Origin of the sequence: Herbaspirillum sp. Sphag64, from assembly GCF_014192645.1 — a bacterium.
Classification (GTDB): Bacteria; Pseudomonadota; Gammaproteobacteria; order Burkholderiales; family Burkholderiaceae_D; genus Herbaspirillum.
Genome location: NZ_JACHYE010000001.1, coordinates 1 through 57671 on the forward strand (window position 1 = coordinate 1; position 57671 = coordinate 57671).

The window sequence follows — 57671 nt, forward strand, 5'->3', positions numbered from 1 at the left end:
CGTTGCACTACCTCATGCTTGAATTTCGTTTCGTACTTCGCCATGAAAAACACCCCAAAGGTTGGATTGGTGTCCAACTTTTGGGGTGCGGTTCAGCAAAGGGTTTTTTTTATTGGCGCGCACATTTCGGGTGCAATATCTTCGCGCACGATAAGGTCTGATATCCGACTATCACGCCAAAGTCAAAGCCACTTCTGAGCCGGGTTCAGAAAAGGTGGCTGGTGCCAACGTATTATCGACATGAAATACCGAGACCGCATCCAATAATGTTCCCGCCTGCCGGGTCAAGCCATTTGCAGCATTGGCAGTATGTTCAACCAGTGTGGCATTGTCTTGCGTCGATTTATCCATTTCCACCACTACTCTGCTGACTTGCTCCAGTCCATCGGCCTGCTCCTGCGTGGCAATCGAAATCTCGTTCATGGTATTCATGACCGTATTCACCGAACTCACGATTTGTGCCATCGCGCGTCCGGTTTCGACCACCTGCTCCGAAGCCAGATCAATACAGGCGGCCGACTCACCAATCAAGACCTTCACTTCCTTGGCCGCTTCTGCGCTACGCAAGGCCAGAGAGCGGACTTCGCTGGCAACGACCGCAAAGCCACGTCCTTGGGTACCCGCCCGTGCTGCCTCGACAGCCGCGTTCAGCGCCAGGATATTGGTTTGAAAAGCGATGCCATCAATCACACTAACGATTTCTGAAATCTTGCTGGCACTGGCAGAGACCTGATCCATCGTTCCCACGATGCGCGACATCAGCTCGCCACCCTTGACCGCATCACCGGCAGCAGTGGCCGCCAGCGTATTGGTATGCCGGGTATTTTCAGCGTTTTGTTTGACAGCAGCCGAGAGCTGCTCCAGTGTCGCCGCCGTTTCTTCGAGGGAAGAAGCCTGCTGATCGGTGCGAGAAGACAACTCAAGATTGCCACCAGCAATGTCACGCGCACTACGATTGACTTCCTCTGTACTGTGACGAATTGCCGCCACAGTGCCAACCAGTCCCGTTTGCATGCGTTGCAAGGCACCCAGCAGGATACCGATTTCATTGTTGGACGCGCCCTCGATGCGGGTAGTCAGATCACCGCCAGCAATCCGATCAAAATAGTGACCAGTGGTTGCCAGTGGTTGCAGTAATACCCGGGCAAACAATACCCAGTAAAAGCCGACCAGCAACAGCGAGAATGCAAACAGTCCCGCCGCCAGGTAAGCGGCTACCGTATAACGCTGCTCGGAAGCAGCAATGAGCTGGATGCGGACGGTCTCTGCATCGCTGATCACCTTGCGCAAGGTACCGGCGAATTGACGATCTGCCTCTTCCGCACTCGTGGTCGCGGCGGCGTAAGCGTCCAGCGACACATCATAGAGTGCCACTTCACGACCATTGAGTACTTTGGTGTAGGCATCATAGGCACTGGTGACCTGTTGCGAGCGTTCTGCAAGTCCGCTCGCCATTTTGTCTCCGGCCCGATAGACATCAAATGCCTTTTTTGACGCCATCAATGCCGCCGAAGCCTTGCGGGTATAGTCGTTTGCCTTGATCTCATCGCCCTTGACGAGGTTGATGTAAGCGTTATCCATATTGATCAGGGTCGACTGAAACAGCCGCTCCACCTCATGCAGTGGTTGAATCTGCTGATCCGACAAGGCAATCAGATCCTGCATCGCGCGCGCTGACAAGCGTGCGTCGGTCCAGGCAATAAAAACCGCAGTCCACAAGGCGAGCGAAAAAATGCTCAGCACAAATAGCAGGCTGGTGCGGATTTTAAGTTTCGCAAACATGGCGAACCCCTTTCTTATATTGTATTGATAACGCCTATTTGATCCCGAACAAACGATCCAGCGAGATGACGCCTGCACCGCGCGCCACGATCAGCAATAACAGCCCGGCCCAGGTCAGATGGGTTGGCCAGGCATCCGGATAGACAAAGATCTCAATCACCGTTGTCATGCCCAGCAAACCAAGTGCAGCGCCACGGGTGAACAGGCCCAGTATCAGCAGCAACGGGAAGAAATGCTCCGCATAGGCTGCCATATGGGCCGCAATCTCAGGCGGGACCAGGGGCAACTTGTACTCTTGCTCAAACAACGTATAAGTGCTGTCCTTGATTGTCAGAAAGCCAGTGACCTTGGTACGCCCCGACAGAAAGAAAACGGCTGCAATCGCCACCCGGGCAATCAGGGTCAGCACACTTTCGCCGATAGCGCCCGTGACCAGTTCCGCGATACGGTTATAGAGACGTACCGCAGCTGGTGCCGATGTCGCTGCGGATGTGCTGGTGTTGGATAGTTCAGGCATGCTGCGCTCCATGGGGGTTAGGTGATTCAAAAATCGGGAGTGAGGCTACAAGGGTGACTGTGCTGTTCAGCCGGCAAATACCTGCGCCTGAATCAGGCTACTTAATAGTTGTGCCACATCCAGAGCCGGTTCTACGCCCATTGCACGGGCCGCTGCTGACTGTAAATCGTCACCTGCGACACAGGCATCAAGGAAGTGGCACATTCCCAGCGATGCCGGCTGCCAGATCACCTGCCCCTCCACGCGGCTAAGCAAGGCGCCCTCACCTTGCCAGACCAGATCATCCTGCACCGCAGCACCACCGCGCTGCGCCTGCCAGATCGAATAGGCCGGTTGTGTCGGTGACCAGTGCCAGCGCACTGCGGCAGCAGGCTGCAACACGCGTGCGAGCAAGTCTTGCGGTGCCAGTGCTGCCAATTGCGCGGCATCCAGCGCGATGGTGTCGGCGGCGATATGGCACTCCGTCCAGTCACGGTCGAGCGCTGCTACATCCGCCAAATACGGCAATTCGGCAGCACCTTCAAAGTGCCGCAGAAAATCGGCAAACTGCTCACCGTATTCGATCAGGCAGACATTCTCCGGCGGCGTCTGGCTGACATGGATCAAGGCTACCGCCCGGAACCAGTCCAGCCCGACCAATTGCACAACGCTCGGATAATTGGCGGCCAGTGCATCAACACTGGCCTTGAGTACGGTATTGCGATACACCTTGAAACCCGGCTGCGCACGTAGTTGCTGCACCAGCTCTACGCCACTGCCAGTGTGCGCCTGCTCGGCTTGATAGATCGCTGCCAGGAAGGCACGTTGAAACTGTTCCTGATCAAATGCCGTATTTACGCCAGACATTGCTCAGCTCCCGATGCAGTGAGTATCTGCTGCGCCTGCTCGCGTTCGGCCAGCAACTCGCCGAAAGCAGGAATCTTGTCATCTCGCTCAATGAGCGTCGGCCGCGGGCCGATCCGCCCGATCAGATGACGATAAAGCTGCCACACCGCAGGCGCCACGGCAGCATCATGCGAGTCGATCAGCAGTCGGGCATCGGCATCGTGATCTTCGCTATGCCCGGCCAGATGAATTTCATCAATCGCTGTTGCCGGCAGCGCATCCAGATAAGCTACAGCGTCATAGCCCAGGTTGTGAGCACTGACGTACACGTTATTAACATCAAGCAACAGGCCGCAACCAGTACGCCGTGTCAGCTCGGTCAGAAAATCGGTTTCGCTCCAGTCGTGCTGCGCCATCTGCAGATAATGGGATGGGTTTTCGATCGCAATACGGCGTTTGAGCGTGTCCTGCGTCTGCGCAATATTGGCGGCAACGCGGTCCAACACCGCATTCGTACGTGGCATCGGCAATAGATCAGGAAAATAATGCCCATCCAGCGTTGACCACGCCAGATGTTCAGAAATCAGCGCTGGCTGCACCCGATCAATCAGGTTAGCCAGTCGCTGCAAATGCTGCTGATCGGGAGCCGCAGCCCCCGCCAGCGATAGCGAGACCCCATGCAAAGACAGCTGATGCTGGTTGCGTACCGCCTCCAGCCACGCCAGTCGTGGCCCACCTGCCATGAGATAGTTTTCGGGATGGACCTCAAACCACATCTGACCGGCACGATATTGCACGGCTTCGCCAAAATGCTGTGGCTTCAGGCTCAACCCTGCACCCAGGTTCGTTTGCATATCAGGACCGTGCCAGACAGCAATTACATTGGCGCCAAGGTACCGTGACCCTTAGGTGTCTTGATGCTGGTACATGTGCCAGCAGGCACGTTTTTCCAGGAGTTGGCCTGATAGTCCATCTTGGAAGTACCAGCGCAGGTCGTACCTTCACCTGCCTTGCAATCGTTTTGACCAGCCATCGAAACGCCGTAGCACTTCTCGACGGCAGTCTTGGCGGCTGGCATGTTTTGTGCCATGGCAATTCCCGAGGTCAGGGCAGCGAGGGTGAAGGCAGCAGTAGCGAATTTGACGGTGTTCATGTGGTACTCCTTAAAGAGAAATGGAGAAGCAAATTGGATTAGATATTTGCACCACTGAGAGCCAGTGCAAATGATCTGTACGGTAGTTCGTGGCAAATCAAGGTCTGGTTACACTCAATCGAAAAAATTTTAAAACTTTTTGAAACTTATTTTTATTTTGTTCGGAGTGTAACCGAATTGATTCCATATACGAACATCAAGACAAGTATCTGTCTTACCTTGACGACGGTCAGGACTGGCCGCGTAAAAAGGGGAAATACAGAAGGAGAATTTGATGAAAACACCTGTACCAGCCATGTTGTTGCCAAACGCAATCACTTGCATTGATTACGCTGCCAAAACACGCCGTTGCTTTACAATAAGCGCCGATGGAACTCGCTGGGCAAGAAAAATCTCATTAATAGACGTAAAGGCAGGCGGGACTGATGCCCTTGATGCTGATGCACTGACCACATACCTGACTCAACTTTGCTCCGTAAGCTGGCCGCCACACGATGCGACTAACAGAACCAGAACCAAAACAACATCAACCGGAGCTCGCTGTCGAAGCGCGACTCAAGGCGCTGTTACTGGCCGGACTGGACGGCGACGAACGTGCCTACCGGCAGTTTCTCGATGCGCTCAGTACGCGCCTGCGCGCCTACGTGCGCAAGCGTCTGTTCCATCTCCATGATGACGTTGAGGATATTGTGCAAGAGACCCTGTTGGCGATCCATAACGCCCGCCATACCTACCGCGCCTCTGAGCCGCTGACGGCCTGGGTGTATGCAATTGCGCGCTACAAGCTGATGGATTTCCTGCGGATGCGCTCGCGGCATGACGCCTTCAATGAACCCCTGGATGACTACGTAGAACTGTTTGCCAGCGCCGATGAAACGCCCGCCAATGATGCCAAGCGCGATATCGACGTTTTGCTGGAGCAATTGCCTGACAAACAACGGCTACCGATTGTTCACGTTAAACTAGAAGGATTGTCAGTCGCCGAAACGGCACAACTGACAGGTCTGTCAGAGTCTGCCGTCAAGGTTGGTATACACCGCGGTCTCAAGGCGCTGGCAGCCAGAATGCGGTTAATTTCATGAAAACAGACGATTTTATTTCCATGCTCGCTACCGGGGTCACTCCCGTTGATCGTCATGCACAACGCAAAAGCTTCAGCATGGCCATCCTGGTCGGTGCAGCCGCTGCGGTACTCATGACCATTGTGCTGTTTGGCCTGCGCCACGATATCCGCATCATGCTGGTCACCCCGCTGTTCTGGATCAAGATGGCGTTCCCGGCGGCGTTGGCAGTTCTGTCGCTACGCCTGCTGCTGCGCGCAAGCCGTCCAGGTATGCCACGCCAGGCAAGCTGGCTGGTACTGGCGCCAGGGTTGCCGATTCTGGCGGTCTGGCTGGGCGCACTGGTCTTGCTGATCAATGCACCTGCCGAGCTGCGCTGGCAGCTCATCATGGGACTCACATGGCGTGTGTGCCCGCTGTGCATTGTGCTGCTATCGCTGCCGCTGTGCGTAACCATTACCCGCGCTGTGCGACAGATGGCACCGACCCGGCTGCGCTTGGCCGGTGCAGCAGCAGGCTTGCTGGCGAGTTCGATTGCGACCATGGCGTACTGCCTGCATTGTCCGGAAATGAGTGCCGCTTTCTGGGGTATCTGGTATCTGCTAGGGATGCTGATTCCAGCGATTGCCGGTGCGATTCTCGGACCGCGCCTGCTGCGCTGGTAAGCAACATGGCGAGTTCGCCAACAGCACAGCAAGATTCTGGCGAACGGTGCATACTCGGATCCTCGCCGAAAGAAGCCGCCATGAATCAGCTCGACAACACGCCATCGACTACACCTAATTGCCCCTCTGAAGCAGCACCAACACAGGTGCTGTTCGATGGCTCCTGCCCCTTGTGTCGACGAGAAATCGCACTCTATAAAGATCTGAAAGCCGATGGCGAGATGCAGTGGGTCGATATTTCAGCCTGTACCTATGCAGCACCATCAGGACTAAGCAAAGAAACCTTGATGCGGCGCTTCCACGTCGTCACGCCGGAGGGAAAACTATTGAGTGGCGCCGCGGGATTTGTACATGTCTGGAAGCAGCTTCCCGGCTGGCGCTGGCTGGCCAGACTGGCGAGTTTGCCGGGGATGCTGACGATCATGGAGTGGTCTTATCGCGGCTTCCTGATCATTCGTCCGAGTGTGCAAAAACTGGTCAGACGGGCCGAGAAGAAGCCCCGCTGAGCAGTCGTCTTCTCAACCGAAAATCCACACTAAAACAGATCGATTTCGCCCGTAACTGGCTTGGCGGAGAGCTTGCCGGCGTATTCCTTTTCGTAGGAAATAAGCGTGTTGTCCTGTTCGCGCAGCTTCTTGACCATGACCTTGCCGGTCCTGGGGAAATAATGCACGCGGCGTGGCCAGACATCATTGAGGTCTTCCGCTGTGATGAGGATTTTTTCCGTGGCCAGATACGTCTTTACGAAGCGGGCATTGCGTTCTCCCACGTTCATGGCGGTCATACCTTTGATCACCGCTCCGCCACCGAATACCTTGGCTTCCAGATTTTCGCGACGTGCGCCAGCCTTGAGCAGCTCATTGATCAGCACTTCCATGGCATAGGTGCCATAGCGCATTGATGCCGACACCGGCGAATCCGACTCACCACCGCCGTCGGGTAACATGAAATGGTTCATGCCGCCAATACCACTGACACGATCGCGAATGCAAGCAGAGACACAGGAACCGAGGACCGTGACGATCATCATTTCCTTGTTGGTGAAATAATATTCGCCCGGGAGAATTTTGGCGCTGTCGCAATTGAAGCTGCGATCAAAATAAATCCGGGTTGCCAGTTGTTCTCGATTATCTATGGCCATGGGCGACTCTTGGTGATAGTGGCAAAGCCCGGTGATATAACGGTTGCGCAGCCATCGAGCCGCACAACGGACCGACAGCAACGCTATCGGCCCGCACTGAGTTACCTGTCATCAGGCACCAGCGTTTTTGCGCTTGATCAACGCGGCCTTGATCGTCGTTGACAAATCCTCAACCGAGAATTTGGCCACATATCCATCAGCACCAACGCTTCTGACGTGATCTTCGTTGGCCGAACCGGACAAGGAAGAATGAATCACGACCGGAATATCCTTCAGACGCTGATCGGTCTTGATATTACGGGTCAGCGTAAAGCCGTCCATTTCAGGCATTTCCAGGTCAGTCAGCACCAGCGCAATCTTGTCACCAATGCGTCCGCCTGTCTGTTGCGCCTCAGCCGTCATGGCCAATAGTTTTTCCCAGGCTTCCTTACCGGTCTTGGTCATGATGAAAGGCAGGCCGAGCGAAGCCAAACCGTTTTCGATCAAGGCCCGCGCCACCTTCGAGTCATCCGCAGCGAGGATGACAGCACCCGGCTTGAGCAGCGACTGCAAGGTATCTTCCTTCGGCTTTTCCGCAGGTTTCGGTGTGGGCGAGACCATTTCCAGAATCTGCTCGACGTCCAGGACCTGCACCAGATTGCCGGGCTCATCGCCGCGTCCCAGACGGGCGATACTATTGACCACTTCGCCACCAGCACGTGACTCTGCCGACAAGACCTGGCTCCAGTCCAGACGAACGATTTCTTCGACCGACTCTACCGCGAACGCCTGCGTATGACGGGCAAACTCGGTGATGAGCAAAATATTGAGACCGGTTTTTGGCGTGCAGCCAGCCACTGCTGGCAAGTCGATGACCTGAATCACCTGTCCGCGCATGTTGATCATCCCCATCAGCGGTGGCTTGACGCCGGCTGCCTTGGTGATCTGCATCATGGGCACGATTTCGCGAATCTTGAACACATTAATGCCGAACAATTCACCGATACTGCCATCGTTGCTCCCGAGCCGGAACAGCAATAATTCAAATTTGTTGCTGCTGGTCAAATTTGTGCGTTCGTCGATCTCTTTTTGAAATGCATCCATTTGTCGTCTCGCTAAAGATGGAAATTAGGCCTTCGGTACTTACTGCTGCAGGTCTTGCCGATGCTTGTTCAGAATACCTTATTGTTCCTCGGTGGAACGCTGTGACGACTTTTTCCGACGCCGATTCTGCACACTATCAGCCAATTTATGGGGGGGCCTCCAATACCAGCGCTTCACATTTGCTTGCGCCCCCTTTTAATCCAACCCCAAAAACAATTTTAACAAATAAATTCACTAAATGAGTAATTTGTTTTATTTGATTTAATTAATTCGTCATTTTTGCAACGACAAACCTGCCCGTTCGTATTTGTCTACGCATGATTGTCCCAGCTGGCAAAGCTCAGCAGCGTAGCATCAAAAATGACTCGCGACTGTAACACGGTAGCGAATTGACTTAATTGTTTAGCAAGGTAAATAAAGTTAAATTATTGATAACTATCACAGTGGCTTGTCACTTGCCGGTTGTGGGTGCATTGATGACATCCCTGACTTTCAGTATGTCCCAGGTGGTGACGATGCCATTGTCGAGTGCATTACCGAGATGCGGCTTTTGGCATTGTTCGGCACGTGCATGGCGGTCTTCGGTACCGAGGCAGAGCAAGACTTTTTCGGGGCTGTCAAATTTAACCTGCGCATCCTTGTGATAGAAAAAGGCCATACCGTGATTGGTTTGAATATGTACCCATTGATCAACCAGCGCAGGGTTGGCTTTGCCATCGCTGTATTTGTCAATCCATGGTTTGAGGATAGCGGTACTCGACGGCAGCAGTTGTCCTTGATCCGAGTAATTACCGTGAAAACCGACGGTGGTCATTTCGAGCGGCTGGTCGTCGGAATATTGACGCTGGTTCCCGCCGAGGAACATCCGCGAGCACGATGACAAGCAATAGCCGGACAAAGCGGTATTGAGCCCACGCTCGCGAATCATCTGCCCGACGTCATAACCAGTGGGTGCAAATCCACCATGGGAGTCCTTGAGGATGATGGTAGTGATTCCCGGGTTGTCTTTGAGTGCTGCCGCCAAAATCCGTGCTTCATTTCCCACGACACCGCCGGACATGACCAGATAGGGAACGTGCACCGCGAAGTCCATGGCCTGCGCCATCACAGCGATGCTGCAGCCGCCGAGCAAGAGGATTGTTTTGCACCAAGCCTTGTTGAACATGATGATTGCGACCTTTATGAGCGATAACGGTAGCGTTGGATGAGTGCAAACAGCGCCATGCCGGCAAGCATGGCGACACTGAATATCAGCGCTGGTGCACTACCACTGGCGAGCGATGCCAATGCCGGTCCGGGGCAGTAGCCTGCAATGCCCCAGCCAACGCCGAAGCACAACGCGCCGAGTACCAGAGTGCCTTCTATGTTGCGGCTGGTGGGCAGGCGTAAGGGTTCGCCAAGCAGGCTTTGCTGTTGTTTGGCGGCACGTCGTTTGGCGATCAGGAATGCAGGTGTCGCCACGGCAATTGCACCGCCCATGACGAGGATGAGTGAGGGATCCCATTGGCCGGCGAGGTCGAGAAAGCCGAGTACTTTGGCGGGATCGGTCATGCCGGAGAGGATCAAACCAAAGCCGAAGATGAGGCCGGCGATCAAGGCGGTGATGAGGCTGCTCAGTCGTTGCATGGGTATCCTTATCCGAGCAGTTGCAGGCCGTGGCGTGCCAGTGCGACGGTGACGAAGCCGGCGAGCATAAAGGTGGCGGTGGCGACCAGGGAGCGTGTTGACATGCGTGACAGGCCGCAGACGCCGTGGCCGCTGGTGCAGCCGGCGCCGTAACGGGTACCCAGTCCGACGAGTAATCCGGCAACAATGAGGCTTGGCGTATCGGCGAGAATGTGGGTGGTTGGTAGCTGTGTGATTGTGCGGTAGAGCAGCGGTGCGCCGATGAGTCCTGCCAGGAATGCGATTCGCCAGCTGGTGTCTTCTCTTTGAGGCGGTATCAAGCCGCCGATGATGCCGCTGATGCCAGCAATGCGACCGTTGAACAGGATGAATATCGCTGCCGACAGGCCGATCAGTATTCCTCCCGCTGATGCACTCCAGGGGGTGAATGCGGCCCAATCAATCGTCATTGCTTTGCTCCTTTTTTGCTTTCTTTTGGTCTCTCTTGCTGAGGGCTATAGTGTAGTGCTTGCTTAGGGAGATGTCAGCTGTTGCTGGTGTTGCTGGTGTTGCTGGTGTCGTTCTTTCTTCGCTGATACGTGTTGCTCTTCGGACGACCTAGCCGGGGGTGGCCCGGCACAGGTGTTACCCATGTCTCCGGTCTATACAGCGAAGCAAGAAAAGTGAGCGGCTGCCGGGCCGCCCCCGGCTTGCTCGTCCGAAGAACAAAAGGAATCAGCAAGGACTTGACGCACCGCACTTAGAAAGTTGATACTTCGCAGGCTCCTGAAAAAGAAGGAGCCGAGTTTTGCAGCTCGACCAAGAAGGCGGACATCCGCCTACCGGCGTTATTCGTCCGCACCATGTTGCACCCTTTACGGGCGGCAGTGGTGAGGAGGCTTCGGCCTGCCGGTTACCTTCTTGCCGGTCTGCAAACCTTGTCACTTGTCGCCCACCTCGTTTTGCAGCGAAGTGGGCGGCGTTCACGCTTAAGAAGGAGGTTCATATGCCTAGCATCGACACATCTGATTCAAAACCCATCCCCCCAACCCACGAAGACTTCCGCTGGATTACCGGTCCCGGCAAAGACGTCCGCTTCGCCGACTTCATCGAACTCACCCGAGACGTCAGCGCAGGCATCCGCAGCAGCCTGCAAATCAGCTACGCCAGCGACCTCGCCCGCGAAATCAACCTCGACAACGACCCCGAAGACAGCGCCCACCCCGCTATCGGCAAAACCGATGCCGCCAACCTCCTGCGGCTCTCCATCGCCGCTGCCACCCTGCTACAACACATCTCACAGGAACACATCGACCAACTCAACAAATTCTGGGATGAATAAATAAAAAACCACTTGCACGCAACGCCTCAATAAATCAAATACGACGCGTGCAAGTCGACATTGGTGATCATCAGCAAGCGCCTACCGCGATTTATGACGCGTCGTTTCCATATACACGCGCAACAACTGATTGATCCGCGTCTGATAACCCTGCCCTTGCTCCTTAAACCACGCCAACACATCCGAATCCAGCCGGATTGTCACGGTTTGCTTGGGCGGCGTACGCAACTCAGCCCGCGCAAAAAAATCATCACTCAACTCAGGAATATCACTCTTATCGATCTCCTTGTCGGACATCGCCGCAAGACGCTTCCAGTCAGTCTTGGATACTTTGCTCATAACGTTTAACCTCACTCTTGGTTGCCTTACGGGCAGAGATAATGCGTACTGCATCATCGGCTCGCTCAACATACACCACCACGCCCACGATTGACTTGAGCCACCCGAGCGCTAACCAGCGCTCCTCGCCATAATCCTCCCGTGCGTCAGCCATAGTCAGCACAGGATGATTGAAGATATCAATGGCATCATTGAAGTCGATGCCATGTTTACGAATATTGGCGCGATTTTTATTTTCGTCCCATTCGAAGTACATTACGCACCCGTATGTACAAATGTATTTACATTATAGTCCAAACCAAGTCTTTTATAACGCCTGATCATCTACATTCCTCCTGAACAAAAAAAAGCCCGCCAACGAAAGTTGACAGGGCTTCCTGAGACAGCACACGCAACAGTGCCGTTCCCGCAATTCGCTCACAAGATCAAGAAATCACAATCGATAAGCAAGCCAAGAAGAACAAGAATGGCGAACTCACCCAATCGCCCGCGCCACGTGATAAACCAACGACCCCATCGTCCCGAACGCGCCCACCAGCATCACATAAGGCGCCCACCGCTGCGCACGCAACGCATAACCCACCAATAGCAACAAGACACTGATCACCGGAATCAATATCGTCGGATTCTGCAGATTCATCACACCCTCACCCTATAAACCATCTACCCATTCAATCGCTCAACCGCTCAACCGTTCACCCCTGCAAAACGTCACAACAAGCTCACAACATCTCATGCGCCTGCAAAGCTGCAACCCACTCCTCATTGGTCGGCTCCACCACCACCAGCACCGCACTCCCCGGCGTTGAAATAACCGCCGCATTCTGTGCATTCAATTCAGCATCAATCTCCACATCCAACCACCCCAGCGCCGCACACACCCGTGCTCGCAACGGCGCGCTATGCTCACCGATGCCCGCCGTAAAAACCAGCACATCCACACCACCCAATAACGCAATCAAGGCCCCCGCCTCCCGCACAATCCGATGCACGTACAAGGCCAGTGCCGCCCTCACCCGCTCGCCCACAGCATCCGAGCGGTCCTCCAAAGGTAACAGGACTGAAGGGTCCGCCGATACGCCAGACACCCCCAGCAAGCCTGATTCGTAATACAGCAAATGCGCCACCTGCTGCAGCGTGAGCTTCTCGATCTCCATCAGATAAATCACCGCACCCGGATCGATTGCGCCGCAACGGGTCCCCATCATCAAACCATCGAGTGCCGAAAAGCCCATCGTCGTGGCGTAACTTTTCAAGTCTTTCATCGCACACAGACTCGCACCACTGCCAAGATGCGCCGCCAGCATGCGTTGCCGCGCCAATGGCCCGATGCGCTCCGGTACCGCCATCGACAAGTACTGATATGACAAGCCGTGGAAGCCATAACGCCGAATTCCTCGTTCCCACGCGGCATAGGGCAAGGCCAGCATCTGCTCAACCGGTGCGATGTCACGGTGGAAGCCAGTATCGAAGCAGGCAATCTGTACCAGCTGTGGATGGTCCGCCAGCAAGGCTTCAATCGCATCCAGTGCAAACGGTTGATGCAACGGTGCCAGCGGTATATAGGAGCGTAAGTCTTCAAGTACGCTGGCATCAACCCGCACCGGATCAAAATACTTGACCCCGCCATGCACCACACGATGCACGACCGCGACCAATGATGCGTCGCCGAGATAGGCCCAGACCTGCTCCAGCACCGCCAGCAAGGCTGCATGACCAGGTTGCTCACACGAAAGGGCTAGCGCGACACGGATGCCCCCCTTGACCGTTAATGCCGCCTGCGGCGTACCGATGGCACTGACCTGCCCGCCCCAGTCGGGTGTGCGCTGACTGGGAATGCGGTCGCGTTGATACAACGCGAACTTGATGCTGGAGGAGCCGCAATTGAGGACGAGTACATGCTCACTCATGGCCGTTCGCTCCGGTAACGGTGCGCCAGCAACAAGGCAATGGCGCAGGAGGCCAGCCGGGTCTCGCGGGAGTCGGCCCGACTGGTGAGAACGATCGGCAAACGTGCTCCCATCACGACCCCGGCACTGGCTGCACCGCCGAGGAATTCGAGCTGCTTGGCGACCATGTTGCCGCTCTCCAGATCGGGTACCAGCAGAATATCGGCCTGACCAGCAACCTCTGAAACAATACCCTTGATCCTGACTGCTGCTGGTGAAACGGCATTGTCAAAGGCCAGCGGACCATCGACCAGCGCACCGCTGATCTGTCCCCGGTCTGCCATCTTGCACAGTGCAGCAGCGTCCAGCGTGGCAGGCATATGCGGGTTGATGGTTTCTACCGCGGCCAGAATCGCTGCGCGTGGCGTCGCTACCCCAATGGTGTGCGCCAGGTCGATTGCATTGCGCAAGATGTCGGCTTTCTCTTCCAGAGTAGGCGCAATGTTAATGGCGGCATCGGTCAGGATGAACGGGCGTGGATAGGCCGGCGTCTGCATCACGTAGCAATGACTGATGCGGCGTTTGGTGCGTAAGGCCGGGCTGGCGACCACGGCGGCCATGAGTTCGTCGGTATGCAGGCTGCCTTTCATTAACAATTCAACTGTGCCATTTGCAGCCAGCTCCACTGCGCGCGCTGCGGCAGCGTGGCTATGGGCAACGTCCTCAATCGGCACACCACCGATGTCGATCCCGGCTGCGGCGGCTACCGCCAGCAGCTTGTCTTTGGGTGCAATCAGGATCGGCTTGATCAACCCGGCGGCTTGGGCATCGAGCACTGCCGACAAACTCAGCGCATCGCAAGGGTGCACTACCGCGACCGTCGCTGCACCAAGACCTGCGGCGTGGTTCAGCAGCTGCGTGAGGCTACCGCTACCGGGGGTGATGCGGATATCGGGCAAGGTGGCGCGTGGACGCACGATGGATTCGGTCGGAGCAATGACGTCGGCCTCACCACTGATGACGGTGACATCATCTTGATTGACGCAGGTGCAAGCCAGTGTCAGACGCTTCTTTTCAGGATTGCGGGCGCTGACGGTGACGGTGGTACGCAAGGTGTCGCCGATGTGGACCGGTGCCAGAAATTTCAGCGTCTGCCCGAGATAGATCGTGCCCGGCCCCGGCAAGCGTGTGCCCAGCACCGCCGAGATCAGTGCCCCGCCAAACATGCCATGCGCAATCACGCCGTGAAAGCGGGTATGCGCGGCATAGTCAGCGTCCAGATGCTGCGGATTCACATCGCCCGAGATGGCGGCAAACAATTGAATATCGCTGGCAGTCAATGTGCGTTCGATGCTGTCCGCGTCGCCGATTGCCAGTTCATCGAAGACGCGATTGCGGATGACGGCGAGTGAGGCGTTGTCTTGCGTTTGCATGGTGACTCCTGTGCGTTCGAAAAGTGAAAGTGGATCAAGGCAGATTGATGTCATCAGGCCATCTGGCTGATGGTTTTTCTGAAACGTCGTAGCGCCGCCATAAACAGCACCGCGCCAATGCCAAAGATTGCCAATAGCTGCGGCCACACAACATCGAGCCCGGCACCGCGATACAGAATAGCCTGACCAGCGGCGACAAAGTGTGTCGTCGGCGCGGCCAGCATGATGTCCTGTACTAGTTGCGGCATGCTCTCACGCGGTGTCGAGCCACCTGAGAGCAGCTCCAGCGGCAGCAGTACCAGCACCAGCAACATGCCAAACTGCGGCATCGAGCGCGCCAGCGTAGCCATGAAAATACCCATCGAGGTGGTGGCAAACAGATACATCATGGTGACCAGCATGAACAAGGCAATCGACCCCTGAATCGGCACATGCAATGCCCCTTTGACGATCAGCAACAAGGCCAGCAGCGCCGCCAGCGTGACGACCGCGGCCATCGACCAGACCTTGGCCAACATGATCTGGGCCGGGGTTACCGGCATCACCAGCAAGTGCTCGATGGTGCCGTGCTCACGCTCACGGATCAACGCGGCACCGGTCAGGATGATGGAGAGCATGGTGACGTTATTAATAATCTCCATCAGCGAACCAAACCAGGATTGCTCCAGATTTGGATTGAAGCGCATGCGCAATGCCAGCCCGACCGGTGCGGCTGCCCCGCCCTGCTGCCGTTGCACAAACTGGCTGACTTCGTCGTTGATGATCTGCTCAATATAGCCGTTGCCGGTGAAGGCCTGACTCATGCGGGTGGCATCCACATTGAGCTGGATCACCGGCGCCCGTCCGGCTAATACATCCCGCTGGAAGTTGGCGGGGATATCGAGCACAAAGGTATAGTCGCCGTCGTCCATACCGGCATCGGCGCGGACGCTGGTGACCAGTTCGGGGGTCTTGAAGTGCGGCGCATAGAAACTGGCGGCAATGGTTGCCGACAGGGGCGAACTGTCGTTGTCGATGATCGCGATGGCGGCATTGTGGAGGCTCTCCGGCATGGCGGTGGAAGCGACGTAGATCGACAAGGAGAAGGTGTAGGCAATCAGCACCAGCATCGCCGGGTCGCGCAGCAGACTCCACAGTTCCTTGATCCCCAGCCGATAGATATTGGCCAGGTGATTGCGTCGTTGAGACCGTGTCGGCATATCAGCGCTCCTGCTTTCTGAGCAATATCACGGCAAGCGACAGGATCACCGGAATCGCCGCTGCCAAGGGCCAGAATGAGGAACCCAGATCCGCCGCACTCAATGCCTTGTTGAACACACCACGACTGATGGTGAGGAAATGCGTGGCCGGATAGAGCGCACCGATGACCGCGCCCGCGCCCTCCAGTGACGACACCGGATTGAGCAGGCCAGCAAACTGCACGCAGGGGATGATGGTGCCGATCATGGTCACAAACAGCGCTGCAATCTGGCTCTGGGTGAAGGTCGAGGCCAACAGCCCAAATCCGGTCGAACAGATCACGAACAGAAAGGCTGCCAGCGACAGGGTCAGAAAGCTACCCTTGAGCGGTACGCCGAACACGGTGACCGCCAAGGCCACCAGCATCAGGAAGTTGAGCAACCCCAGCAGCACATACGGCAATTGCTTGCCCAGCAGGAATTCCGTGCGCGTCACCGGTGTGACATACAGGTTGATGATGGAACCCAGCTCTTTCTCCCGCACCACCGACAGCGCGGTGAGCATCGCCGGAATCATCATCAGCAACATGGGGATGATGGCTGGGACCATGGCTGGCAGACTCTTGACGTCGGGGTTGTAGCGATAGCGGGTGGCAATGTCGAATGTCGCGCCCGGTGATTGTCCGAGCCGGTGCACCATCATGTCAGCCAGCCAGAGTTGATGCATTGATTGCACATAGCCGCGAATGGTTTCGGCCCGGCTCGGCATGGCACCATCGACCCAGGCGGCGATCTCGACCTGTTTGCCGCGCTCCAGATTGCGACCGAAGTCCGGTGGAATTTCAATTGCCAGTGATAGCTCACCGTTGCGCATACGACGATCCAGATCGTTGTAATCGGTCAGCGGTGCATGTTCGATGAAGTAGCGAGAACCCGACAGGTTGAGGGCGTAGTTCTGGCTCAGGATGGTTTGATCATGGTCGAGAACGGCATAGCTGAGATGGTCAACGTCGAGGTTGATGCCGTAACCGATGATGAACAGCAGGATCACTGTTCCGAGCAGTGCCAAGGTGGCACGGACTGGATCGCGCCGCAGTTCCAGGCTTTCGCGCTGGCTGAAACTGAGCGCGCGAGTGAAGGCGTCACGCCAACGCTTTTGCTGCATGCGCGCTGGCTTGATGACGTTGATGGCCTTGATAGCCTTGATAGCCTTCACAGCCTTTACCGGTGATGGCGATGATGGCGATACCGATGCTCCGGCAGCTTCTTCCAGATAAGCGATAAATGCCTGCTCCAGCGTCTGGCAACCGCGCTGGCGCACCAGGTCGTCCGGACTGGCGCTGACCAGTACCCGCCCTGCATGCATGAGCGAAATACGGTCGCAACGCTGTGCTTCGTTCATGAAGTGGGTAGAGATGAAGATGGTCACGTGGTCATTGCGCGCCAGATCAACCATCAATTGCCAGAACATGTCACGCGCCACCGGGTCCACGCCGGAAGTCGGTTCATCAAGGATCAGCAGCTCTGGTTTGTGCACCATGGCGACCGCCAGTGACAGGCGCTGACGGATGCCCAGCGGCAGACTCTCGGGCAGTTGATCGAGCACCTCCAGCAAGTTGAAACGGCTGGCCATTTCCTGCGTGCGTGCTGCAATTTCGGGCTCGGGTACGCGATACAGACGGGCATGCAGGACCAGATTCTGGCGTACCGTCAATTCGCCATAGAGCGAGAACGCCTGCGACATATAACCTACCCGTGCGCGGGTTGCTATGTCATTGGGATCTACTTCCTTGCCAAACAGGCTGGCCCGGCCCTCACTGGCTGGCAAGAGGCCCGTCAGCATTTTCATGGTGGTGGATTTGCCGCAGCCATTGGAGCCAAGAAAGCCAAAAATCTCACCCTTGCGTATCCGAAAATCAACATGATCAACCGCCACAAAATCACCAAAACGCATCGTCAGCCCTTGTGCTTCGATGGCGATCTCGTCGTCGGCACTTGCGACCAGCGGTGGCACGATCACATCTCGATGGGCGCGGCGTTTGACCTCGGGCAGCAAAGCGATAAAGGCGGCTTCCAGGGTACTGGTCGCCGTCTTCTGCTGCAGTTCAGCAGGCGCGCCGGTGGCGAGTATCTTGCCGTCATCCATGGCAACCAGCCAGTCGAAGCGGTCAGCTTCTTCCATGTAGGCGGTGGCAACGATGACGCTCATACCGCCGCGCTCCTCACGGATACGGCCGATCAGGTCCCAAAACTGGGCGCGTGACAAGGGATCAACGCCCGTGGTCGGCTCGTCGAGAATGAGCAGATCGGGATCGTGGATCAGTGCGCAGCACAAGCCCAGCTTTTGCTTCATGCCGCCGGACAGCTTGCCGGCTGGACGCGCCAGAAATTTTTCAAGGCCGGTACTGCGGGTCAACGCATCGATACGGCGACGGCGCTCTTGCGCATCATGGCCAAACAGACGACCGAAGAATTGCAGGTTTTCTTCTACCGACAAGGTGGGATAAAGGTTCTTGCCCAGTCCCTGCGGCATATAGGCAATGCGCGGGCAGACCCGTTGCCGGTGCCGGGACTGGCGCATGTCACCGCCCAGCACCATGACCTCGCCCGTCTGCAAGGCACGGGCCCCTGCCAGCAAGGACAGCAGGCTCGATTTGCCAACACCGTCAGGCCCGATCAGGCCAACCATTTGCCCAGCGGGAATCGCCAGCGTGAGATTGTCCAAGGCAGTCTGCTTGCCGTAGTGCAGCGATACCTGCTGCAAGCTGGCAATGGTGGACAGGTTAGCGGACTGGTCGGCGGACTGCACGTCGCTCATCCCGGAACCTTGACCGCCAGCTGGGTCGGCCAGACTGCCGCGCTATCGGTCTTGACCCAGGCAACCCCGGGCAAACCGGTTTTGACCCGTGTCAGGTACTTTTGCAGCAGTGCGCGATCAATCTGCGCCTTGACGCGAAACATCAGCTTTTGGCGTTCGCTGGCTGTTTCAACGGTCTTGGGTGTGAACTGGGCAGTGCTGGCTACAAAGCTAATGTGGGCTGGGATCACATATTGCGGGGCAGCGTCCAGAATCAGGTGCACCTCGCCGCCCAGCGCCAGCTTGCCGGCAACTTCTTCGGGCACGAAGAAGGTCATATAGACATCGCCGAGATCGACCAGATTGAGCACCTTGCCACCAGCGCCGAGCACTTCGCCGGCTTCGGCCACGCGATATTGCACGCGACCGGCACGTGGCGCGACGAGCGTACTGTCATCGATATCCACCTTGACCCGCTGCACCGTGGCATTGGCGGCCGACACCGTGGAGTGGGCACCGGTCACCTGAGTACGGGCAGCCTGCACTGCGGCCTGCGCGGCCGCCACCTGCGCCTGTGAAGCCGCCAGTGCCGCCTGGGCACCGAGCACACGGGCGCGATCATCATCCAGATCCTGCGCCGATGCCGCGCCTTCGCGCTCCAGTACCTCGGAGCGCGACAAACGCCGACGGGCGGCGTCGAGTTCGCTATCGCGCTGGGCAGTCTGGGCCTGTGCGGCGTGGTAATCACTCTCGCGCACCGCGACTTGCGCCTCGGCACTGGCCACTTCGGAGACCGCTTGCTGCTGCCGGGCGACTGCTTCGTCATGCTGGGCCTGCAGCGATTGCACCTGCATACGTGCCAGCGGCTGACCAGCGGTGACAAAGTCGCCCTCGTTGACCAGAATCTCCTGCAACCGGCCCGGCAACTTGCTGGAGACATCGATCTCGGTCGCTTCAATGCGGCCATTGGCGCCGGCGAAGCCGGGCCCGGGGCCATGCGGCACCAGTTGGGTCCAGGCAAATACGCCGGCACCGGCCAGTACAACGGCGACAATTGCGGCGGGCAGGAGGCGTTTCTGCAATTTATTGTTATCGTTGGTGATAGTCATGATCACTCGTCCTGGGAAGGTGAATGCGTAGAAGAAGTTGTCACCGCCGTGCCACTGTCGCCACCCAGTGCGGCATACAGACTCACTGAGGAGGACAGCAAGGCGCGTCGGGTCTGTACCAGTTGCTGCTCGGCGGTCAACAGATCGCGCTGGGCATCGAGTACATCCAGAAACGGTGAGGCACCGTTGTCATATCGCAGCTGCGACAGACGAGCACGTTCGCGCTGGACGCGTACGGTGGTTTGGGCAATCTCCAGTTGCTGGGCCAGCCAGCGTCGTGCGGCGAGTGCATCAGCAACGTCACGGAAGGCGCTTTGGACGGTTTTTTCGTAGCTGGCAACGGCGATATCGCGGCGGACTTCGGCCAGATTGAGGTTATTGCGCAAGCGTCCGGCGTTGAACAGCGGCAGCGAGATGCTGGGCACGAAGGTCCATGCCTGACTGCCATCACGGAACAAGCCACTGAGCTCGGCACTGGCTGAACCGTAACTTGCCGTCAGTGAAATGTTGGGGAAAAACGCTGCCCGTGCGGCACCAATATTAGCATTGGCAGCCAGCAATTGCTGCTCGGCCGCCAGCACATCGGGGCGCGCATTCAGCAAGGAGGACGGCAAGCCCGGCTGCAGTGCAGGTAAGGCAGTATTGAGTATCTGGCGGTCCTGCTCGGGCATCCACGCTACCTGCCCGCCGACCAGTAATGTGAGCGCATTGCGTTGCTGCTCGCGCTGCTGTTCCAGTTGCACACCGAGCGCCTGCGCCTGGGTGAGCAGGGTTTCGATCTGGGTCAGATTCAGGCGCGAGGTCGAGCCGACCGCCACCCGCCGTGAAAAAATGCGGAAGCTCTCCTGCCGGCTGGCGATAGTCTGCTGGGCGATGGCGATGCGCTCATCGGTCTCGGCCAGCTCCAGATAGGCTTCTGCAACCTGCGTGATCAGGCTGAGTCGGGTGGCGCGGCTGGCGGCATCAGTGGCGAGGTAAGTCGCCAGGGCAACATCGCTGAGGCTGCGCACGCGCCCCCAGAAATCAATCTCCCAGCTGCTCAGCCCGAGACCAACCTGATAGGCACTACCAAGCAACGGCTTGGTGGTCAGGCTCAGATCAGCAGGTGTACGTGAGCGGTCATCACTGGCCTGCGCACCGATCGTCGGGAACAGGTCAGCACGGCTGATGCCATAGGCGGCACGTGCCTCAGCCACATGCAGAACGGCCACCCGCAGATCACGATTATTGGTCAGCGCCTGACGGATCAGCTGTTGCAGTTGCGGGTCGCGGAAATAGTCGGGCCATGCTGGCAAGGCAGTGGCTGCCGCAGATCCTTCCTGTGTCGCGCCCTGCCCCGGATACTGCGCAGCGACCGGTGCCGCGGGACGTTGATAGGCAGGTGCCATCGATTGGCAGGCAGTCAGCAGCAGCAGCACCGCACTGAGTGCCACGGCGAGCGGGGAACGACTTCGCATGGTGAGCTTATCCAAGAATGTGGTAGCCGGCGTCGACATACAAGGTATCGCCTGTGATGGAAGCGGCAGCATCGCTGACCAGAAAGGCGCACAGAGCACCGACCTCTTCAATGGTGGTCAGGCGTCGCAAGGGCGCACGGGTAGCCGCATCGTTAAGCAGATGCTGGAAGTCGGCAATGCCGGAGGCCGCACGTGTTGCCAATGGCCCCGGCGACACGGCGCTGACACGAATGCCTTGCGGCCCCAGTTCGGTTGCCAGATAGCGTACCGATGACTCAAGCGCCGCCTTGACTGGCCCCATCAGGCCGTAGTTGGCAACCACTTCTTCCGCACCCAGATAGCTCATGGTGAGCAGACAGCCGCCCTGCTTCATCAGTGGCTCGGCCAGACGCGCAGCCCGCACGAAGGAGTGACATGACACATCCATGGCTTGTGCGAAACCCGCGCGGGAGGTATCGACGACGCGCCCGTGCAAATCTTCCTTGCGTGCGAAAGCAATCGAGTGCAGCACAAAATCAAGCTTGCCCCATTGCGCCGTGATGGCAGCAAAAACCGCTTCCATTGCGCCCTCCTGCTCGACATCCAGCGGCAGCTGAATACTGGCATCGAGTTGCTGCGCCAGCGGTTCGACATACGGACGCGCCTTGTCGTTGAGCCAGGTGACTGCCAGCTCGGCTCCGGCGGCGCGAAACGCCTGAGCGGCACCCCAGGCAATGCTGTGCTCGTTGGCGATACCAATGACCAGCCCTTTTTTTCCTGCCAGTGATGGCGTCATCTTATTTCTCCAATACATAACTGCCGGGCGCATCAGCACTGGCGGGATAGCGTTTGCTGCCGAGTTGCGGCGGCTTGTGCGGTGGTGATGAGCGTTGTGCCAGCCATTGCTGCCACGCAGTCCACCAGGAACCTTCAAAGCTGGGTGCCTCGGCTTGCCACTGGTCCGGTGCGACATAGTTGCCACCGGCCGCACGGGTCAACATCTGGTAATGGCGGTGCGGATGACCGGGCTCGCTGACGATCCCGGCGTTGTGACCTCCACTGGTGAGCACAAAGGTGATTTCGGCCGGGCTGAGATAGTGCATCTTGTGCACCGAGCGCCACGGTGCGACGTGATCGGTGACGGTACCGACCATAAACAGCGGCAAATCAATGTCGCTCAAGGCAATCGGCCGTCCTGCCACCGGATAGCGCCCCTGACTCAGATCGTCGTGTAAAAACAGCCGGCGCAGATATTCGGAATGCATGCGGGCCGGCATGCGGGTGGCATCGGCATTCCAGGCCATCAGGTCATTCATCTGATCACGTTCGCCCATGAGCGCTTGCTTAATCAGTTGTGACCACAGCAGATCGTAGGAACGCAGCATCTGGAATGCACCGGCCATCTGCCCTGCACTGAGGCTGCCGGCCTCCTGCATCTGTGCTTCTAGCAGGCTGACCTGACTGTCATCAATGAATAGTCCGAGCTCACCGGGTTCAGCAAAATCGGTCTGGGCTGCCAGCAAGGTCATGGAAGCCAGACGCGTATCCCCATCGCGCGCCATGGCGGCGGCGGCAATCGAGAGCAAGGTGCCGCCGAGACAGTAACCGACTGCGTGCACTGCCTGCTTGGGCACGATGTCACCGATGGCACCCAGCGCAGCGACGATCCCTTGTTGCAGATAGTCGTCCATGCCGAGATTGCGCTCGTCGGGACCGGGATTCTTCCAGGAGAGACAAAACACGGTATGACCTTGATCAACCAGATATTTGATCATCGAATTGTGCGGCGACAAGTCGAGGATGTAATACTTCATGATCCAGGCCGGCACAATGAAAATTGGTTCCGGATGGACCTTGCTGGTGGTTGGCGTGTATTGCATCAGCTCGATGAGCTGATTTTTAAGCACGACCTTGCCAGGTGTGACCGCGAGTTGCTGACCGACGGTAAAGTTTTCCAGTCCGGCTGCCGGCGTCCCGCTGAGCAGACGCGCAGTGTTGTCGAGCTCGTTGTGCAGGCCGCGCAAGAGATTGGCACCGCGCTCTTCGATGGTCTTGTGCAGTACTTCCGGGTTGGTTGCGAGCTGGTTACCGGGCGAAAAAATATCCAGCCACTGACGTGCGGCAAAGCCGACCACATCGGCATGATGGCGCTCTACGCCCCAGACGTTCGAGGTTGCTTCGCTCCACCATTGTTCATTGAGCAAGAACGACTGATGCAGCAAATTGAACGGCCATTGCTGCCAGGCAGGATCGGCAAAGCGCCGGTCGGTCACCGGTAATGGCAGCACCTGCCCGTTGTCGTCAGGCGCACCAAAGCGATGCCAGGGAGACTGCATTACATAGCGCAGCAATTGCGCACTTTGCCGCATTGCCAGCATCGCCAGCTCGATTCGCTTGCCCGGCGAAACCGCAAGATGAATTCCCCAATCCACACCAGCCAGTGCAGCTGAGCCAATCGACAGCGAGGACGTCATTTTTGCAAGTGCAGCATGAAACTGCTGATCGAGCACTGCCGTACTACTGAAAGCTGTTTCCGGTGCAACATTGTCAGTCATGGCGAATTCCAAAAGAAGGAGTGAAAAAAGCACGTGTCGTTCGCAAATCAAAGGTCTTTACGATGCTTGCAAAGCCAGTCGCAGCGCGTCTTTACGGGCACTGATTATGTCGAGTCGAAGGAACATTTCCTTTGATCTATATCAGCTTTGGAAGGATTGGTCTGTGCGGTTTCGATCGGCTTGATGTCGATCAATCACTGCCGGATTGCGGGCAAAAATGGCAGGCCAGGTACGCGTCGCAGCGCACCATTTATGCGCGCACCGCACCGAAAGACGTCAACCTGGGGTCGTTCAACCCTGGCAAATGGATTGCCATCGCAACCACCTTTTCTTATCGAGAGCGCCTACTATCCTGGCTTTGCATAGCAATCCGGCACCACTCGACTAGCGCTGGCACAGGCTTTGCTTGTAGTCGGATACGGATCAACGACGATCCACCTCTTTTTATTGCTGATCTAACGACGGATCTGCAGGACAACGGCGTCCACCCAACCTGGCATTGTTGCCGGGTTGCGTGGACGCTTTTTTATTTTTCAGGGATAAAAAATGGCCTCTACCTCTTCTTCGATCAGCAAAGCCGAATCAATTCGGCTCTTTTCCTTCGGCTCGGTACAGATGCGTGCGTTCCATCTGACCTGGATGGCGTTCTTCGTCTGCTTCTTTGCCTGGTTTGCCTGTGCGCCACTGATGCCTGTTATCAAGGGCCAGTTGGGTCTGACACCGGCGCAGATCGCCAATATCAATATCGCAGCGGTGGCGGTGACGATTTTGGTACGCCTATTGGTAGGCCCGCTGTGCGATCGTTTCGGCCCTCGCAAGACCTACACCGGCCTGCTGTTGCTGGGTGCTATTCCGGTGCTGGGCGTATCGCTGTCACAGAGTTACGAGAGCTTTCTGCTGTTCCGCCTTGGTATCGGCGCGGTCGGTGCCAGCTTCGTGATCACGCAATATCACACCTCGGTCATGTTCGCGCCCAAGATCGTGGGTACGGCCAATGCCACCACAGCGGGCTGGGGCAATGCCGGCGGTGGTGTCGCGCAAGGGGTGATGCCACTGTTGCTGGCGGCTGTGCTGATGCTGGGTGTCGGTGACAGTATGGGCTGGCGTGTGGCATTGCTGGTACCGGGCGTGCTGATGCTGGTAATGGCTGCGCTCTACTGGCGCTATACACAGGATTGCCCGCAAGGTAATTTCAGTGACCTGCGCCGCGAAGGCATCACCGTATCTAGCGGCAAAGGTGGTGGCTGGGCCAGCTTCCGTCTGGCCAGCGTCAACTATCGGGTCTGGATGCTGTTTGTCACTTACGGTGCCTGCTTTGGTGTGGAAATTTTCATCCACAATATTGCTGCGATCTATTACGTCGACCACTTTGGCCTGTCACTCAAGGGCGCTGGTATGGCAGCGGCCAGCTTTGGTTTGCTGGCGCTGTTTGCACGCGCTTTGGGTGGCATCCTGTCGGACCGGGCAGCGCGCTTTGGCGGCCTCAACCGGCGTGCACTGGTGCTGTTCGTGATGATGCTCGGTGAAGGCCTGGGCCTGCTGTGGTTTGCCCATGCCGGTAGTGCCACGCTGGCGATTGTGGCGATGCTCAGCTTTGGCCTGTTCACGCACATGGCTTGCGGTGCAACTTATGCGCTGGTGCCGTTCATTGACCGACGTGCGCTCGGTGGCGTCGCCGGTATCATCGGCGCCGGCGGCAATGTAGGTGCAGTACTGGCGGGCTTCCTGTTCAAGGGCTTGGGTGATATGCAACAGACGCTGACCATGCTGGGCCTGCTGGTGACCTTGTCAGCACTGTGCGCGATTGCAGTGCGTTTCGCTGCCAACCACATGGCAGAACATAACGAGCCTGTGAGCGCAGCCGCAGCCGCAGCTACAGCCACTGCCTGAGGAGCGATAGATCATGAAGCTTATCGTCATCGGCCACGGCATGGTGGGCCATAAATTTCTGGAAACGCTGGCAGACAGCGGTGCCACCGACCTGCAGGTGACCATCCTGTGCGAAGAACCACGCCCTGCCTATGATCGGGTTCACCTGTCTGAATTCTTCGCCGGCAAGACTGCGGAAGATCTGTCACTGGTGGCACCGGGCTTCTTTGCACCAGGCAACAGCGATGTGCAGTTTGATCTGCGTCTCAATGCCAAGGCACAGGCAGTCGATCTGGCCGCCAAAACGGTGACTGCCAACGTTGCCGGGCAAGTAGAGACACTGTCTTACGACAAGCTGGTACTGGCCACCGGTTCTTACCCGTTTGTACCAACGGTGCCGGGCAATCAGCGCAAGGATTGCTTTGTCTACCGCACCATCGAAGATCTGGAAGCCATGCTGGAATGCGGTAACCGCGCCAGGACTGGGGTCGTCATCGGTGGCGGTCTGCTCGGTCTGGAATGCGCCAAGGCCCTGCGCGATCTGAAGCTGGAGACCCATGTCGTTGAATTTGCGCCACGCCTGATGGCGGTGCAGGTTGATGAGAGTGGTGGTCGCATCCTGCGGCAAAAGATCGAAGCGCTGGGCGTGACGGCGCATACGCAAAAAAATACGGTGGAAATCGTCGACGGCAAGCACGCGACGCACCGGATGAACTTTGAAGATGGCAGCCATCTGGAAACCGACATGATCGTGTTTTCCGCCGGTATTCGTCCACGGGATGAACTGGCCCGCGAAATGGGTCTGCAGGTCGGTGAGCGTGGCGGTATTGTGATCGATAACCATTGCCTCACTTCGGATGCACATGTGTACGCCATCGGTGAATGTGCACTCTGGAATGGCCGTATCTTTGGCCTGGTGGCACCCGGCTACGACATGGCCAGGATTGCTGCCGCACATGTGCTGGCCCATCGGGAGTCAAGCGACGCCGCCCCTGCCCTCGCGACGACACTGGCGCAGTTCAACGGTGCCGACATGAGCACCAAACTCAAGCTCATGGGCGTGGATGTCGCCAGTATCGGCGACCCGCATGGCAAGGAAGCCGGCAGCCGCGCCTATCAGTTCACCGATGAAGTCAAACAGATCTACAAGAAGATCATCGTCTCGGCATCCGGCAAGCATTTACTGGGCGCGGTCATGGTTGGCGATGCCGCGGAATATGGCACCCTGCTGCAAATGATGCTCAACCGCATCGAACTGCCACCAGCACCGGAGTTCCTGATCCTGCCGCAGGCCGATGGTCAGACCAAGGTCGGTCTCGGTGTCGATGCCCTGCCCGACAGCGCCACCATCTGCTCCTGCAACAACGTCACCAAGGGTGCACTGTGCAGTGCGGTGGCCGACGGTGCCACCTCAATCGGCGCACTCAAGAGCTGCACCAAAGCAGGTGCCTCCTGCGGCGGTTGCGTGCCACTGGTGACGCAGATCATGAAGGCCGAAATGAAGAAGCAGGGTCTGGCCGTCAACAATCATGTCTGTGAACATTTTGCGTATTCCCGGCAAGAGTTGCTGCATCTGATCCGGGTCGGCGAGATCAAGACCTTTGACGCCTTGCTGGCGCAGCATGGTAAAGGCCTGGGCTGCGATATCTGCAAGCCGTTGACTGCCAGCCTGCTGGCGTCGTGCTGGAACGACTTTGTGCTCAAGCCAGAGCACGCCAGCCTGCAAGACTCGAACGACTACTTCCTCGGCAATATCCAGAAGGATGGCAGTTACTCGGTGGTACCGCGCATGGCCGGTGGCGAAGTGACCCCGGATGGTTTGATTGCGGTCGGTCAGGTGGCCAAGAAATACGGCCTTTATACCAAGATTACCGGTGGTCAGCGGGTCGATCTGTTTGGTGCCCGTCTAGAGCAGCTGCCAGCGATCTGGGAAGAACTGATTGCCGCCGGATTTGAGACCGGGCATGCCTATGGCAAGTCGCTGCGCACCGTCAAATCCTGCGTTGGCTCGACCTGGTGCCGCTATGGTGTGGACGATAGTGTGGGCCTGGCGATTGCACTGGAAAACCGCTACAAGGGGCTGCGCTCACCACACAAGATCAAGTTTGGCGTTTCCGGTTGCACCCGCGAATGTGCCGAGGCACAAGGTAAGGATGTTGGCATCATCGCCACCGAAAAAGGCTGGAACCTGTATGTCTGCGGCAATGGCGGCATGAAACCACGGCATGCCGAACTGCTGGCCGCGGACCTTGACCGTGACACCCTGATCCGTATGATCGACCGCTTCCTCATGTTCTATGTACGCACCGCCGACCGGCTGCAACGTACCAGCATTTGGCGTGACAATCTGGAGGGTGGACTGGACTACCTCAAGCAGGTCGTGGTGGACGACAAGCTTCAGCTCGGCGCTGCGCTGGAAGCCGAGATGCAGCATGTGGTGGATACCTATGAATGTGAATGGAAAAAGGCGGTTTCTGACCCCGAAACGCGCAAGCGCTTCCGTCACTTCGTCAACAGCAACGCCGCCGACGAGCATGTGCAGTTTGTACCGGAGCGCGGCCAGATTCGCCCTGCCACGGTGGCCGAACGTCATCCGAAGGTGATTCCGCTGATACCGGAAACCGTCGCATAACAGGCAGACGAGCACCTGCACCTACCCGATTGAACGAGGAATCCATCATGCATCGTGATCATTTGACTGAAGACTTAACAGCGCAATGGACCGAGGTCTGCGCACTTGCGGACATCGTGCCCAACACCGGCGTGTGCGCCTTGATTGGCGACCAGCAGGTGGCGGTCTTTCATGTGTTCGACAGCCGCCAGCAGGAGAGCCACGTACTGGCGATCAACAACTATGATCCCAACGCCGAAGCAGCAGTGCTCTCACGTGGTCTGATCGGCAGTCTGGGCGAGCGCATCGTGGTGGCATCGCCAATGTACAAGCAGCATTTCGACCTGCACACCGGCGAGTGCCTGGAAGTACCGCAACACTCGGTTGCTGCCTATCCGACACGGGTAACAAATGGTCGTGTCTGGGTTGCCGCATGAGCACACCGCACGCCGCTGCCAACACCAGTGCCAGTGCCCGGCCATCACTGGTGGTGGTCGGCAATGGCATGGCCGCCATGCGCACAGTCGAAGAACTGCTCAAGCTGGCACCTGAGCTGTATGACATCACGGTGTTCGGTGCAGAGCCGCATGGCAATTACAACCGTATCCTGCTGTCACCGGTACTGGCCGGTGACAAGAGCATCGATGACATCATGCTCAATACACCGCAGTGGTATACCCGGCATGGGATCACCTTGCATGCTGGTGATCCGGTCGAGGCGATTGATCGCAAGCAGCGTGTGGTGCGCGCCCGCAGTGGTATCTGCGTGCCGTATGACCGGTTGCTGCTGGCAACCGGCTCCAAGCCCTTCATCATTCCAGTACCAGGTCATGATTTACCGGGCGTGATTGCCTTCCGTGATATTCAGGACGTCCACCAGATGCTGGAAGCAGCCCGTCAACATCGCCATGCGGTCGTCATCGGCGGCGGCCTGCTTGGGCTGGAAGCGGCCAATGGTTTGTTACGTCAGGGGATGCAGGTCACGGTCGTGCATGTAGCGGGCAGTCTGATGAACCAGCAACTGGATCAACCAGCAGCTGCACTGCTGAAGCAGGCACTGGAGGCACGTGGATTGCGCTTTCTGCTCAATGCCGAGACGGCTGCCATCAGCGGTGAAGCGCGCGTACAAGCGGTGCATTTCAAGGATGGCAGCAGCATTCCAGCCGATTTGGTGGTGATGACTGCCGGTGTCCGTCCCAACATTCAGCTGGCACAGTCTGCCGGGCTGCACTGCGAGCGTGCGATCGTGGTCGACGATACCTTGCAGACCTATGATCCACGGGTGTATGCCGTGGGTGAATGCGTGCAGCATCGGCGCGCCACCTTTGGCCTGGTAGCGCCGATCTGGGAGCAGGCGCGCGTGGCAGCAGCGCATCTGGCCGGTGCGGGTCACCGTCGCTATGTGCAGCAGGCAACGGCGACCAAGCTCAAGGTCACTGGCGTTGACCTGTATTCCGCCGGTGACTTCATAGGAGACGCCGAGAGCGAAGATCTGGTGTTGCGCGATCCACGCCGGGGTGTCTACAAGCGGCTGATTCTCAAGGGCAGTCAGCTGATCGGCGCAGTGCTGTATGGCGACGTCAAAGATGGTCCATGGTATTTTGAATTGATCCAGCAGCGCACCGATATCGCTGCGATCCGACATAAACTGGTCTTCGGACAGGCGTTGTGCATGCCTGCCGCTGCCTGAGGGAGTAACACCACGATGACCACAGCCATCACTGCTACGGCAGCCGAAACCGCCAGCACCTGCCCGTATTGTGGCGTTGGCTGTGGTGTGCGGGTCAGCGTCGATACGCAACGCAGCACTACTGAGCAACCCGTCGTGATCGTGCGCGGCGATCCTGATCATCCGGCCAACCGCGGCCGTCTGTGCGTCAAGGGCTCCGCGCTGGGCGAGACGGTTGATCTGCAGGGACGGCTCCTGCATCCACAACAACGTCAGGCCGATGGCAGCCTGCAACAGATCAGCTGGGATCAGGCCATCGATCAGGTCGCGGGTGGACTGCGCCGGATCATCGATACGCATGGCCCGGATGCGGTCGCCTTGTACGTCTCTGGGCAATTACTGACCGAAGACTATTACATCGCCAACAAGCTGATGAAGGGCTTTATCGGCAGCGCCAACATCGATACCAATTCACGCCTGTGCATGTCATCGGCAGTGGCGGGTTATAAGCGCGCCTTTGGCGAAGATCTGGTGCCCTTGTGTTACGACGATCTGGAACTGGCCGATCTGGTGGTACTGGTCGGTTCCAATACAGCCTGGTGTCACCCTATCCTGTTCCAGCGGATTGCCCGCGCGCGCGAACAGCGTCCGGAAATGAAGCTGGTCGTCATTGACCCACGCCGCACCGCCACCTGTGAACTGGCGGATCTGCATTTACCGATCAAAGCGGGTACCGATGTCTGGCTGTTCAATGGCTTACTGCACTACCTGGCGCAGCATGGCAAACAGGATACCGACTTTGTCACGCAGCATACCAATGGACTGGAAGCTGCACTGGCAGCAGCACAGGAGGAGCTTGACCCCGAGCAGGTAGCGCGACATTGCAAGATTGATCTGCAACAGTTGCTGGCGTTCTACGAACTGTTTGCGGCAACCGATAAAACCATCACCGCATTCTCGATGGGTGTGAATCAATCCTCGGCAGGGACTGACAAGGTCAACAGCATCATCAATTGTCATCTGTTGAGTGGCCGTATCGGCAAGCCGGGGATGGGGCCGTTTTCGATTACCGGACAACCCAATGCAATGGGTGGACGCGAAGTCGGTGGCCTGGCAAACATGCTGGCAGCGCACATGGATCTGGACAATCCACTGCACCGGGAAACCGTACAGACTTTCTGGGACGCACCACAGTTACCGCAGCAAGCAGGACTCAAGGCACTGGATCTGTTCCGCGCAGTGGAAGCGGGTCGTGTCAAGGCGGTCTGGATCATCGCGACTAACCCGATGGTGAGCCTGCCGGATGCGGATCTGGTACAGCGTGCGCTCGAAAACTGTGAGTTGGTCGTCGCCAGCGATGTGGTGCAGAACACCGACACCAATGCCTTCGCGCATCTGTTGCTGCCGGCATTGGCCTGGGGTGAAAAAGATGGCACGGTCACGAACTCGGAGCGGCGTATTTCGCGTCAGCGCCCTTTTCTTCCCGCGCCCGGCGCTGCACGTGCGGACTGGCAAATCCTCTGTGCGGTCGCGCAGCGCATGGGCTATTCCGGTTTTGCGTTTGAGACGGTACAGGCAATCTTTGACGAACATGCCCGGCTGAGCAGTTTTCGCAATGGTGAACCAGGCTTGGCGGGCCATAGTCTGCGCCAGTTCAATCTGGAAGGACTAAGCGGCCTCAGTGCCGAGCAATATGCCCAACTGCCCCCCATTCAATGGCCTGTACAACGCCAGACCGATGGCAGCTTCAGCGGCACCGAACGCTTGTTTGAAACACCCCGCTACAGCCATCCCGATGGTCGTGCCAGATTCATTGCCACAACAGCACGCAGCCCGATGCATGCGACCGATGAAGCGTATCCGCTGGTGCTCAATACCGGCCGTGTACGCGATCAGTGGCATACCATGACCCGCACCGGCAAGTCTGCCAGACTGGCAGACCATGTGCCGGAGTCCTTTATCGATATGCATCCGCAAGATGCATTGCTCTACGGCGTGCGCGAAGGCAGTCTGGCGCGTATCAGCTCGCGCTGGGGTGCGATGGTGGCACGCGTGCAGCACAGCGGTGGCATTGCGCGTGGCAACGTGTTTGTGCCGATTCACTGGAACGCCCAAAGTGCATCCGATGCGCGCGTGGGTGCACTGGTTAATCCAGTGGTGGACCCGGTGTCAGGCGAACCAGAGTTCAAACATACGCCGGTCAGCATCGAGGAATTCGGAGTGCACTGGTATGGTTTTCTGCTGACCCGGCGCACCCTGCAGCTGGACCAGATCACCCACTGGACCCGTATTCAGGGCCGCGATTTTGCACGTTATGAACTGGCTGGGCGGCAAAAAGTCACCGACTACAACAGCTGGGCACGCACCCTGCTGGAAGTGAACGATATGCAGGCAGACTGGCTCGACTATGCTGACCGTACTGCAGGCGTCTATCGGGCGGTGCATATCGAGGAGGAGCGCATTGTCAGCTGCCTGTTCCTGTCGCCACGTCCGGACCTGCCGTCACGCGCCTGGCTGGCCAGCCTGTTCGACAAACAACAGCTGGAAGAAGCTGACCGGGTTGGCCTTCTTCTGGGCCAAGCGATTGAAAAAGGTGCCGATACCGGCCCGACTGTCTGCTCCTGCTTCGGTGTCGGCCGCAACACCATTTGCGACGCCATTACCAGCAAAGGCTTGCAGAGCGTCAAGGAAGTCACTGCCTGTGTGAAGGCAGGTGGCAATTGTGGCTCCTGCGTGCCGGAGATCAAGAAATTGCTAGTGGAATCTCAACACCGTGAAGTCAATACGCCTGTACACGCTGCGCTGGCCTCTGGGTAACTCCGCGGCAGACAAGCAAACCTTAAGGTTCGTCTTCCTCGGCTAGTTCGATCGTGGCACGCTCCTCGGCCTGACGACGCAATTGCTGCTGGGTTGCCAATCGCCGTTCACGATTACGCTCAAAATCAGCGGCATTGATCTTTGCCTGTTCGCGGGCATGATCCATAGCACGCTGCATATGCGGACGGCGCTCACAGGCACTGACCAGAATCATCAGCATGGCAACGACAGACAATGCAAAAAAAGGGATTCGCAATCGCATCGATAGCTCCTTGGACCAAGGATGAACCCGCACATCTGGAGTACAGGTTGGGCACCCCATGGTAGTCACAAGCAGAGGGTGCTGCAAGAGGAAAAGCTAGACAAATGGGATAACGTTGACTCTCGCTCAATGCTGCTACGCATGCGGTTCATCAGGTTCTGCATGGACTTGATGAACCTGTGCGATCCGGGTGCTACTCGAGCGAGATCAGTCCATGCAGAATGGAGAATTTAATCAGCCCGGGAAAATCACTGACGCCAATCTTTTGCATCAGTCGACTGCGATAGGTGTCGATGGATTTGGGTGAGAGCGAAAGCATGCTTGCAACCTGCGAACTGGAATGTCCTTCCGCTACCAGTTGCAGCACCTCACGCTCGCGAGCACTGAGCGCCTCGAGCGGACTGGCAGTCCGTAAACCCTGCAGGTAGTCGTCGACGACCGCGCCGGAGATCTTCTGGCTCAGATAGCGCTGCCCCGCATGAACAGTGCGTATCGCATTGAGCAACTCGGCACCGGCGGAACTCTTGAGCAGGTAGCCTTTGGCACCCGCCTGCAATGCACGGAAGATATGTTCTCTGGTACCGTACATGGAGAGCATGATGACTTTGGATTCCGGAGCAGAATGCCGCAGCAACATACTGGCCTCGATACCGTTGAGGTTGGGCATCGCAATATCCATGATCACCAGATCAGGTTGCAGGCGCACCACTTCTTTGACGACCTGGCGTCCATTGTCGCCACCACCGACGATTTCAACATCTTCCTGTGTCTGCAGAATCGCCGCCAGACCGTCGCGAAGAATACTATGATCATCAGCGATATAGATCCGAATACTCATCGGGCAACCACCACTTCAATGCGGCATCCCTGTCCGGGCGCGGCAATAATCCTGAGTGTGCCACCCAGTGCCTGTGCACGTTCACGCATGGAGGCCAGCCCCCAGGTAGGTCGACGCTTATCGCTATAGAGTTTGTCCGTCTGAAATCCTACCCCGTCATCACTGATACTAAACATCACCGACGCGGTCTTTACATCCAGCATGAGCGTCACCGTGTTGGCTTGTGCGTATTTGGCGATATTTGTCAGCGCCCCCTGAGCGATGCGAAACAAGGCGATCTCAAGCTCGGCATCGAGCCGTCCCGACAAACCACTCACCTCAATCTCGAAATGAAAGCCGCAACGCTGCGCAAATAATTCGCACTGCCAGCGCAACGCTGCCAGCAGACCATAATCGTCGAGTACAGGTGGTCGTAACTCAGCCATCAGACGACGGACTACCTCGGTCGTATCTTCGAGCAAGGCCATGGAATCCTTCAGGCGGTGCGCCATGCTATCGAGACCCGGGATTTCGCTGGTGATAACCTGAGTAGACATGATGCTCATGTTGATGCTTAATGCGGTTAATGCAGAGCCGATTGTGTCATGTAGTTCACGGGCAATTCGACGTCGCTCGGCTTCTTCCACCGTCGCCAAAGCACGCGAGATGGCCCTGAGCTCTTCAGTCAGATCCAGCAGACTTTGTTCCGCCTGTTTACTCTCGGTAATATCGATCTGCGCACCTTGCAGCACACTGGGCTTGCCATTGTCGTCGATAACTGCGGTGGCGCGCGACATAAACCAACGCAGCCGGCCATCGTGATGTTGCATACAATAGTCAACCTCGAACAACCCTTCAGGGGTTGCAAGATATTGATTCAACGCATCATTGAAGCGAGCTTGATCCTGCACATGCAATTGCGCAATCCAGTCGTTGATGCTCTCGATACCGTGTGCATCAGAATACCCAAGCTGGGCATGCCACTCTTGCGAGAGGCTGATACGTCCGGTAAGAAGATCGCACTGCCACAAACCGATATTTGAAATACTTACTGCCAGCTTCAGTTGGTCAGGTGTCAATTCCAATGGAGCCGTCCTTTTGAATGATCCTGGTTTGATTCCTTGCAAGCCAATTCCCCGTCGTCTTGCCACGCGCCAGCAATATCAATTGGCGCAGTATCGACCTGGCAGCTGTCGTCCGTTATACAAACAGTCGCAAGTCGGTACGTAAAGAGCCGGGCTGTACAGAATATTGTCGTTATTGTTCTTCATCTTGGTGACACCGTTGTTCGCCTGAAGTACCACATACGTGGCACCTACAACGCAGCCGACATGGCCGTCACTGACCACCCCGGTACGCCGCAATTGAATCAATGGCTGACTGTCACGCCATGCTGGCGTGCACGAAAACCCGAATTAGCGCAAGGATCATAGCAATTCAGGTTCTGCTTGTATGTCAGGAAATCTTGATACTAGCCGTAGATTTTTCCTGAGTCTGTTCGCTGGTGCACGCCAGCAAGATGGTCCGGGTAGATGAGGAGAAACTCAGTTGGAGACGGGGAAGGTGCGGCCATCAATGAGCATGCGCTCGAAGCTGTCGACGGGTACCGGACGCGAGAACAGATAGCCCTGCAATTCGTCGCAACCGGCCGCCTTGAGGAAGTCGAACTGCGCCATATTTTCTACACCTTCGGCGATCACCTTGTGACGCAGTTGCTTGGCGATACCGATGATCGCGCTGGCGATGGCACAGTCGTTGGTGTCTTCTGGGATACCAGTGGTAAAGGAGCGATCAATCTTGAGTGTATTGATCGGGAAACGTTTCAGATAGGACAGACTGGAATAACCGGTACCAAAATCATCGAGCGCAATACTGACACCCAACAGGCAGATTTTTTCCATGATCGCAATCACGCGATCAGTACTGTGCATGAGCATGCTCTCGGTAATTTCCAGTTCCAGCCAGTCGCCGGTGAGCTGGTGCCGATGCAAGGCAGCGCGAATACGGTCAGGCAAGGAACGGGTAAATTCACGCGCCGTGACGTTAATGGCGATACGGACCGGTGCCTGCCCTGCATCCTTCCAGCGCCGCGCCTGCGCGCACACCGCTTCGAGCACCCAGTCACTCAATTGCACGATGAGACCGGTTTCTTCCGCAATCGGGATGAAATCTCCTGGCAGCAACAAGCCACGCTCTGGATGGAGCCAGCGCACCAATGCTTCGGCACCGGTAATCTGGCCGCCTACCATATCGATCTTGGGCTGGTAATACAGCAGCAGCTGGTTGTACTCGAAGGCATGCAGCAGGCCAGTTTCGATGCGCAGCGAATCGAGCATGTTGCGGTTCATTTCTTCGCTGTAATAAGCGTAACCGCCCTCGTTGTTTTCACCGCCCTGCTTGGCCCGGTACATGGCAATGTCAGCCAGTCGCAGCAGGGTTTCGGTATCGCTGGCATCTTGCGGATACATGCTGATACCGATGCTGGCACCAACCCGTAATTCATGGCCGTCAATGAAGAACGGTTCATCAAACAGCGCAATCAGCTTTTGTGCCACAAAACCGGCGTGGTAATCCTTGTCAATATCAAACAGCGCTACCGCAAATTCGTCAGCGCCCAGACGAGCCACGATGTCTTCGTCGCGCACGGCCTTACGCAGCCGCATGGCGACTTCGACCAGCAACATATCGCCTGCCACATGACCAAGCGTATCGTTGATGGGCTTGAAGCGGTTCAGATCCAGAAACATGATGCAGCCGTAGAGATTGTCCTGCTGCGCCGTTTCGAGCGCCTGATCGACGGTGCGGGTCAGCAAGGTACGGTTCGGCAATCCGGTCAGCGAGTCGTAATAGGCCAGATGGTGAATCAGTTTTTCGGCATTCTTGCGCTCGGTAATGTCGTTGATGTAGCCGATCAGGCCACTGGGCTGACCATACTGGTCGCGCATGACGGACAAGGACAGACTGGCCCAGAAGGCTTCGCCGGATTTCTTGCGACGACGCACTTCCATTTCGCGCCCACCGTGCGACAAAAACACGTCGTTCAGCCAGGAGTCATCCTCGTCTTCGCTCTCGTAGAGGAACAGGACGTTACGACCAATAGCTTCAGCAGCGGAATAACCGAACAGTTGCTCGGCACCACGGTTCCAGCTGGTGATAAAACCAGTCTGATCCATCGTGATCACCGATTCCTGCATCTGGTTGAGGATTTGTGCCTGTTGCTCGAGCTTGGCCTCAATCTGGTCCAGCGAACGACCGCGCTTATCGGTCTCGGCACGTGTTTGCAACAGCCTGCCGGTCAACCCGGCAAAGGACTTCAGGCGACTGAGCTCGGACTCGCTGAACATGCAGGGCTTTTCTAAAAACAAATAGAAGCCATAGACATGCCCTGCATGAGTGACGGCTTCGACCAGAGCGTCGGTTTCGGGTGTCTGGTCGGCAGCGAGATAGCTGGCACCGGGCTTACCCAGAAGCGTCGATGCAATAGAGCCCAGCGTTTCCTGCAAGTGGATACCGTCCAGATTCAATATTGCTTCGAGCAAGGCAGCACAACACCCCAGATCGTCACCGCACAGAGTCGCGATCATTGGTCTCAGGCCTCTTGGCTCACTTTGCTGGCCCAGCGGTAGGCCTGTATCAGTGCACGGCAATAGCCCTCCGCACTGATCCCGGCCTGCTCCAGGTCGCTATGACGCAGTGGGATGCGGCCGTATTCGGCACGCTCGACGACATCCAGCAGATACCCCAGACGGCCGGTGCGCTGCATCAACGCATCGACGATATCGCGTGGCAGCCGCAAGGGTTCTATGATCATTTTTAGCGGCATTGCCAGCAGCGTATCGAGCAGCGAGAACATGCCGACAATGAAGGCGCGGTCTTGCTCGTCACGATCGCCATCGAGCTGCTCGCACATGTTTTCCATCATGGCCGCCCGTGCAGCGGCGCGGGGCAATAAGGGATTGGCCGATTCGTCGCCCGGGAAACGTGCGTACAGCAACAGTTGCAACCAGCGCTGTAACTGGCGCCGCCCCAGTAGATTGATGGCTTGGGTGAAATTAGTGATATGTGCCGAGAAGCCGAAAGCGGCCGAACTGACCAGCTTGAAGAGCTGGTAGGACAGCGCCGGATCCTGCTTGAGCAAGGCTTCCAGTTCGGGCACGTCGGCATCGTGTGACACCAGTTCCAGCAGTTTCAGTAAACGACCGCGCGAAATCGCGTCTTTTTGGACGCCAGTCGACGATGGCAACAAGGGATAGTCACCGCTGAACCAGCGGAAGCCCTGTACCCGGCAAGCATCAAACAACACTGGGTCGGCAACATTTTCGGCGATATGCGGTCCGCGCATGCCAATCAGCCAGGTCGATGCCTGCGGTGCAATACCAGCGCTGCAGTCGAGCGACAGCGACTCAATGAAACTGGGGAATTGCAGCAGGGATACTTTCGGGCCCGGCAGACCATCAGCGATCAGTCGGTAACCCATCTTGGAGAGACGCTCCAACACTGGCAAACGCGCGGGATCAACGCAATATTCGACAGGAATACGCAAAACCAGGTCGACACCGGCTGGCGGCGCACCAAAATCACCGGCAAAACGCGCAGGATTGCGCACCGGGACAATGCAGGACAACTTGCCCAGCGCTTCCGACAATCCAAAATCATGGAGTAAACGTCCAATGAATGCACATTCGTCATCATTCAGAGGAGATACATGCAACGACAGCGCCGTCCACAAATAATGAACATCCGCCACTGGTTGCAAAAACACGAGGGGAAAAGAAGGAATGCTTTTATCCTGGACAGACATGTTATTTCAACACTCCGGCAAACAGCTGCGGCATAGGTAGGTTAAGCAATGTAGGCAAGGTAAAAAATGTCATTAATCAATAGCTTATGAGATTTAAATTCAATAGTTTCCCAAAAGAATACTTATCTAAATTCAAATATTTTCTACGCTAATATACCCGATAAATCTCAAACTGCCTAAGTGATCACTTTAAAAACATTTCCTGCAGGTCATTGAGGAATCGTCGACCTAGCTCGCTCGGCCGAATCTGCCTGTGGTCCCTGTGCAGCAAGCCTTTGACCTCAGCCTCATTGAGCGCGGCTTCGATCGTATTGAGGCCCATGCCGGTGCGTTCGGCAAACAGATTCACAGGGAACCCCTCTGTTAATCGCAATGCGTTGAGCATGAATTCAAAACCCAATGCTTCTCGCGTAATTTCAGATTCTTCCTGCACAGCAATATTTTGTCCACTCTTTTCCAGATACGTGGTCGGATGTTTGTAGCGCATTTGCCTCACGATCCGATGCGGGAACGATAATTTAGAATGTGCACCGGCGCCAATCCCGAGGTAATCACCAAATTGCCAATAATTCAGATTATGGCGCGCCTGACGTTGCGCTTTGGCATAGGCCGACACTTCGTAATGCCCATAACCAGCGGCACCAGTGAGTTCGGCGATCATGTCCTGCATGTCGGCACTGGTATCGTCGTCAGGTACCGGCGGCGGATACTTGGCGAACAGAGTGTTGGGTTCCAGCGTCAGGTGATACAGCGACAGATGCGGCGGCGCATAGGCAATCGCCGTTTCAATATCGCGTCGCGCCTGAGCCAGCGTCTGCGAGGGCAGCGCGTACATCAGATCAAGGTTGAAATTGTCGAAATTGTCCTGGGCAATCTCAATCGCCCGACGTGCCTGATCGCCATCATGAATACGCCCCAGTGCCGCCAGATGTCCGCTGTCAAAACTCTGGATGCCGATCGACAGACGATTGATGCCGCTGGCCCGGTAGGACTTGAACTTGTCCGCTTCGAAGGTCCCGGGATTGGCCTCCATGGTCACTTCGATGTCCAGATCCAGCGGCAGCAAAGTGCGGATATCGGACAGCAGGCGATCCAGCCCCGCCGCTGACAGCAGACTGGGCGTGCCACCACCGATGAAAATGGAATAGACCTTGCGCCCCCAGATCAGCGGCAAGGCAGATTCGAGATCACTGCGCAGGGCATTGAGATAGGCTTCTTCGGGGAAACTATCTTTGACTTCGTGTGAATTGAAATCGCAATAGGGGCATTTCTTCACACACCACGGAAAGTGCACATACAGTGCCAAAGGCGGCAAGGCAGTCAATTGCAGGCTACCCGGTTTGAGAAAGTTCAGCGCAGCCTGAGCCGCCTGCTGCGGACCGCTTTGTGAGGATGGCCCGGCAGCACCAGAATCCGGGCTATCAACGGGAATGGGCTTGATTGGAATCATCGTAATTTTTCTACCAGCGCACGCAAGGCCTGACCACGGTGCGAGCAGGCATTCTTTTCTTCCGGGCTGAGCTCGGCAGCTGTTTTGCCAAGCGCTGGCAGCAGAAAATAGGGATCGTAGCCAAAACCGCCCTGCCCACGCGCCTCGCCAATGATTTCACCCTGCCATACGCCGTCGGCGATGACCGGTTGGGGATCATCGGCATGACGTACATACACCAGCACACAATAATAATAGGCCGACTTGTCAGCATGTGGGGCCAGATCGGCGATCAATTTGGCGTTATTGGCGGCATCCGACTTCGGCTCGCCGGCATAGCGCGCCGACCAGACACCGGGCGCACCACCCAGCGCATTGACGCAAACCCCGGAGTCATCTGCCAATGCCGGCAAGCCGGTCAGACGGGAGGCATGACGTGCCTTGGTCAGCGCGTTTTCCACGAAGGTAGCAAATGGTTCGTCGGCTTCAGGGACATTGAACTCACCCTGGGCATGCACTTCACGGCCGATCGTGCTGAGCAGACTGGCGAATTCACGCAGTTTTCCGGCGTTGTTGGAAGCGAGAACGATTTTTTGAGTCATGGCAAAAAGCAAAAATGCCATGCCGGCGTGCTGCAGACATGGCTAGACGTTGTTGATTGGCGCGATTGTAAAGTGATTCTGCCAGCCCTGCCGAACCGGCACCATTTTTACTCTGGCAGCCCGAGCGTCTGTTTCTGCAAGGCAATCAGATCGCTAATACCGCTTTGCGCGAGGTCCAGCAGACTGTTAAGAGTGGCACGGTCAAACGCGGCACCTTCGGCTGTCCCTTGCACCTCAACAAAATGACCCGCATCGGTCATGACCACATTCATATCAGTGTCACAGCCGGAGTCTTCAAGATAATCCAGATCAAGTACCGGCACGCCTTGATAGACCCCGACCGAAATGGCGGCCACAAAATGCTTGAGCGGAATCGCAGTGATGGCTTGGCGCTGCAGCAACACCGAGAACGCGTCAAATGCTGCCACCATGGCACCAGTGATTGCAGCGGTACGGGTGCCGCCATCGGCCTGCAGGACATCGCAGTCCAGATGCAGGGTGCGCTCACCGAACGCCTCCAGATCGAATGCTGCACGCAAGGCGCGGCCGATCAGCCGCTGGATTTCCTGAGTGCGTCCGGATTGCTTGCCCTTGGCGGCTTCACGATCCATGCGTGTGTGCGTGGAGCGCGGCAACATGCCATATTCGGCAGTCAACCAGCCTTGTCCCTTGCCCTTGAGAAAGCCGGGTACCTTTTCTTCGATGCTGGCAGTACACAGCACGCGGGTATCACCAAACTCGACCAGAACCGAGCCCTCGGCGTGCTTGGTGTAATGGCGCGTCAGTCGCACTGGGCGCAGGTCAGTGGTAGCGCGTCCGCTGGGGCGTTGGAACTGGGTCATGCGATTTCCTTCATGGAGGATGAAACAGAGAATAGTGAGAAATTAAAAGAGGGAAAAGCCTCTGCCCCCCGACAACAGGGATAAAGTTCAGGAATAAAGTTGTTTGAATCGGAACCGCAAACCCGACTACAATCACCCTCCCTCGTATTTTTACCGGCATTGTCTTGATAAACTGCTGGTTTGTAAAGAAAACATCGGGCCTCGCCCGAGGCCCTAGCGGAGAATCGATTTGACCATCTACAGCATGACTGGCTATGCCGTCACCAAACGCGAAAATGCCGCCGGCACGATCACGCTGGAACTTAAGAGCGTGAATTCGCGCTTTCTGGATTTGCAATTTCGCATTAATGATGATCTACGTGCGGTCGAGCCAGCCTTGCGCGAGGTGATTATCAACAAGCTGGCGCGCGGCAAGGTGGAATGTCGCCTGAGCTTTGGTCGCAAGAGCGATCAAGGTAGCAGCCAGGCGCTGAACCAGAAACTGCTGGACACATTGACCGGATTGCAAACCCAGTTGCGTCAGCAATTTATCGATGCCGCGCCACTGTCAGTGAACGAATTGCTGCGCTGGCCGGGGGTAATCGAAGAAGCTGAAATCGGTCAGGACACACTGCAGGCAGACGTGCTGGCGACCTTGCAAGAGACAATGACGGCCTTTATCGACAGCCGCGCACGTGAAGGCGCTGCCTTGCAGGCTGTGCTGGAGTCGCGCATCGACGCCATGGAAGCGATCGTGGCGCGAATCACGCCCTTGGTCCCGCAACTGGTGGCGCAATTTCAGCAAAAGGCAACCGAGCGCATGCTCGAAGCGCTGGGCCTGACCAGCAAGGATGGCACTATTGCCGCGGTGTCTCGCGATGAGATTCTGGAACGGATCCGTCAGGAAGTGACGCTCTATGGCATTCGTATCGATATCGCCGAAGAGCTGGCGCGACTGTCGGCGCATCTGACCGAAACCCGCCACATTCTGAAAAAAGGTGGTCAGGTCGGCAAACGTCTGGACTTCATGATGCAGGAGCTCAATCGCGAAGCCAATACGGTCGGCTCCAAGGCGGCCATGAAGGAATTAGCCGATGCTTCCATGGAATTGAAGCTGCTGATCGACCAGATGCGCGAGCAGGTACAAAATCTGGAATAAACTGCGACAGCGCTGTTTTGCTAAAATATCCGGGCTGGATTGACTGCTCTGTCAACCCCGCCTATCTGACGAACAATCTGGCCCAAGAGGACCACAAATGCCCCACAAAAAACCAACCTCCGGCAGTCTGTTCATGGTGGTCGCCCCTTCCGGCGCCGGCAAGTCGACGCTGGTCAATGCCCTGCTCAAGCAGGAGCCCGACATCAAACTGTCGATCTCTTACACTACCCGGCCACCGCGTCCGGGTGAGCAACATGGGCGCGAATATTACTTCACCACGGCCGAAGACTTTCTCAAGCGTCAGGCTGAGGGCGAATTCCTGGAATGGGCGGAAGTGCATGGCAACTATTACGGCACCTCGCGCCTGTTGATTGCCGACCAGATCACCGATGGCATCGATGTACTGCTGGAAATTGACTGGCAAGGCGCGCAACAGGTGAAGAAGCAATTCCCGAATGCAATTGGCATTTTCATCCTGCCGCCGTCGATTGCCGCGCTGGAAGAACGCCTGCACAAGCGCGGACAAGACGAGCCGCACGTCATTACACGCCGTATCCTGGCCGCCGGCGGAGAAATCGCGCACTCGCCCGAGTTCGAATATGTTATTATTAATCAAGAGTTTGCCGTCGCTTTGTCAGAATTGACCGCGATTGTCAAAGCGGCTCGTTGCCGGTTCCCGCAACAGGCTGCCCGCAATTCATTCTTATTCACACAACTTGGCATACATGCCAGCACTTGAAACCGGCAACATCGGACTTGCGCAGGATCCCCGGTCGGATCCTGGTTGAATCAGGAAATATGTCACAGGAGTTTTTATGGCCCGTATCACCATCGAAGATTGTCTCAAGCAAATCCCTAACCGCTTTCAGTTGACACTGGCTGCTACCTATCGTGCACGTCAGTTGCTGCAAGGCCACACCCCAAAGGTAGATGCCAAGGACAAACCGACTGTGACCGCGCTGCGTGAAATCGCCGCTGGCAAGGTGGGTATCGAAATGTTGAAAAAAGTGCCCGTCTGATCTGTCCAACATCCATGCTGCTGATAACCCGAATCTATGAGCCTGACACCTCAAGAATCACCTGCCGGTTCACCGTTATCAGTACCGCCCAGTAGTATTCCTACCCGAGCGCCAACTGGCCGCTCGGGTACGAAAATCGCAGTCAATGCCTCACCAATGCCTGCGAGCGCTTCAAATACTCCTCATCCTGCAAACACGCCAACGGCCTCAAGTCATTCTGGCAATGGCAGTTCGACGACTGCATCTTCGGCCAACCCGAATAACGCGCCTCCAGTCACAGCTCCAGCCTTACATAGCGGCGTTGCCACCTTCACCCACCTGACCCTCAAGCTCGAAGAGTATCTGACGCCTTCTGATCTCAAAAAGGTCAAGGAAGCCTATCGTTTCTCAGATGAAATGCATCTGGGCCAGATGCGCAAGTCGGGCGAACCTTATATCTCGCATCCGCTTGCCGTGGCCGAAATCTGTGCCGACTGGAAGCTTGATGCGCAAGCCATGATGGCTGCGCTGCTGCACGATGTGATGGAAGATCAGGGCGTCAAGAAGGAAGAACTGATCGAACGCTTCGGTTCCCAGGTAGCGTCACTGGTCGATGGACTGTCGAAGCTCGACAAGATCGAGTTCCAGAGCCAGATCGAAGCGCAGGCTGAGAACTTCCGCAAGATGCTGCTGGCTATGGCGCGCGATGTGCGCGTGATTCTGGTGAAGCTGGCAGATCGCCTGCACAACATGCGGACGCTGGGCTCCATGCCGCCCGACAAGAAGCGTCGCATCTCGCGCGAGACCATGGAAGTGTATGTGCCGATTGCACACCGGCTCGGGCTCAACAACATCTATCGCGAGCTGCAAGAGCTGTCCTTCGCGCACCTGTATCCGCTGCGTCACCGCACACTGCACAAGGCGGTCAAGGCCGCCCGTGGCAACCGTCGCGAAGTCGTCACCAAGATTCTCGAATCGGTTACCAGCACGCTGATTGCCGCTGGCATTCCCGCGCAAATCGATGGCCGAGAAAAAACGCTCTACGGGATTTACCGCAAGATGCGCAACAAGCACCTGTCGTTTTCGCAAGTGCTTGACGTGTATGGTTTCCGTATCGTGGTCGACAGCTTTGCCAACTGTTATGTGGCACTTGGCACACTGCATTCACTGTTCAAGCCGATGCCCGGCAAGTTCAAGGATTACATTGCCATTCCCAAGCTCAATGGCTATCAATCGCTGCACACCACGCTGATCGGTCCCTATGGAACGCCGGTCGAGTTCCAGATCCGCACCCAGGAAATGCACCGCGTCGCCGAATCCGGTGTGGCTGCGCACTGGCTCTACAAGGATGACGAAGGCGGACTGACCGATCTGCAGCAACGCACGCATGCCTGGCTGCAATCGCTGCTGGATATCCAGAAGCAGACTGGTGACTCTGCCGAATTCCTGGAGCACGTCAAGGTCGACCTGTTCCCTGATTCGGTTTATGTATTTACCCCTAAATCAAAGATCATCGCCTTGCCACGCGGTGCTACAGCGCTCGACTTTGCCTACAACATTCATACTGATGTGGGCGACCAGACCACCTCTGCGGTGATCAATCATGAGCCGGCACCATTACGCACAGAGTTGCACAACGGTGACATCGTTGAAATCATTACCTCACCGTCCTCGCGCCCCAGTCCCAACTGGCTCGGTTATGTGCGCACCGGCAAGGCGCGCTCGGCGATCCGGCATCGGCTGCGTACCGCCAATCTGAATGAATCACAGGCCATGGGCAAACGTTTGCTGGCCAACGCGCTCAATACACTGGGGCTGGACTCAGACCTCCCAAGCACCATCATCGAACGTCTGCTCAACGAATCTAGCGCCAAAACCATGGATGAACTGTATGCCGACATCGGCATCGGCACCCGCATGGCACCGCTGGTAGCACGGCATATCATGGGCATGGTGGAAGGCAATACAGCTGTACCTCAGCTCGATGTAGAAGGCCAGATGCTGCCGTCCAAGCCGGACCCGGTCGTCATTACCGGTAACGAAGGCGCAACCGTTCAGCTGGCATCCTGTTGCCTGCCGATCCCTGGCGACAAGCTGCTTGGTAACCTCAAGCATGATCAGGCACTGATCATCCACGTGGAAGATTGCGAGACCGCCAAGCGCTATCGTGAAAAAGAACCCGATCGCTGGATTGAAGTGACCTGGGCCAATGAAGTCGACCGCCGCTTTGAAGCACGCATCAAGATTCTGATTCACAATCAGAAAGGCACGCTGGCACGCATTGCCTCTGCCATTGGCGAGGCCGATGCGCATATCGTCTCGGTCACCATGGATGATGAAGGTGATCAATCCATGAAACATCTGCGCTTTACCTTGCTGGTGGAAGACCGCGTGCATCTGGCGCGTACCATGCGCGGCATCCGCACCATCAACAGCGTCGCCCGGATCCTGCGCGAACGGGGCTAGTCAGTCTTTGCTACTGGTTTGATTGCGTCTACTCCTGTGGCAAGCCGGACTGGTCTTCCTGCAACGCGACAAATGGATTGTGGCGCAGCCTCTCGCCGACAAAATCAATCAAGGCGGTAACCGCCAGTGATACATGCCGTCGATGCGGATAGACTGCATAAAACCCGCTCAGGTCGCGCAGGTATTGCGGCAACACCGTCACCAGATCGCCGCGACGAACATCCTCAGCGGCCACCAGCATCGGCAGCAGCGATATTCCCAATCCAGCACGCGTGGCGCGCAACAGTGCTTGCGCCGAGTTCGCGCACAGGCGCGGCGTCACCCTGATCGACTCCATCCCCTGCGGCCCTTCGAGCCGCCACAAGGTCTGCGCAGCGCTACTCGATGCTGTCAGGCAATCATGCTCCTGCGCCAGTTGCTCAAGTGACTCCGGTACACCGCGTCGCGCCAGATAATCTGGACTGGCCAGCAGGCAACGGTAACTATCTCCCAGCTTGCGCGCCACCAGACTGGAATCGGGCAATTGCCCGCCGCGGAACGCAACGTCAATCGCGTTGGCGATCAGATCGATATAATCGTCGCCGAGCTGAAACTCCAGAATAACCTTGGGATAGGTTTGCATGAATTGCGTGACCAGCTCGACCCCGAAGTTATCGAAAAAATCAGCCGGTGCCGCCACCCGCAACTGACCATGCGGTTCGCCATTTCGTTCGGCCAGATGAGAACCCGCCTGCTGGATGTCTTCAATCCCGGCGGCGCAGCGTTCAAAAAAATCCCGTCCGGCGGCCGTGGTATTGAGCTGCCGGGTTGACCGCTGGAGCAATCGCACTCCCAGACTCTCCTCAAGCAGTTGCACACGACGGCTCACCGTATTGGGCGGCATGCCAAGCCGACGCCCGGCTCCCGCAAAGCTGCCGGCACGCACGACGTGCACAAATACCGCAATATCGTTGAGATCCAACATGATTCATTCCATAAATGGACTAGTGAAACCCAATTCTCCCATCTATTTATAGTAATGAAAAGTGATTATGCTCTGTTCATCCGTTTTACCCGCTGGTCACTACCGAGTGATCAGTCCGAACAACCGATCCGATCCAATCCAACCGATTAAAGGTCCATGATGAGCACACTCTTGCATATCGACTCCAGCGCCCGCTTCAGCGGCTCCCTCACACGCGAACTCAGCGGTGCTTTCGTTGCACAATGGCAAGCCAAAAATCCTGGCGGCCGCGTCATTACCCGTGATGTTGCTGCAGAACCGTTACCGCACCTGAGCGAATCCATGCTGGGTGCTTACTTCACTCCTGCCGATCAGCGCAGCGCCGAGCAACAGGCAACCATCGCGGTGTCAGACAAGCTGGTCGATGAAGTGATCGCAGCAGATACCCTCGTCATCGGCATCCCGATGTACAACTTTGCAGCGCCATCGGCATTCAAGGCCTGGATCGATCACATCTGCCGCGCTGGCCGTACTTTCAAGTACACCGAAAACGGTCCGGTTGGCCTGCTGTCGGGCAAGCGCGCTGTGGTCTTCCTGACCCGTGGCGGCGTGTATTCGGAAGGCCCAGCCAAGGCCTATGACTTCCAGGCTGGTTACATCAAAACCGTCCTTGGCTTCATCGGCATTACCGATGTCGAAGTGATTCTGGCCGAAGGCGTCGCGATGGGCGAAGAAAAGACCAAGGAAGCGCTTAGCCAGGCGCATCAGGCACTGAGCGCTGCGGTTTAATGCGCTGACAGGTAATTGCTTAGTCTTCTGCCAGATCGGATGATCTGACGGAAGGCAAAAACAAAAAGCCCAGCAATTGATTTGCTGGGCTTTTTACTGGCTTTTTGTTGGCTGCGGCTTAGCGCCTCTTGATGATTACTTCTCGGGCAGAGGAATCCATTCGACCTCACCCGGCACGAGCGGGAATTTCCCGTGATCCTGTGCACGCCAAGCGAGTCGTGCGGCATCAATCAACTCTTTGGTACTGGCTACAAAATTCCATGACACAAAGCGTGGAGCGTCCATCGGCTCTCCGCCCAGCAGCATGAACAGCGTGTCTTCCTGCGCTTCCAGACGCACTTCCACGCCCTGCTCCAGCACCGCCAGTACGCCAGCTTCCAGTGCGTCGCCATCGATACTGACACTACCTCTGACGACATACAGTGCGCGCTCGCTATAGTCAGCCGGGATGCTGATACCAGCACCGGCCTTGAGCTGTCCACACAGATACAGTGTGGCGCTGGAGGCTTTGACCGGCGAGGTATGACCAAAGGCCGATCCCACCAGCAAATGCAGACTGGCACCAGCCAGCGTAATGGTTGGCATGACCTCGGCCGGATAGTGTACAAAGCTGGGATCGCCCTGCTCTTGCTCCTGCGGCAATGCGACCCACATCTGCAAGCCATGTACCGGTGTTTTGGCGTCACGGATATCCTCAGGAACCCGCTCCGAATGGACGATGCCACGCCCGGCCGACATCCAGTTGACGGCTCCCGGCGTAATCCGCTGCACCACACCCAGGCTGTCGCGATGGACCATTGCACCAGAAAACAGGTAAGTGACGGTCGCCAGACCAATATGCGGATGCGGACGGACGTCGCCTTCAGTGGTATGGCTGTCAAACTCGACCGGACCCATATGATCGAAGAACACAAATGGGCCTACGGTGCGGGCGGCGGCTGCCGGTAACAAACGCCGTACCGGGAAACCAATGTCACGCGTGAGACCGTGGATCAGATGACGAATACTGCTCATGGGAGTCCCTTTCAGATTATTCAGATTGATTCAGTTTTAGAGCCGGCCTTGACGAAAATCGTCAATCGCCTGTTCCACCTGCTCACGGGTATTCATTACAAACGGTCCCCATTGCGCAATCGGCTCGTTCAATGGCGCACCAGCGATCAGCAGGAAGCGCGTTTCCACGTCCGCATGCAGAGCAACACCTTCGGCCGCTGGTGTATTGCTCAGAATCGCCATACGACCAGCTGGCGCCTTACGGGCCTGCGCGGCATCAGGACCGATCTGCAACTGCCCTTCGTACACATACAGGAAAGCATTATGCGTTGCCGGAATCGGCAGCGCCAGATCTTGCCCTGCCTGTACATGCAGATCCAGATACAGTGGTGCCGTGGTGGGACGGCTAATCGCGCCCTGCACACCAAAAGCCTCACCCGCGAGCACTCTTACCTGTACCCCATCCTGCGGGCTGATCTCGGGAATGCCAGCGGCCGGAATATCGCTGTAGGCCGGATCGATCATCTTGTCTTTACCAGCCAGATTAACCCACAGCTGAAAACCGCTCATCAGGCCATCTTCCTGCTCCGGCAACTCAGAATGCACCAGCCCACGTCCGGCAGTCATCCACTGCATGCCACCCGGCTCCAGCAAGCCTTCATTGCCCGCATTGTCGCGATGGCGCATACGGCCCTGCAACATGTAGGTGACGGTTTCAAAGCCGCGATGCGGGTGATCAGGAAAACCAGCCAGGTAATCCTCAGGTTGGTCCGAATGGAAATGGTCCAGCATCAGAAACGGATCCAGCCGACGTTGCAAATCGTGGGTTAACACGCGTGTCAGGCTGACACCAGCCCCATCTTGGGTTGCCATGCCGGTGACCAGACGTTCCAGCTGGCGGGTAAAAGTATTGCTCATGTTTTTTCTCCAGTGATGAACAAGCAAGCCGGGACATCGTTGCCCCGACTTGCTCGCCCGTTGATGGTTTTAGTTCTGCTCTGGCTTGACTGCCCACACTAGCAACAGGCCGCCGATGATGGAAATGTTCTTCAGAAAGTTGACCATTTGGGCCTGTGCCTGCGCCGGATCAACCGCCCAGAAGCGATGTGCCGACAAGGTGGCACCAACCGTGAACAAGGCAATGAGCAACGCTGCAGGACGCGCAAAACGACTACCCGTCAGCAACAGCAAACCACCACCGACTTCAACCAGGATCGTCAGGCAAACGGTGAAGGTAGGCACCGGCAAGCCAAGGCTGGCCATGTACTGCACGGTACCAGCAAAACCAATGATCTTGAAAATGCCCGAGATAACGAACAGGGAAGCCAGCAGTGCGCGGCCCATGACGAATACAGGTTTGGAAATGGTCATGATCAGACTCCTCGACAATTGAACGACATACAGTGAATGAATTAACGTAATGCAATAAAGACAGCATTGCCTTGAAGAACAGCCTGTCGCGTCAGCGGGAAGGGCTTTGAATCAAAGCGTGATGAGAGAATAGCGCGCCATTTATGCACATGAAATTGATTATTTTTCTATAATCAATATCTATTTATTAGATATTGTTGACATCATGAACATAGAACGGTTCTCGCTCGACCAGTTACGCGTATTTGCCCAGGTGGTCGATAGCGGCAGTTTTCTGGGCGCGGCACGGGCACTGGCGCGCGCGCAGTCGGCCGTCAGCTATGCCATTGGTGCGCTGGAAAGTCAGCTCAACGTGCCGCTGTTTGACCGCAGCGGCTATCGCCCGCAACTCACCGAGGCGGGTGGCGCCCTGCTGCGCGACGCCAGACAGGTACTCGATCAGGTTGATAGCCTGCAGGTACGCGCCAATGCCTTTGCCAATGGTCAGGAGCTGGAGGTCACGCTGGCGGTGGATGTGTTTTTCCCGACATCCTGTCTGGTCGACTTGTTGCGCCGTTTCCGGGATGCGTTTCCAGCCGTGACGGTGCGGCTCGAAATGGAAGCATTGGGTGCCGTGGCAGAACGTGTCATTGATGGCCGTGCGATGCTGGCGATTTTGGGTACCTTGCCCACCACACCGCCGAACTTGCTGCGGATGAGCCTGCCCACGATCTTGCTGGTTGGTGTGGTAGCGCCGGATCATCCGCTGGCCGCAATCGAGGGCCGCATACCAGACCAACTACTGGCGCAGCAAACCCAGCTGGTGCTGAGCGACCGTAGTGAACTGACGGCGCGCCAGGATTATTCGGTCCATTCACGACTGACCTGGCGCATGAGCGACCTCAGTACCAAGCACGCATTGCTGCTGGCAGGCATGGGCTGGGGGTATATGCCGGAACATCTGGTGCGCGATGATTTACGCAGCGGTAAGCTGGTGCGGGTCAGTACCAGCCAGCATCCGCCGACCGGCATGGCATTACCGATCCAGTGCGTGTACCGCCCGGATCAGCGTGCCGGTCCGGCGCTCGGCTGGTGGCTTGATGCCTTGACGGCATTGACTACGCTGGATGGTGAGATGAATACCTTGCCGCAGTCGTGATGATCAGCACATTGATCAGTGCGCAGAAAAGCGGCTGCGATATTGCGCGGGACTAATGCCCAGCTGGCGCTGAAACACTCGCCGCAAGTTTTGCTCTTCGCCATGGCCGGTATCGTCGGCAATCCGCTTGATCGGCAGATCGGTTTCTTCCAGCGCCCGACAGGCCGCTTCCAGACGCATGGCCTCGACCGTCTTGGCAGGCGTGCGTCCCAGCTCGGCGACATAAGTCCGGGCAAAGGTCCGCGCCGTCATGTTGACGCGGCTGGCCAGTGCTTCGACCCGTAGATCCTGCTGGAGATTGGCGGCAATCCAGGCATGCAGTTCATCAAAGCGGGCCTGCTCGGACGATTGTGATACCAGCAGCACGCTGAATTGCGACTGACCGCCGGGGCGTTTGATGAACATCACCATCTGACGCGCCACCGCAATTGCCACGGCATGCCCATAGTCTTGCTCAATCAACGCCAAGGTGAGATCAATCCCGGCAGTGACACCCGCCGAAGTCCAGATGTTGCCAGCGCGAATAAAGATCGGCTCGGGATCGACTTCAATCTGCGGATGTTGCTGCTGAAGCCGCACTGCCCAGTCCCAATGCGTGGTCACACGCTTGCCGTCCAGCAGTCCTGCCGCCGCCAGGAGAAAGGCACCAGTGCACACCGAACAGACGCGCCTTGCACGCCCGGCATGACGCTGAATCGCGTGCACCAGTTGCGGATCGGTCTGAAAGGTATCATCCACACTGCCGCCGGGAGCAATCAAGGTATCGATCTGCTGCGTCTCCAGTGCAGACAACGGCTCGGTCATCACCGTCAGACCGGCACCGGTCAGCAAGGGCCCGCCCACGCTGGAAAAGACGCGCACCTGATAACGCGGATGAGCAGGCAGCACTGGCGCCGCGACCCGGCACGCCGTAGCAAAGGCCTGCACTGGCCCGCTGAGATCAATCAGATTCATGCCGGGATAAGCCAGCAAGGCAATCTGCAGCGGTTTCCCACCAACTGTTTTCGCAACCGGCATCACCAACCACTCCCTCCTTGAACAGAATTCACGACACCAACGCCGCGCCGCTGAGCACCTCTGCGCGCATCCAGTAAAGACTCAGCAAGGTTGCCACCAGCAACAGCGGTAACACCGCCAGATTCAGCACCGACCAGCCATAGACGGCCAGCAACGGACCCGCTCCCAGCGTGGCCAGTGCCGTCGCAGCATAGCGCAAAAACTCGGACAAGCCTTGCGTTCTGGCGCGCTCCGAGGGGCGGTAGGATTGTGCCAGCAAGCTCGTACCACCGACGAACATGAAATTCCAGCCAATGCCCAGACACAATAATGCAGCGTAAAAGCCTGGCAGTGAGGTCGACAGCGTCGCGATCACGACACAAGCAAGGGTTAACCCAATCCCCGCCAGCACCATTTTCCCGATTCCGAAGCGTTGCATCAGGCGTGCTGCAAAAAAGGACGGCGCATACATTCCCACCAGATGCCACTGAATGATATTGGCACCATCATTGATGCTGTGCTGGCATCCGACGGCCGCCAGCGGTGCAGCCGTCATCAGTAGCATCATCACCATGGAACCAACGACATTGTTGGCCAGCGCCGCCAGAAAAATCGGTTGTCGCACGATCTCCATTGTCGACCGGGCTGGCATTAACTCGGCCATTGCTGGTGTTTCCATTGCCGCGGACAGCGGTGTTTGCTCCCGATAAAACAGTGCCAGCACCAGCACCGAAGCCAGCCCCAGTAAAGCCACCATCAGATAAGCCCCGGCAAATAACGCTGCGGGAAACAGATCCTTGCTCCAGGCGGCCAGCGCCGGTCCCAGGACGGCGGCAATAACGCCACCGGTCATGACGGCAGAGACCGCACGACTCTTCGCCGCCGGCGCTGCCAGATCGGCTGCCGCCAGCCGGTAATACTGGGCAAAAGCCTGAAACACGCCGACACAGGCGGTGCCGAGACAGAAACTCCAGAACTGCCCGTGGAACACCGACCAGACCGAAATCACGCCACCGATGGCACACGTCAGTGCCCCCAGCATGAAGCTTAGGCGTCGCCCCCAGCGCTGGATCAGGAACGCCGCAAACCAGGTCACCAATGCACCGGCAACCGTGATCAGCGCAAACGGCAAGGTGGCCAACGCCTTGTTGGGTGCCAGCTGCCAGCCCGTCAGTGCGGTCAGGGTCAGATCAATCGAAATGGCACAAGTATACAAACCCTGACACACGGCCAGAATGCGTGCCTGCTGTGGCGTGCCTGTCGGCAAAGCAGGATTGGACAAGGAGCTGCTCCCCATCATGCTGCGCATGGCACACGGTGATGCACGCGCTCAGTGGACGCCGGATTGTTAAGCAGACGATCTGCTGGCCGTCGTGGTCGCTGCAACAGCTCACCGCCACAGTTGGGACACACACCGCTTAACCTGTCGCGGACACAGTCTGCGCAAAACGTACATTCAAAGGTACAAATTCTGGCTTCCTGTGATTCGGCCGGCAAATCCTTGTCGCAGCATTCACAATTGGGTCTCAATACAAGCATGGCGTGCTCCTGATCACGTTTTTATCCACCTCGATGGTGTGCCGCCATTTTCGGATTTTGGGCAAAATACGGTCAATGACACAAAACTGTCAATTCCTGCCAATTCCCGCCATTTGCACGATCGTTCGATAATGCGCACATACGCTTCCGAAGGCGGCCCGGAATCAAGTAGACTACGCATCTCGATGATCGAAAATAATGCGCAATTGACTAGAAATTAGTTAGTTTGCCAAAAAGCAATTACCCTAGTCCCTCATCGTAAATTACGGAGACTGACGTTCTCATGTCGAATCTAGCAAGCAGCCCTATTCCATTGACGGTACAAGCCTTGCAGGCTGGTTGCGCTGCCTGCAGCATGCATCAGCTATGTCTGCCAATGGGGCTGGATGATAGCGATATGCAGCGGCTGGACCAGATTATCGGGCGGCGTCGCAAAATCAAGCGTGATCAAAGCCTGTATCGGGTCAACTCGCCGTTCACCACGCTCTATGCGATTCGTCTGGGTCACTTCAAGACCTTCCAGATCAACAGTAATGGCAGCCAGCAAATTACAGGCTTCCAGATGGCTGGCGAATTGCTGGGGATGGATGCCATCGGCACCGGCCAGCACCAATGTGAAGCGATTGCGCTGGAAGACAGCGAAGTATGTGAAATCCCCTTTGCTCAGCTGGAAGAGCTGTTCCAGGATATGCCCCAGCTGCTGCGTCAGTTCCACCGCATCATGAGCAAGGAAATTTCGCGTGAGCAAGGCGTCATGCTATCGCTCAACAGCATGAGCGCACAGCAGAAGCTGGCGGCGTTTCTGATCAACCTGTCGTCGCGCTATGCGGCACGCGGCTACTCGGCGAGCCGCTTCCAGTTGCGCATGACGCGCGAAGAAATTGGCAACTACCTAGGTCTGGCGATTGAAAGTGTCAGCCGTCTGCTGACCAGCTTCAAGAAGACTGGCCTCATTGATGTTCAGCATCGCGAGCTGGAATTGCTGGACATGCCAGCACTGCGTTCCATCGCGCTCGGTACGGCCCCCTGCGCCTGAACGCGTACCGCCTAAAACAGCGTCTGCTGCAAGGTCACCAGCTGCGCAAAATCATCCTGTAAAAACGGCAGAATGGCATCGGCTACCGGTTGCAACTGGCGCGTCACATAGTGTTCGTAGTCAATCATGGCCGGCTGCTGTGACAGGGTTTCCAGTGGTTCTGGTCCATTTGTGGTCATCACGTAACTGATCCAGCCACCGTGCTGATATTGCAGTGGCCGTCCCCGTTCCCGATTGAATTCATCGGCGCGTCGTGCAGCCCTGACATGCGGTGGTACATTGCGCTCATACGCCTGCAAGGGGCGTCGCAGGCGCTTGCGATAGACCAGTTGCTGATCTAGCTCACCGCGTAGGGTACGCGCGACGTAATCACGCACGTACTCCCGATACGGCTCGCCACGGAAGATGCGACGGTACAGCTCCTGCTGAAATTGCTGTGCCAGTGGAGTCCAGTCAGTGCGGACACTTTCCAGTCCTTTGTAGACCATCTCCTCGCGGCCATCGGGCTGGCTCACCAGACCGGCGTAGCGTTTCTTGCTGCCAACCTCGGCACCCCGCACATTGGGCATCAGGAAACGGCGGTAGTGGGTGTCGTATTCCAGCTCCAAGGCATTGTCGAGCCCGAATTCGCTGGTCAGATGGGCGCGCCACCAGTCATTGACATGCTGCACCAGCCGCTGCCCGATTTCCTGCGCGCTGACCTCGTCATGGGCATGACGCAGCCAAACGAAGGTCGAGTCGGTGTCGCCGTAAATGACCTGATACCCCTGTTGCTCAATCAGTTCGCGGGTACGGTGCATGATCTCGTGACCACGCATGGTGATTGATGATGCCAGGCGCGGATCAAAGAAGCGGCATCCAGTTGAGCCCAATACGCCATAGAGCGCATTCATGATGATTTTCAGGGCTTGCGACAACGGCTGGTTACGCGCTCGCTTGGCGGCTTCACGACCTTGCCAGATCTGTTCAACGATCGCTGGCAGGCGGTGCTGCCGACGCGAGAAACGGGCTCCACGAAACCCGGGAATCGAATCCGCATCGTCAGGATGCGCCAAGCCTTCGACCAGGCCTACCGGGTCAATCAGAAAGGTACGGATGATCGAGGGATACAGGCTCTTGTAATCGAGCACCACAACCGAGTCGTACAAGCCAGCTTGTGAATCCATCACAAAACCACCCGGACTAGGCTCACCGGCGGTATCCCCAAGATTGGGGGCCACATAACCGAGGCGATGCATATGCGGCAGATACAAGTGACTGAACGCGGCGACGGAACCGCCACTGCGGTCAGCCGGCAAACCGGTGACCGTCGCCCGCTCAAGCAGAAAGCTGAGCAGCTCGGTCTTGGCAAAGATGCGTGTTACCAGCTCGCAATCCTTGAGGTTGTAGCGTGCCAGCGCGGGCTTGTCTTCGGCAAAGCGCCGATTGATTTCCGCCATGCGGTCGTAAGGATTATCGATCGCCTTACCCTCGCCCAACAGCGTTTGGGCCACCGACTCCAGACTGAACGAGGGGAAACTCCAGGTCGCCGAACGCAAGGCTTCGATGCCATCAATGATCAGCCTGCCAGCAGCGGAGGCAAAATAATGGTCTTCAGTGTAACCATGCTCACGCCACTCAAGCGCACTACCATCACGCCCGAATCGCAAAGGCACATTGAGCCGCTCTGCATGCTGCTGCAGGATGCGTAAATCGAACTGCACCAGATTCCAGCCGATGATGGCATCCGGATCATGGGTCGCCATCCATTCATTGAGACGATGCAACATTTCGGCCCGGGTATCGCAGTAAGTGAGTGTGAAATCAAGCTCCGTCGACACCCCATTGGCTGGACCCAGCATATACACCTGGCGCTGTTCGCACCCCTCCAGCGCAATCGAATAGAGTTCTCCCTGCTCGGTGGTTTCGATATCCAGCGATACCAGCCTGAGGGTCGGACGATAAGTCGGCGCCGGCTTCAGCTGGGTCTCCAGCAACGCGGTACCAGATTTTGCTGCGGGCGCAGACAGAAGTGTTCCAAAGCGCACCGGGGCGGTGATGAAGCGCTCCATCATGAAGCGCTCCGGCGGTCGGATATCCCCCTCATAGACGGTGATACCGTGTTGTTTGAGGCGTTTTTCCAGCTTCATCAGTTGCCGATGCTGACGGCAATACAGCCCCAGCACCGGGCGTTGCTGAAAATCCTTGAGCGCCAGCGCGCGCAACTCGACGTCTCGTTCCTTGCCAAGCAAGGCCTCGGTTTGTGTGCGTTGCTCCAGGGGGATAAAGGCGACGGATGGTTGCAGTGGCAAGCGAATCCATTGTGGCCCGTCATCGGTGGCCAGCCAGAAATCGACCTCGGTACCGGCTGCAGTGTCGCGCCAGTGTCGGGTCAGGATGAAGCCGTCACGCCATTGGCCCGGCGCTTCCGGCTGTTCTGCTCGTTCTTGTTTTTCTTGTTGCGCTGATTGCTCTGCTGGTTCCACTGCATCGTCCTGCACCTGCAGGCCCTGGTTACTGAGCCTGCAGTATACGAGATACCAGATAGGAGAATCAGGCGTTTTTCCAGACCGGACTGCGTTTTTCGAGGAAGGCCTTGACCCCTTCCTGCTGGTCTTGGGTGTCAAACAGATCAATGAACAGTTCCCGCTCGACC

At 57.0% G+C, this 57671-nt stretch carries 53 protein-coding genes and 1 pseudogene (1 of these 54 running past the window's edge); 16 read left to right on the forward strand and 38 right to left on the reverse strand.

The annotated features are described in order from the left end of the window. Positions 1–171 precede the first annotated feature (171 nt). The 5 genes from FHW66_RS00005 to FHW66_RS00025 all read right to left on the reverse strand — a co-directional run bounded on the left by FHW66_RS00005 (position 172) and on the right by FHW66_RS00025 (position 4277). Positions 172–1782 carry a methyl-accepting chemotaxis protein gene (locus FHW66_RS00005; protein ID WP_183377679.1) on the reverse strand — a complete coding sequence of 537 codons (1611 nt, stop codon included), beginning with the start codon at positions 1780–1782 and terminating at the stop codon, positions 172–174. 34 nt (positions 1783–1816) lie between these two features. Beyond that, positions 1817–2299, reverse strand: a complete 483-nt coding sequence (locus FHW66_RS00010) for a DoxX family protein (RefSeq protein WP_183377680.1) — start codon at positions 2297–2299, stop codon at positions 1817–1819. 66 nt (positions 2300–2365) lie between these two features. Beyond that, on the reverse strand, positions 2366–3145 hold the full coding sequence (locus FHW66_RS00015; RefSeq protein WP_183377681.1) for a DNA-binding domain-containing protein: 780 nt from the start codon (positions 3143–3145) through the stop codon (positions 2366–2368). Then, positions 3133–3978 carry a DUF692 domain-containing protein gene (locus FHW66_RS00020; RefSeq protein WP_183377682.1) on the reverse strand — a complete coding sequence of 282 codons (846 nt, stop codon included), beginning with the start codon at positions 3976–3978 and terminating at the stop codon, positions 3133–3135. The genes FHW66_RS00015 and FHW66_RS00020 overlap by 13 nt, the downstream gene beginning before the upstream one ends. Positions 3979–4001: 23 nt before the next feature. Then, positions 4002–4277 carry a DUF2282 domain-containing protein gene (locus FHW66_RS00025; protein WP_183377683.1) on the reverse strand — a complete coding sequence of 92 codons (276 nt, stop codon included), beginning with the start codon at positions 4275–4277 and terminating at the stop codon, positions 4002–4004. A 494-nt stretch (positions 4278–4771) separates the two neighbouring features. On the opposite strand from FHW66_RS00025, the gene FHW66_RS00030 reads away from it, so the two are divergent. The 3 genes from FHW66_RS00030 (at position 4772) to FHW66_RS00040 (ending at position 6509) form a co-directional block, all read left to right on the forward strand. Next, positions 4772–5359: a sigma-70 family RNA polymerase sigma factor gene (locus FHW66_RS00030; protein WP_183377684.1), complete on the forward strand. Its 588-nt coding sequence runs from the start codon at positions 4772–4774 to the stop codon at positions 5357–5359. Beyond that, complete coding sequence (locus tag FHW66_RS00035; RefSeq protein WP_183377685.1) at positions 5356–6003, forward strand: DUF1109 domain-containing protein; 648 nt, start codon at positions 5356–5358, stop codon at positions 6001–6003. Before FHW66_RS00030 ends, FHW66_RS00035 begins: the two co-directional genes overlap by 4 nt. Before the next feature lie 80 nt (positions 6004–6083). Further along, positions 6084–6509 (forward strand): thiol-disulfide oxidoreductase DCC family protein, encoded by a 426-nt coding sequence (locus tag FHW66_RS00040; RefSeq protein WP_183377686.1) that lies wholly within the window; start codon positions 6084–6086, stop codon positions 6507–6509. A 29-nt stretch (positions 6510–6538) separates the two neighbouring features. Here FHW66_RS00040 and cheD read toward each other — a convergent pair whose 3' ends face one another. From cheD to FHW66_RS00065, 5 genes and pseudogenes are all read right to left on the reverse strand, one after another. Next, positions 6539–7144, reverse strand: coding sequence for a chemoreceptor glutamine deamidase CheD (cheD, locus tag FHW66_RS00045; RefSeq protein WP_183377687.1), 606 nt, complete (start codon positions 7142–7144; stop codon positions 6539–6541). 111 nt (positions 7145–7255) lie between these two features. Continuing rightward, positions 7256–8227, reverse strand: coding sequence for a chemotaxis protein (locus tag FHW66_RS00050; protein WP_183377688.1), 972 nt, complete (start codon positions 8225–8227; stop codon positions 7256–7258). A 451-nt stretch (positions 8228–8678) separates the two neighbouring features. Further along, entirely contained in the window at positions 8679–9392 is a 714-nt protein-coding gene (locus tag FHW66_RS00055) for a hypothetical protein (RefSeq protein WP_183377689.1), read from the reverse strand. A gap of 14 nt (positions 9393–9406) precedes the next feature. Further along, complete coding sequence (locus tag FHW66_RS00060; RefSeq protein WP_183377690.1) at positions 9407–9853, reverse strand: DUF6691 family protein; 447 nt, start codon at positions 9851–9853, stop codon at positions 9407–9409. An 8-nt stretch (positions 9854–9861) separates the two neighbouring features. Then, positions 9862–10320, reverse strand: a pseudogene (locus FHW66_RS00065) (YeeE/YedE family protein); the annotation flags it as partial. A gap of 518 nt (positions 10321–10838) precedes the next feature. On the opposite strand from FHW66_RS00065, the gene FHW66_RS00070 reads away from it, so the two are divergent. Continuing rightward, positions 10839–11174, forward strand: a complete 336-nt coding sequence (locus FHW66_RS00070; protein ID WP_183377692.1) for a hypothetical protein — start codon at positions 10839–10841, stop codon at positions 11172–11174. An 81-nt stretch (positions 11175–11255) separates the two neighbouring features. On the opposite strand, the gene FHW66_RS00075 is transcribed toward FHW66_RS00070, so the two are convergent. The 11 genes from FHW66_RS00075 to FHW66_RS00125 all read right to left on the reverse strand — a co-directional run bounded on the left by FHW66_RS00075 (position 11256) and on the right by FHW66_RS00125 (position 23910). Further along, on the reverse strand, positions 11256–11513 hold the full coding sequence (locus tag FHW66_RS00075; protein WP_183377693.1) for a BrnA antitoxin family protein: 258 nt from the start codon (positions 11511–11513) through the stop codon (positions 11256–11258). After that, positions 11491–11769, reverse strand: a complete 279-nt coding sequence (locus FHW66_RS00080) for a BrnT family toxin (RefSeq protein ID WP_183377694.1) — start codon at positions 11767–11769, stop codon at positions 11491–11493. Before FHW66_RS00080 ends, FHW66_RS00075 begins: the two co-directional genes overlap by 23 nt. 219 nt (positions 11770–11988) lie before the next feature. Beyond that, entirely contained in the window at positions 11989–12153 is a 165-nt protein-coding gene (locus tag FHW66_RS00085; protein ID WP_183377695.1) for a hypothetical protein, read from the reverse strand. Between the two features lie 82 nt (positions 12154–12235). Beyond that, entirely contained in the window at positions 12236–13423 is a 1188-nt protein-coding gene (locus FHW66_RS00090; protein WP_183377696.1) for an acetate/propionate family kinase, read from the reverse strand. Continuing rightward, the gene (locus FHW66_RS00095) at positions 13420–14835 is read right to left on the reverse strand and encodes a bifunctional enoyl-CoA hydratase/phosphate acetyltransferase (protein ID WP_183377697.1); all 1416 of its coding nucleotides are present in this window, start codon (positions 14833–14835) and stop codon (positions 13420–13422) included. Before FHW66_RS00095 ends, FHW66_RS00090 begins: the two co-directional genes overlap by 4 nt. A 53-nt stretch (positions 14836–14888) precedes the next feature. Then, positions 14889–16034 carry an ABC transporter permease gene (locus FHW66_RS00100; RefSeq protein WP_183377698.1) on the reverse strand — a complete coding sequence of 382 codons (1146 nt, stop codon included), beginning with the start codon at positions 16032–16034 and terminating at the stop codon, positions 14889–14891. A gap of 1 nt (position 16035) precedes the next feature. Continuing rightward, complete coding sequence (gene rbbA, locus FHW66_RS00105; RefSeq protein WP_183377699.1) at positions 16036–18831, reverse strand: ribosome-associated ATPase/putative transporter RbbA; 2796 nt, start codon at positions 18829–18831, stop codon at positions 16036–16038. Next, complete coding sequence (locus FHW66_RS00110) at positions 18828–19919, reverse strand: HlyD family secretion protein (RefSeq protein WP_183377700.1); 1092 nt, start codon at positions 19917–19919, stop codon at positions 18828–18830. The genes rbbA and FHW66_RS00110 overlap by 4 nt, the downstream gene beginning before the upstream one ends. Before the next feature lie 2 nt (positions 19920–19921). Further along, positions 19922–21376, reverse strand: coding sequence for an efflux transporter outer membrane subunit (locus FHW66_RS00115; RefSeq protein WP_183377701.1), 1455 nt, complete (start codon positions 21374–21376; stop codon positions 19922–19924). A gap of 7 nt (positions 21377–21383) precedes the next feature. Next, complete coding sequence (fabI, locus tag FHW66_RS00120) at positions 21384–22151, reverse strand: enoyl-ACP reductase FabI (RefSeq protein WP_183377702.1); 768 nt, start codon at positions 22149–22151, stop codon at positions 21384–21386. A gap of 1 nt (position 22152) precedes the next feature. After that, entirely contained in the window at positions 22153–23910 is a 1758-nt protein-coding gene (locus FHW66_RS00125; RefSeq protein WP_183377703.1) for an alpha/beta hydrolase, read from the reverse strand. Positions 23911–24456: 546 nt separating this feature from the next. On the opposite strand from FHW66_RS00125, the gene FHW66_RS00130 reads away from it, so the two are divergent. The 5 genes from FHW66_RS00130 to FHW66_RS00150 are packed head-to-tail and all read left to right on the forward strand — an operon-like array spanning position 24457 to position 32876. Continuing rightward, on the forward strand, positions 24457–25800 hold the full coding sequence (locus FHW66_RS00130) for an MFS transporter (protein ID WP_183377704.1): 1344 nt from the start codon (positions 24457–24459) through the stop codon (positions 25798–25800). Between the two features lie 13 nt (positions 25801–25813). Continuing rightward, positions 25814–28411 carry a nitrite reductase large subunit NirB gene (gene nirB, locus FHW66_RS00135; protein ID WP_183377705.1) on the forward strand — a complete coding sequence of 866 codons (2598 nt, stop codon included), beginning with the start codon at positions 25814–25816 and terminating at the stop codon, positions 28409–28411. 47 nt (positions 28412–28458) lie between these two features. Beyond that, positions 28459–28827, forward strand: coding sequence for a nitrite reductase small subunit NirD (nirD, locus tag FHW66_RS00140; RefSeq protein ID WP_183377706.1), 369 nt, complete (start codon positions 28459–28461; stop codon positions 28825–28827). Continuing rightward, positions 28824–30080, forward strand: coding sequence for an NAD(P)/FAD-dependent oxidoreductase (locus FHW66_RS00145; RefSeq protein ID WP_183377707.1), 1257 nt, complete (start codon positions 28824–28826; stop codon positions 30078–30080). The genes nirD and FHW66_RS00145 overlap by 4 nt, the downstream gene beginning before the upstream one ends. 15 nt (positions 30081–30095) lie before the next feature. Further along, entirely contained in the window at positions 30096–32876 is a 2781-nt protein-coding gene (locus tag FHW66_RS00150) for a nitrate reductase (RefSeq protein WP_183377708.1), read from the forward strand. 22 nt (positions 32877–32898) lie between these two features. On the opposite strand, the gene FHW66_RS00155 is transcribed toward FHW66_RS00150, so the two are convergent. The 8 genes from FHW66_RS00155 to rph all read right to left on the reverse strand — a co-directional run bounded on the left by FHW66_RS00155 (position 32899) and on the right by rph (position 41629). Then, positions 32899–33138, reverse strand: coding sequence for a hypothetical protein (locus FHW66_RS00155; protein ID WP_183377709.1), 240 nt, complete (start codon positions 33136–33138; stop codon positions 32899–32901). Positions 33139–33331: 193 nt separating this feature from the next. Beyond that, entirely contained in the window at positions 33332–33976 is a 645-nt protein-coding gene (locus tag FHW66_RS00160; protein ID WP_183377710.1) for a response regulator transcription factor, read from the reverse strand. Continuing rightward, positions 33973–35040, reverse strand: a complete 1068-nt coding sequence (locus FHW66_RS00165) for a PAS domain-containing protein (RefSeq protein WP_183377711.1) — start codon at positions 35038–35040, stop codon at positions 33973–33975. The genes FHW66_RS00160 and FHW66_RS00165 overlap by 4 nt, the downstream gene beginning before the upstream one ends. A gap of 459 nt (positions 35041–35499) precedes the next feature. Next, positions 35500–37539, reverse strand: coding sequence for a bifunctional diguanylate cyclase/phosphodiesterase (locus tag FHW66_RS00170; RefSeq protein WP_183377712.1), 2040 nt, complete (start codon positions 37537–37539; stop codon positions 35500–35502). 5 nt (positions 37540–37544) lie between these two features. Next, positions 37545–38756 (reverse strand): EAL and HDOD domain-containing protein, encoded by a 1212-nt coding sequence (locus FHW66_RS00175; protein WP_183377713.1) that lies wholly within the window; start codon positions 38754–38756, stop codon positions 37545–37547. A 184-nt stretch (positions 38757–38940) separates the two neighbouring features. Beyond that, positions 38941–40206, reverse strand: coding sequence for a radical SAM family heme chaperone HemW (hemW, locus tag FHW66_RS00180; protein ID WP_183377714.1), 1266 nt, complete (start codon positions 40204–40206; stop codon positions 38941–38943). Next, positions 40203–40787 carry an RdgB/HAM1 family non-canonical purine NTP pyrophosphatase gene (gene rdgB, locus FHW66_RS00185; protein ID WP_183378589.1) on the reverse strand — a complete coding sequence of 195 codons (585 nt, stop codon included), beginning with the start codon at positions 40785–40787 and terminating at the stop codon, positions 40203–40205. The genes hemW and rdgB overlap by 4 nt, the downstream gene beginning before the upstream one ends. 107 nt (positions 40788–40894) lie before the next feature. Then, positions 40895–41629: a ribonuclease PH gene (gene rph / locus FHW66_RS00190; protein ID WP_183377715.1), complete on the reverse strand. Its 735-nt coding sequence runs from the start codon at positions 41627–41629 to the stop codon at positions 40895–40897. A 244-nt stretch (positions 41630–41873) separates the two neighbouring features. Here rph and FHW66_RS00195 point away from each other — a divergent pair, with 244 nt between their 5' ends. From FHW66_RS00195 to FHW66_RS00210, 4 genes are all read left to right on the forward strand, one after another. Beyond that, entirely contained in the window at positions 41874–42767 is an 894-nt protein-coding gene (locus tag FHW66_RS00195; RefSeq protein ID WP_183378590.1) for a YicC/YloC family endoribonuclease, read from the forward strand. Between the two features lie 97 nt (positions 42768–42864). Continuing rightward, positions 42865–43506, forward strand: coding sequence for a guanylate kinase (gene gmk, locus FHW66_RS00200; RefSeq protein ID WP_183377716.1), 642 nt, complete (start codon positions 42865–42867; stop codon positions 43504–43506). 76 nt (positions 43507–43582) lie between these two features. After that, positions 43583–43786, forward strand: coding sequence for a DNA-directed RNA polymerase subunit omega (gene rpoZ / locus FHW66_RS00205; protein WP_183377717.1), 204 nt, complete (start codon positions 43583–43585; stop codon positions 43784–43786). 156 nt (positions 43787–43942) lie between these two features. After that, positions 43943–46231, forward strand: a complete 2289-nt coding sequence (locus tag FHW66_RS00210; RefSeq protein WP_255458753.1) for a bifunctional (p)ppGpp synthetase/guanosine-3',5'-bis(diphosphate) 3'-pyrophosphohydrolase — start codon at positions 43943–43945, stop codon at positions 46229–46231. Positions 46232–46259: 28 nt separating this feature from the next. On the opposite strand, the gene FHW66_RS00215 is transcribed toward FHW66_RS00210, so the two are convergent. Beyond that, the gene (locus FHW66_RS00215; RefSeq protein WP_183377718.1) at positions 46260–47195 is read right to left on the reverse strand and encodes a LysR family transcriptional regulator; all 936 of its coding nucleotides are present in this window, start codon (positions 47193–47195) and stop codon (positions 46260–46262) included. A gap of 159 nt (positions 47196–47354) precedes the next feature. Here FHW66_RS00215 and FHW66_RS00220 point away from each other — a divergent pair, with 159 nt between their 5' ends. Next, a complete protein-coding gene (locus FHW66_RS00220) occupies positions 47355–47963 on the forward strand; it encodes an FMN-dependent NADH-azoreductase (protein ID WP_183378592.1) in 609 nt (202 codons plus the stop codon). A 135-nt stretch (positions 47964–48098) separates the two neighbouring features. On the opposite strand, the gene FHW66_RS00225 is transcribed toward FHW66_RS00220, so the two are convergent. The 3 genes from FHW66_RS00225 to FHW66_RS00235 form a co-directional block, all read right to left on the reverse strand. Next, positions 48099–48977, reverse strand: a complete 879-nt coding sequence (locus tag FHW66_RS00225; protein ID WP_183377719.1) for a pirin family protein — start codon at positions 48975–48977, stop codon at positions 48099–48101. Positions 48978–49013: 36 nt separating this feature from the next. Continuing rightward, on the reverse strand, positions 49014–49874 hold the full coding sequence (locus FHW66_RS00230) for a pirin family protein (protein ID WP_183377720.1): 861 nt from the start codon (positions 49872–49874) through the stop codon (positions 49014–49016). Between the two features lie 69 nt (positions 49875–49943). Then, complete coding sequence (locus tag FHW66_RS00235; RefSeq protein ID WP_183377721.1) at positions 49944–50327, reverse strand: DoxX family protein; 384 nt, start codon at positions 50325–50327, stop codon at positions 49944–49946. A gap of 205 nt (positions 50328–50532) precedes the next feature. Here FHW66_RS00235 and FHW66_RS00240 point away from each other — a divergent pair, with 205 nt between their 5' ends. Further along, a complete protein-coding gene (locus tag FHW66_RS00240; RefSeq protein WP_183377722.1) occupies positions 50533–51465 on the forward strand; it encodes a LysR family transcriptional regulator in 933 nt (310 codons plus the stop codon). A 15-nt stretch (positions 51466–51480) separates the two neighbouring features. On the opposite strand, the gene FHW66_RS00245 is transcribed toward FHW66_RS00240, so the two are convergent. Genes FHW66_RS00245 through FHW66_RS00255 form a run of 3 tightly spaced genes read right to left on the reverse strand, consistent with a single transcriptional unit; the run spans position 51481 to position 54000 of the window. Then, positions 51481–52482: a GlxA family transcriptional regulator gene (locus FHW66_RS00245; protein WP_183377723.1), complete on the reverse strand. Its 1002-nt coding sequence runs from the start codon at positions 52480–52482 to the stop codon at positions 51481–51483. Positions 52483–52510: 28 nt separating this feature from the next. Beyond that, on the reverse strand, positions 52511–53758 hold the full coding sequence (locus FHW66_RS00250) for an MFS transporter (RefSeq protein WP_255458815.1): 1248 nt from the start codon (positions 53756–53758) through the stop codon (positions 52511–52513). Continuing rightward, positions 53758–54000 carry a DUF1272 domain-containing protein gene (locus FHW66_RS00255; RefSeq protein ID WP_183377725.1) on the reverse strand — a complete coding sequence of 81 codons (243 nt, stop codon included), beginning with the start codon at positions 53998–54000 and terminating at the stop codon, positions 53758–53760. Before FHW66_RS00255 ends, FHW66_RS00250 begins: the two co-directional genes overlap by 1 nt. 283 nt (positions 54001–54283) lie before the next feature. Between FHW66_RS00255 and fnr the strand changes: the two genes are divergently transcribed. Beyond that, complete coding sequence (fnr, locus tag FHW66_RS00260; protein ID WP_183377726.1) at positions 54284–55036, forward strand: fumarate/nitrate reduction transcriptional regulator Fnr; 753 nt, start codon at positions 54284–54286, stop codon at positions 55034–55036. Positions 55037–55047: 11 nt separating this feature from the next. Here the strand turns inward: fnr and FHW66_RS00265 are convergent, their stop codons facing one another. Then, a complete protein-coding gene (locus FHW66_RS00265; protein ID WP_183377727.1) occupies positions 55048–57501 on the reverse strand; it encodes a DNA polymerase II in 2454 nt (817 codons plus the stop codon). A gap of 67 nt (positions 57502–57568) precedes the next feature. After that, positions 57569–57671 carry the final stretch of an enoyl-CoA hydratase gene (locus FHW66_RS00270; RefSeq protein WP_183377728.1) on the reverse strand. 689 nt of this gene lie beyond the right edge of the window, so 103 of the gene's 792 nt are visible here — the last part of the coding sequence; its start codon lies beyond the right edge, outside the window; the stop codon is at positions 57569–57571.

Excerpts from the sequence above, each read along its gene's own strand:
- FHW66_RS00005 (WP_183377679.1), bottom strand. The coding sequence starts at position 1,782 with ATGTTTGCGAAACTTAAAATCCGCACCAGCCTGCTATTTGTGCTGAGC.
- FHW66_RS00010 (WP_183377680.1), bottom strand. The coding sequence starts at position 2,299 with ATGCCTGAACTATCCAACACCAGCACATCCGCAGCGACATCGGCACCA.
- FHW66_RS00015 (WP_183377681.1), bottom strand. The coding sequence starts at position 3,145 with ATGTCTGGCGTAAATACGGCATTTGATCAGGAACAGTTTCAACGTGCC.
- FHW66_RS00020 (WP_183377682.1), bottom strand. The coding sequence starts at position 3,978 with ATGCAAACGAACCTGGGTGCAGGGTTGAGCCTGAAGCCACAGCATTTT.
- FHW66_RS00025 (WP_183377683.1), bottom strand. The coding sequence starts at position 4,277 with ATGAACACCGTCAAATTCGCTACTGCTGCCTTCACCCTCGCTGCCCTG.
- FHW66_RS00030 (WP_183377684.1), top strand. The coding sequence starts at position 4,772 with ATGCGACTAACAGAACCAGAACCAAAACAACATCAACCGGAGCTCGCT.
- FHW66_RS00035 (WP_183377685.1), top strand. The coding sequence starts at position 5,356 with ATGAAAACAGACGATTTTATTTCCATGCTCGCTACCGGGGTCACTCCC.
- FHW66_RS00040 (WP_183377686.1), top strand. The coding sequence starts at position 6,084 with ATGAATCAGCTCGACAACACGCCATCGACTACACCTAATTGCCCCTCT.
- cheD (WP_183377687.1), bottom strand. The coding sequence starts at position 7,144 with ATGGCCATAGATAATCGAGAACAACTGGCAACCCGGATTTATTTTGAT.
- FHW66_RS00050 (WP_183377688.1), bottom strand. The coding sequence starts at position 8,227 with ATGGATGCATTTCAAAAAGAGATCGACGAACGCACAAATTTGACCAGC.
- FHW66_RS00055 (WP_183377689.1), bottom strand. The coding sequence starts at position 9,392 with ATGTTCAACAAGGCTTGGTGCAAAACAATCCTCTTGCTCGGCGGCTGC.
- FHW66_RS00060 (WP_183377690.1), bottom strand. The coding sequence starts at position 9,853 with ATGCAACGACTGAGCAGCCTCATCACCGCCTTGATCGCCGGCCTCATC.
- FHW66_RS00070 (WP_183377692.1), top strand. The coding sequence starts at position 10,839 with ATGCCTAGCATCGACACATCTGATTCAAAACCCATCCCCCCAACCCAC.
- FHW66_RS00075 (WP_183377693.1), bottom strand. The coding sequence starts at position 11,513 with ATGAGCAAAGTATCCAAGACTGACTGGAAGCGTCTTGCGGCGATGTCC.
- FHW66_RS00080 (WP_183377694.1), bottom strand. The coding sequence starts at position 11,769 with ATGTACTTCGAATGGGACGAAAATAAAAATCGCGCCAATATTCGTAAA.
- FHW66_RS00085 (WP_183377695.1), bottom strand. The coding sequence starts at position 12,153 with ATGAATCTGCAGAATCCGACGATATTGATTCCGGTGATCAGTGTCTTG.
- FHW66_RS00090 (WP_183377696.1), bottom strand. The coding sequence starts at position 13,423 with ATGAGTGAGCATGTACTCGTCCTCAATTGCGGCTCCTCCAGCATCAAG.
- FHW66_RS00095 (WP_183377697.1), bottom strand. The coding sequence starts at position 14,835 with ATGCAAACGCAAGACAACGCCTCACTCGCCGTCATCCGCAATCGCGTC.
- FHW66_RS00100 (WP_183377698.1), bottom strand. The coding sequence starts at position 16,034 with ATGCCGACACGGTCTCAACGACGCAATCACCTGGCCAATATCTATCGG.
- rbbA (WP_183377699.1), bottom strand. The coding sequence starts at position 18,831 with ATGAGCGACGTGCAGTCCGCCGACCAGTCCGCTAACCTGTCCACCATT.
- FHW66_RS00110 (WP_183377700.1), bottom strand. The coding sequence starts at position 19,919 with ATGACTATCACCAACGATAACAATAAATTGCAGAAACGCCTCCTGCCC.
- FHW66_RS00115 (WP_183377701.1), bottom strand. The coding sequence starts at position 21,376 with ATGCGAAGTCGTTCCCCGCTCGCCGTGGCACTCAGTGCGGTGCTGCTG.
- fabI (WP_183377702.1), bottom strand. The coding sequence starts at position 22,151 with ATGACGCCATCACTGGCAGGAAAAAAAGGGCTGGTCATTGGTATCGCC.
- FHW66_RS00125 (WP_183377703.1), bottom strand. The coding sequence starts at position 23,910 with ATGACTGACAATGTTGCACCGGAAACAGCTTTCAGTAGTACGGCAGTG.
- FHW66_RS00130 (WP_183377704.1), top strand. The coding sequence starts at position 24,457 with ATGGCCTCTACCTCTTCTTCGATCAGCAAAGCCGAATCAATTCGGCTC.
- nirB (WP_183377705.1), top strand. The coding sequence starts at position 25,814 with ATGAAGCTTATCGTCATCGGCCACGGCATGGTGGGCCATAAATTTCTG.
- nirD (WP_183377706.1), top strand. The coding sequence starts at position 28,459 with ATGCATCGTGATCATTTGACTGAAGACTTAACAGCGCAATGGACCGAG.
- FHW66_RS00145 (WP_183377707.1), top strand. The coding sequence starts at position 28,824 with ATGAGCACACCGCACGCCGCTGCCAACACCAGTGCCAGTGCCCGGCCA.
- FHW66_RS00150 (WP_183377708.1), top strand. The coding sequence starts at position 30,096 with ATGACCACAGCCATCACTGCTACGGCAGCCGAAACCGCCAGCACCTGC.
- FHW66_RS00155 (WP_183377709.1), bottom strand. The coding sequence starts at position 33,138 with ATGCGATTGCGAATCCCTTTTTTTGCATTGTCTGTCGTTGCCATGCTG.
- FHW66_RS00160 (WP_183377710.1), bottom strand. The coding sequence starts at position 33,976 with ATGAGTATTCGGATCTATATCGCTGATGATCATAGTATTCTTCGCGAC.
- FHW66_RS00170 (WP_183377712.1), bottom strand. The coding sequence starts at position 37,539 with ATGATCGCGACTCTGTGCGGTGACGATCTGGGGTGTTGTGCTGCCTTG.
- FHW66_RS00175 (WP_183377713.1), bottom strand. The coding sequence starts at position 38,756 with ATGTCTGTCCAGGATAAAAGCATTCCTTCTTTTCCCCTCGTGTTTTTG.
- hemW (WP_183377714.1), bottom strand. The coding sequence starts at position 40,206 with ATGATTCCAATCAAGCCCATTCCCGTTGATAGCCCGGATTCTGGTGCT.
- rdgB (WP_183378589.1), bottom strand. The coding sequence starts at position 40,787 with ATGACTCAAAAAATCGTTCTCGCTTCCAACAACGCCGGAAAACTGCGT.
- rph (WP_183377715.1), bottom strand. The coding sequence starts at position 41,629 with ATGACCCAGTTCCAACGCCCCAGCGGACGCGCTACCACTGACCTGCGC.
- FHW66_RS00195 (WP_183378590.1), top strand. The coding sequence starts at position 41,874 with ATGACTGGCTATGCCGTCACCAAACGCGAAAATGCCGCCGGCACGATC.
- gmk (WP_183377716.1), top strand. The coding sequence starts at position 42,865 with ATGCCCCACAAAAAACCAACCTCCGGCAGTCTGTTCATGGTGGTCGCC.
- rpoZ (WP_183377717.1), top strand. The coding sequence starts at position 43,583 with ATGGCCCGTATCACCATCGAAGATTGTCTCAAGCAAATCCCTAACCGC.
- FHW66_RS00210 (WP_255458753.1), top strand. The coding sequence starts at position 43,943 with ATGCCTGCGAGCGCTTCAAATACTCCTCATCCTGCAAACACGCCAACG.
- FHW66_RS00215 (WP_183377718.1), bottom strand. The coding sequence starts at position 47,195 with ATGTTGGATCTCAACGATATTGCGGTATTTGTGCACGTCGTGCGTGCC.
- FHW66_RS00220 (WP_183378592.1), top strand. The coding sequence starts at position 47,355 with ATGAGCACACTCTTGCATATCGACTCCAGCGCCCGCTTCAGCGGCTCC.
- FHW66_RS00225 (WP_183377719.1), bottom strand. The coding sequence starts at position 48,977 with ATGAGCAGTATTCGTCATCTGATCCACGGTCTCACGCGTGACATTGGT.
- FHW66_RS00230 (WP_183377720.1), bottom strand. The coding sequence starts at position 49,874 with ATGAGCAATACTTTTACCCGCCAGCTGGAACGTCTGGTCACCGGCATG.
- FHW66_RS00235 (WP_183377721.1), bottom strand. The coding sequence starts at position 50,327 with ATGACCATTTCCAAACCTGTATTCGTCATGGGCCGCGCACTGCTGGCT.
- FHW66_RS00240 (WP_183377722.1), top strand. The coding sequence starts at position 50,533 with ATGAACATAGAACGGTTCTCGCTCGACCAGTTACGCGTATTTGCCCAG.
- FHW66_RS00245 (WP_183377723.1), bottom strand. The coding sequence starts at position 52,482 with ATGCCGGTTGCGAAAACAGTTGGTGGGAAACCGCTGCAGATTGCCTTG.
- FHW66_RS00250 (WP_255458815.1), bottom strand. The coding sequence starts at position 53,758 with ATGGGGAGCAGCTCCTTGTCCAATCCTGCTTTGCCGACAGGCACGCCA.
- FHW66_RS00255 (WP_183377725.1), bottom strand. The coding sequence starts at position 54,000 with ATGCTTGTATTGAGACCCAATTGTGAATGCTGCGACAAGGATTTGCCG.
- fnr (WP_183377726.1), top strand. The coding sequence starts at position 54,284 with ATGTCGAATCTAGCAAGCAGCCCTATTCCATTGACGGTACAAGCCTTG.